We start from the raw sequence: 57671 nt of genomic DNA, 5'->3' as shown, positions 1-57671 counted from the left end.
ACCAATTGGCCGATTTTTTCGTCTAAGGTCAGTTGGTTGACTAATTGTACCAGTGTTTGATTTTTCATATTAATACTCCTCGCATAGTTTTTTCTATTGATATCTTATTTCTGGTGTGATGAATCGAGTCTTTCCTGTAGCTGCTTCTGCAAAGACTCCTAACTGGACACCGGTAAATTTTGAGTCAGAACATTCATTTGTAAAATGACGTACAGCGATTTGATCTTTGAACACTACTGTATTCGTTTCATCTAAAATCAGCAGGTGGTAGCTGTTGCTGTCTCCAGACAATTTCAGAGTCAACCGCTCTCTATCTTTTAAATTATTGGATCGATACAGAAGTAAATCAAAGATGTTTTTCCTGCCAAAAAGTTCTGTTTGGTGTTTTGTTTTTCGCAATCCAAATTGGCAAAAATGCAAGTCATCCTTGTAGATTGCTATACCAAAAGTCCCCTCCTGACATTCGTCGACCATCAAAGTGGTTTCAAAGCAGCAGGTAGTATCAGCTTGACATAAGGACAAAAAGGCAATGGGCTCGTCCTTAGAAGTTCCTAAACGAGTCGGTAAGTTATCAATGATCAAATCAGTATCATACGTATAATCAATTGGCAAACGTACACTCTGCAACTTCTTGCAGAGAAAAGGTACTAGTTCATTCCGCTGCTTAACGCTTTTTGAAAAACGATCTGTTTCAACTTCAACCGATGCATTCCCTGTCTGATTGACGACTGGCCAACCATCTATCCACTCTACAGGTAATAAAATCGTTTCACGACCAAGCAGGGTGAAATGACGGTTGGGCCTAGTCGCAAGAGCTGTCAGCCACCAAGAACCTTTTTTGTCTTGAAAGAAATCTGCGTGCCCTACGGCTTGAAGCCTCGATTTGATATCTCTATTAGAGAGGATAGGATTCGTATTAGCTCCTTCATACGGACCATTGATTGATTTGCTTCTTTGAATCGTTACCATATGGCCTTCTCTTGTGCCACCTTCTGCCAATACAAGATAGTACCATTCGTCTTTCTTGAATAAATGCGGTGCTTCTGCGTCGCGTCCACCGCAACCTTGGCTGATTTCTACCGGATCTGTCAGCATTTTCCCGCTGTAAGGATCGATTTCAAATTGTAGAATGCTGTTTTTCCCTTTCATTGATGCAGCAAGTTGGAAGAAAAATCGGCCATCAATAAATGAAATTGAGGGATCGATCCCAAAAGGACAATCGATCCAGATTGGATCAGACCAACCATGGTCAAGGTTTTTCGTATGGCAGATGAAATTCCCTTGGGTGACATTTGTACATACAAGAAAATATGTTTCCTCAAAGAAGCGGATCGTTGGGGCAAAAAGTCCCATCGAGTTGCTGATTTCTTTCAGATTGATATGATCCGGACAATCAATCGCATACTGCTTAAAATGCCAATTGAGCAGATCCTGGCTTTCAAAAATCGGCAGACAAGGAAAAAATTCAAAACTTGAACAGACTATATAGTAGGATTTCCCATCGAAACAGATACTCGGATCAGGATGAAATCCTTTGATAATTGGATTGGTATACTTCATTGTGCTCCTCTTTTCTCTTTTAGTGCCACATGTAAAAAGAAGAAAGCGACACTAGCCGCTTTCTTCATCGAGTTTACACTTTCTCCTTCAATGCGGCTTGTTCCAATTGATAGGTTTCTTTATCCAGCTTTTTAAACCACGGATACCATAATATCGGTGACAAAATCAGTTGAATGAACAACTGTAGAATGATAATCGATAGTTTCCCTTGAACAGCTGCATGGAACCCAATTGGTAAACCGAAAATGGCAGTAACACCAGTAAAACGAGCGACAAATCCAAAACGTGTTAAAACATAAGCTAAAATTAAAGCAATGCTATTATTGGTAATGAATGGTACCGCTAATTTAAAGTTTAATACCAAAGGCGTACCAAAAATCAATGGTTCAGTGATTCCGAAAAGAGCTGGAACAATTGCGACTTTCCCTGTTTCTCGATACTGCTTGCTTTTCGCTCGCAGCATTAATAATGCTAATCCTAAGCCCATACCGCTCCAAGTTATGATCATAAAGAATGCATAGCCAGTAATGTTTGGCGGTGTTTGGCCTGCCGCAACAGCGTTTAAGTTCTCGACGTCCATTGCCATCCACAGGGCTTGAACGATCGGCATAACGACATTTGTTCCATGAATACCGAAAAACCACAAAACCTGTTGAATCAGTGAGATCAGAATGACTGCACTGATTGATCCTCCGATCCCTTGAAGCGGTTCTTGTATGATACTGTAAACAAACTGATGCATGTGGCCGAAGCTGGTTGCTTCAAAGAGTGAATTTAATACAATGAAGAGCACACTGATAAGAACCGTAGGCAAAATTGATTCAAATACTTTTGTTACCATAGGAGGTACACCTGCTGGCATTTTGATCGTCCAACCTTTGTCTTTCAGCCAAATATATACTCTTCCACTTACCAAACCAACGATCATTGCGGAAAATACTCCTTGTGCACTTAGCCAAGTAGCTGGAATCGCGCTGACTTCATCCGTCGTTGTACCTAGAGGGGTAATGATAAAGAAACTAAGCAATGCGATAATAGCAGCGGAAATACCATCTTCTGACGGACGTAGATTTTTCACTAAATGATAAGCCATTAATACCACGACATAAACAGCCATCGAGCCAATAGTTATTTGATTTAGTTTGCTAAAAACATTTGCGAAACCAGCTAAAAATGAAAGTGCTGGAAGACTATTAGGTAATACTAGAAGTAAAACAGCGATCGAGCCGATCAAAATAGGACCTAGTGTCCCCATCATCGCACCGGAGATCGATTTTAAATAAGCATTGTTGCCTAATTTATCAAAAAAAGGACTTAATTTATCGAAATAACCTGTGATTTTTTCTTTCATAATATTTCCTTCCAATCATTTATTGTTGATTTGATAGCGCCTTCAATTTCAACTTGTTTTCAATATAACAAATTATTCTACTGACGCGAATATCAATAAACGTTTTCTTTTTAACAAAAACACAGATTTGACTACTCGATAACGGATTGTTAAAATCGAAAAAAAGGAGTAAAACGATGGACCATTTAGCGCTAGACAACTTGATCCGTGAAGTTTCTTATCATGAAGAAGCTTACCGTGACGGCAATTTAAAACCCGACTATTCAGATTTTAAAAAAGTAGTTGTTAACGATCAAGAAGTTCTTTGTATGGAACTGACAGATTTACAGATGATTACTAAAGATCAGCCGTTTTTTATAAAACGACATTCTCGTTTTCAGAATTATCCTATTCACTGTCATGATTGGATTGAATTTAACTATATGTATGCTGGAAAATGTCAGCAGATCATTAACAATGAACCACATTTTCTGTATGAAGGGCAAATTTTGCTGATGGATGCAAATACTGTTCACAAGATTGAACCGCTTGGCGAAGATGATATTCTCATTAATTTGATTATTCCCAAGTACTATTTAACTGCAAATTTCTTCAACCGTTTTTCCTCGGACAGCGTTTTGACTTCATTCTTTATTGAAGCCATCACTCATGGAATGAAACATGATCGATTTATTCATTTTGCTTCAGAAACAAGGACACGTCTACAGTTCTTTTTTAAAGAGTTGTTATGCGAATGGTTTGATCGTTCCACAGCATATACCGACATTTGTGAAGGATTGTTGAGTTTGATCATTTCGGATCTTGTGAATATCTATCAAGATTCTTATACGGATCGTTCCGATCAATATCGAAAGAGCCCGATTGTTCCAATTTTGAAATACATCGAGAAAAATTACGCAAATTTGACTTTGACAGAATTATCGGAACAATTCAACCTTAATCCCAATTATCTGTCCAATCTTTTAAAAAAACATACCGGCTATTCTTACAAAAAACTTGTAATCAATCAACGTATCTTGGCAGCAGATCGTTTTTTACTTTCAACCGACATGGATATCGTTGATATTTCGCAGCAAGTCGGCTTTGAGAATATTAATTTCTTTTACCAAAAATTTAAAGAAACATATGGCATTACTCCTGGTACAAGAAGAAAGCTGCATTTTTAATAAAACATAAAGTCAAGTTACCACTAAAGCAACCTATTCTATTTTTTCAAAAATGATTCTTCCCATGCAGAAGTCCTAAAAGTTATTGAGAAGGTAAAAAAGACAGGCCTGCCTTTTGAATAAACTACCTTCTAACTTAATAAAAGCTCAATGAGCAAAATGTGCCTCACTGTATGATTCTAGTCAATACTATTTCTCATTCGATACTTGTAATAGAACATAAATATACTCCAGCAGCACCTAGTATTTGAGATCGTTGAAAAGACTGTAATTGAGTAGAATCTTTGAGAGTTTAATCAGTATACGGATTCTGATTTTGCCTCTTGGGTAAACATATCCGAAATGCAATTATTTAATAGATATTTTCTAGTGTTGAAACATGATTTAAAACAGATATTCTCTTGTTGAACTCAATTTTGCAAACTTTTAAGAGAGAAATTTACTATACGCATGATATCATTTCCTGTTTTATTTTCGAGCAAGATTTTACTTCGTTCAAAGCTTTTTTAGTATCGACGTTAAAACCAGTTAAGCACTATGCCTAACTGGTTTTGACTAAATTTTCAGTTGTGTCTTTCTCTACCAACACTAAATGTAGAAGAGATCTAAATTTTCAGTTATATCATTCTCTTTCAAGCTTATATACTGAAGAGCCGAGATAAGCAGTTAATTCATTTTGTTTTACGACTTTTTCATTTAGTTATCGATTTTTCTCAAATTAGCAGCGACAAAATGATTTGTTCCTACCTGAACCCAATCCGGGTCCGCTGTTTCTTCTGTTTTAAATGTGGTGAAATCAAAGACATTGTTTTCCTTACTGTAAAAGTCATCAGGCGCTGTTTTCTTGTTTCGAATGTCGGTTCTTAAAAATGCAGCAAGTAAGCGCCTTGTGTACGGATGGTAAGCATTTTTGAATATCTCATTGATTGGGGCACTCTCGACGATTTTTCCCCCATGCATCACGATCACATCATCGGCCATTTTACTAATGACACCCAAATCATGGGTAATAAATAAAATACTTGTATCCAGCTTGTCTTTTAACTCATTCATTAACTTAAGGATTTCTGCTTGGATGATCACATCGAGTGCGGTAGTCGGTTCATCGGCAATCAATAGCTTCGGATTGCAGGCTAATGCCATTGCGATCATTACTCGCTGACTCATTCCTCCAGATAACTGATGAGGATATTGCTTGGCTACTCGTTTAGGATCTGTGATCTTGACAGCTTCTAACAGCTCATATGCCCGTAAAGTCGCCGTCTTATTGTCGACGTGCTGATGAAGTTTCAAGGCTTCTGTCAGTTGTGCTTTGATTGTAAATACCGGATTCAAACTTGTCATAGGCTCTTGAAAGATCATTGAAATATCATTTCCACGAATTTTTAAAAGCTCTTTTTTGCTTAATTCGAGGATATTTTTTCCATCAAAACGGATCTGCCCTTCCGCTATATACTGATTTCGCTGAAAAAGTTGAAGGATCGACATGGCTGTTTGACTTTTGCCACTCCCACTTTCTCCAACGATTCCTAATGTCTTCCCTCTTTTTAATGAAAAAGTAACGCCTTTGACAGCTTTGACAGTGCCCCGTTTCGTATCAAAATACGTATGCAGATTATCAACTTCTAGTAAATCCATCTGGACCTCCTTTTGATTTTTTTCCATTAAACCAATCGTATCATGCTTATGGTTCGATTGATTGACTCATCAACCATGTTTCAATTTCTATGTTCTAAAAAAACTATTTTCGCGTACACTTCACAAAATGATTCGGCTCGACTTCTACCCAATCTGGATCAGCATCAGTTTCTTTTGAATAGTTGAATGCCAAATCAGGATGGGTTTCATCAAGAGCCCATGGGCGATACTCTTCGTCTAGCGTTGGAATGGCATTTAATAATTGCCGTGTGTACGGATGGATCGGGTTAGAAAAAATCGTCTCAGCTGAAGCTAATTCTACAAGATGCCCAAAATACATCACACCGATCCGATCAGAAATAAATTTTACGACTCCAAGATCATGGGTGATAAACAAGTAAGTCAAATTGAGTTCTTCCCGCAAATCATGAAGCAAATTGATGATCTGTGACTGAATCGAAACATCTAACGCTGAAACAGCTTCATCGCAAACAATGAATTTGGGCTTTAAAGCTAAGGCACGAGCAATCCCGATTCGTTGTCGTTGTCCACCAGAAAATTGATGCGGATAGCGATGAATAAATTCTTTCTTTAACCCGCATTTTTCCATGATATCAAGAATATAGGTTTCATAGTTTGGGTCCTTTTTACTAGCAAAAAATTTGTGTATCAACAAACCTTCTCCAATAATATCACCCACTGTTAACCGTGGATCTAGTGAGGAGTAAGGGTCCTGAAAGATAATTTGCAGGTCTTTTCGTAAAACTCTTGATTCCTTTTGAGTCAAAGCAGCTAGATCGATGCCAGAATCAAGCTGCTCTTCATAGTATGAAAAATCTTTTTTGTTCATGACATCTTTTTTTAGTTGTGCGACTTGCTTATCAATAGCTGCTAAGTCATTTTGTTGTTCAGCGATCGTTTTTTCCAAATTTATGAGCTCTGATTGATCCACTGCCCCATTCATCGCTTGTTTTTGCTGATTAAATGTTAACGCTCGCTTGCTAGCGGCAACTTTTGCTGCAGCTTCGTAACGAGACGAAAGAAGCTTACTGACCTTTTGTAGATCATCATGCAAAATCAAGCCTCCGACTAATCGTAGGGTATTGCCATATTCATTTTCAAAAGCGATTTTCTTTAGACGCAACCGTTCCGTTGTTGCTTCTACATCAGCAGCTGAATCAGTAGCGAGTTTTGATTCGATCGACTGGAGCTCATTGACAGAATCAGTAAACTGTTTCATCTTTTGTGGCAGTTGTTGATAGACTTTTTTTACGTAACGAGGCATGAAATCTTCGATCGTCTCTCCATAGTAAAGGGTCGAGCCTCCGGTTTGTCGCTGGAGCTGAATAATCGTGCGTCCAAAGGTCGATTTTCCACAGCCACTTTCACCGACGATGCCTAATGTTTCTCCTTCATATATATCGATCGTAAGATCTTTATTTGCTTTCACATAGTCTTTTCCCACCCCAAAAAAGTTTTTCTTCTTCACAGGAAAATACTTTTGTAGATTCTTGACGCGCATGATCGTGTCCATAACTGCTTACCTCTCTCTCATCTTCGGATCGATGGCATCACGGATTCCGTCACCGATCAAATTGAAGGATAAAATGGTCAACATGATCGCGATCCCTGGATAAATCGTCAGGTAGGGATGTGTTCGGATATAGCCTCGTCCAAAATTTAACATCGTTCCCCATTCCGCAACGGAAGCCTCCATACCTAAGCCAATAAATCCTAAGCCAACAGCAGATAAAATTGCTGTGGCAACGCCCATTGATGAATGCACAATGACTGGTGAAAGGATATTTGGCAAGATGTGTTTAAAAATCAGCAATCCATTATTTGCGCCCAGCGCTTTTCCAGCTTCAATAAATTGCTTCTCTTTGACCGCCATCACACTTGCCCGAATAATACGAGCAAAAATGGGGATATTCGCCAACCCGATCGCCAAGATCATGTTCGGCAGACTGGATCCCAAAGAAGCCACGATGGCGATTGCCAACAAAATGGAAGGGATGGATAGTAAGATGTCACAAAAACGCATAATCAGCGTATCGATCCACCCTCTGAAATAACCGGATAAGACACCTAAGATGCCACCAAAAAAGAGTGCCAGTAACACCGCACAAACGCCTACAGTAAGCGATATTCTCGTGCCGTAAATCAAACGAGACAATACGTCACGTCCCAAGTCATCTGTCCCAAACCAATGAGAACGACTTGGAAATTGCAATGCATTGGCTAGATTTTGCTCCCGCATACCATAGGGAGCTATAAAGTCTGCAAAAATCGCAGTAATCGTCAGTAACGTGATAAATAGTAACCCAAACATTGCTCGGCGATTTGCTTTTAAGGAAAGCCAAATCTCTTGTTTCGATCCTTCTGGTACGCCTGCAAGTGCTTGCGTTTTCGCTATGGCCTTTTTTCTAGAAAACATGAGTTCCTCCCTTAATCATATGAGGTTTTAATTCGCGGATCGATATATGCATAGAGAATATCGACACATAGATTAACCATCGTAAAAATAAATGCAATAAATAAAACGCCGCCTTGGACGATCATTGTGTCTCTTGTACGGATCGCATTCACCATCAATGTCCCGATCCCATTGATACTAAAAACAGTCTCGGTCAATACAGCCCCACCTAATAAAGCCCCAAACTGCAAACCAATGACTGTCACTACGGGAATCAAGGCATTTCTTAAGGCATGATGGAACGTCACCTTTGAACCATTTACTCCTTTGGCTTTTGCCGTACGAATATAATCTTGGTCTAAAACGTCCATCATACTCGACCTTGTGATCCGGGCGATCGTGCCAATTGATGAGGAAGCCAATGCAAATACTGGCATGATCATTTGCTGCCAAGTATCAAAACCAGATGCTGGCAACCAGCCCAGGGTAGAAGTAAAAAGAATAATTAAAAGGAGTGCCTGCCAAAAGGTTGGCATAGAAACCCCAACTAGTGAAAGAAACATCACGAAATTATCAACCTTGGAATAAGGTCTCGAAGCAGAGATCACTCCCAGTGGAATACCAATCAGCGAGGCAAATAACACACTCCATACTGATAATTTGATTGTGTTGGGCAAACGGACTAGGATTTCATCCATGACCACCCGGCCAGAAACATACGATCTCCCAAGATCAAATTCGATGACAACATTTTTTATATAATGAAAAAATTGTTCGATAAAACTACGATCAAGCCCCATTTGCACACGCATAGCCTCATATTGTTCAGGAGTCGCTCCTTCCCCCAACACCATCGTTACAGGGTCTCCAGGTGATAGATACATAATCGTAAATACAATAAAAGAGACGCCTAGCAGGATAGGAAACAACCACAGAATTCGTTTTACAATATATTGGAACATCTATTCATCTCCTCAAAATAAAGAGCCATTGCGGCTCTTTATTTTATACTCTCAATCCAATTTAGTTTTTTGACACCGTATCTAAGAAGTAACTTCCAGTTGGATGATGTTCGAACCCTTGCACCCAGTTGCGGATACCTGAAACATTTTCTCTGGTTTGTAAGTAAACCCATGGCATCTCATCATTGATAATCTCTTGCGCCTCGTGATAATAGGCCAAGCGTTCCTCTTGGTCAGAAGTGCTACGAGCTGCATCAAGTAATTCATCTACCCGTTCATTATGATAGAACGTACGATTTCCAGCTTCGCCAAAGCTACTTGAATGGAACAGTGGATACAATCCATAGTCAGCATCTGTTGTGATCGTTGTCCAACCTAGTAAGAACATATCTGGTTCACCAGCTGCTGCAGCATCTAAAAATGCTCCCCACTCCATTTGGTTGACCTCAACAGTGATACCTAATTCTTCTAAAGCAGCGGAAACAACCTGCGAGACACGGATTCGTTCTTGATTGTTATCACCGACATACAACGAAAGGGAGAAGCCGCCATCTGGATAACCAGCTTCTGCTAATAGTTCTTTTGCTAATTCAACGTCATAAGGAGTAGCTTCCAAGTTTTCATTATATCCAAAAACCAATTCGTTGATCGGTCCACTCATTTGAGTCCCGATCCCCATATGAACCGTTTGGATAATCGATTCGACATCGATAGCATGGGCAATCGCGCGACGTACCCCTACTTCTTGCAATGGTGTATCATTTCGAACGTTGAAACCTAAGTATTCCGTTCCTAAATTTTCTGTCGCTAATAAAGTCAATTCATCGTTTTCTTCAACCTTTTCATTATCAGAAGGAGCGATATCATAAACAATATCGACGGTTCCTGACTCTAGTTCAATCAAACGAACACTTGAATCTGTAATTGTCCGAAACTCAATTCTTTCCATTCCCGCTGGCTCATCCCAGTGATCGTCAAATCGATCTAACGTCACGTGACTACCGGTTGCCCATTCAACAAATTCAAAGGGACCCGTTCCCACAACGCTGCTGATACCATAATCTTCACCAGCTTCTTCCACAGCTTTCTCACTCAAAATTCCAACCGCAGGATGTGCTAAATGAGTCAAGAAAGGCCCGAAGGCACCATTTGTCCCGATATGGATCGTATGATCATCGATCACTTCGATCGTATCAGGATCGATCGAACCAATGATATGACTGATCGAAGGTGAGTCAACCGCCCGTCGAAGGGTGTAGGCAACATCAGAAGCTGTCATCGCTTCCCCATTATGAAAGACAACATCTTCTCGCAACTTGAACTCATAAAGGTTCTCTTCAATTTCTTCCCACTCTGTTGCTAACCCTGGCACTAACTCAAGATCGTTCGTCTGTTTGATCAGTGTTTCATAAATCTGTCTTGCTACCCTGGTAGTTGCTTGGTCGTTCGTTTGATGGATATCTAATGTCACTGGATCCGCACCTGATGCGACCACTAATACATTAGGATCAGAACTAGCTCCCCCTGACACATTCCCTCCCGAACTATCTGTTGGGTCTTGGCCTCCACTACCACAAGCACCTAATACCATCAGACTTGTTAACAATACGAGTGCCCAGCTTGTTTTCCTTTTTTTCATGTTATCCTCCATTTCGTCCCCTGTAACTTAAGGATTTTTTTTTGCGCTCTTCTTCATACCAGCAAATATAGAAATTAGACGCATTGGCGTGTAACTTGGATCGAAAACACATACGCTCGTCCTGTTTTCTATCAACTAACTATAAAAAATTTGCTCATAATGAAGAAGCTTTTATCTGAATGATGAAAATTTTCAGATAATAACAAACTTTAGCTTGGAAATGTGATAGATTTGTGATGAACACCTAAGAAAATTGTCATTTTGTTAGAATAAAATGAAGAATTGCGATTTATTATCATTAATTTGACTTTTTCTTATAAAAACCCATTCAGTTAACAACAACTAATTCTTATTTTTGTTTCATTTGAATGAAAGTATGACAACGATTCTGTACTAGAAATTTTAAGTCTATAAATTTTTATCGTCATCAAATATAAACGATATATATCATTCTGTGATAAACTATTTTTGAATAAAGATAGGAGTGATTGAATGAACATTTTCTTCAGACCACCAAAAGAAGATGATATTGATCAAATCATGCAGATTGAAAATGCAGGATTTACAGTTGATGAAGCAGTATCCAAAACATCGATGATGGATCGAATACATACAATAAGTGACAGTTTTATTGTTGCTATAAATGAAAAGGATTGTCCGATCGGTTACGTTGTAGGGCCCATTATTTCTAAACGTTATCTCTCTGACGATCTCTTTGAAAGTACTTTTCCTAATCAGCCTTTTGGTGGCTACCAAAGTATTCTGAGCTTAGCTGTCGCTCCTGATTATAGAAACTGTCAGATTGGTAGCAAACTACTGTCAGCCCTAAAAGAACAATGTCGTCTTCAATACAGAAAAGGAATCACCTTAACTTGTTTAGAATCATTGATTCCATATTACGAAAAGCAGGGCTATCAACTAGAAGGACTGTCAGAATCAAAACATGCTGGTGTTGCTTGGTATAATATGGTGCTAGAATTGGACGATACGCTTAATGAATTCTAATAAAAACTGCATACTAAATGAAACGCCATTCAAAAGTAAGATATTTAGTCTAACTTTTGAATGGCGTTTCATCTCAAATTAATATTATTTAGGAATTTTTCTAAAACTTACTCTGATTTTTCTTGCTAACTTTTCATCCGTCAACGCTTTTTTAGTATTTGAAAGCAACATAACTCTTGATTCAGTGGGATCCATAATATATTTTCTCTCCCATTGATCTTGATCTGGACCATCGCCAATGATACGAATGTAAGACAACAGACTTTTGATCATCTCTTTTGTCAATGTTAGGTTGGTATAGCCATCATTTTCATAAAAATCATACCATGTATCACTTGGATTTTCCTTTAGTATTTGAATTAGTTGATGGATTTCTTCTAACGCATCGAAAACTTTTACAAATACAAAGACCATTTCTTCCCGATCAAGCATCTGATAAGCGTCTAACAAATGGAGCAGTGCTTTTAATGTTTTGCATTGAACGGCTACTGAGAGGTAAATATCATTAAAAAAGCGAGCATTTTGCGCACGTTTATCCTGAAGGGATGATGTAATCTGCTGGCATCTCAGCAATAGATTCTCCCAGGCTGCTATCTTTTCTCCTACTATAGAGAAAATTTCTGTGACTTGCTCCTTGATTTTTTTATCACCCGTCAACCATTCTATCCTCGGAATTTTTGTTTCTTGCTTGAGCCAGGATTGAATAATTTTTCGAATCAAATAACAGGCAAACTCGTCCCCAGCGGTTTGATCCTCATGTGTTCCATAGCGAATAATCGCTTCAAAGTAAGCTTCATAGACAGCTTGGATCTCTTCTTGCTGATTTTGATAATATTGTGTTACATGCTCTGAAATTATCTCTTGATTGATTCGTAACTGATAATCTGCTCGCCAGAAATTCGCTATTTCTTGTAAGAACAAAATATGCGGTTTTATGTTGCCTGTATTGACTAAGACAAACTTATCCATCTTGACTTCTCTAACCGCCATTAACTCTCTAGAAACAAATTCTGGGCTATTAGGCAAGATCGTCAAGAAATTAGATGCTTGTAAATCATGAAAGGCAACGTGATAATAGATTCCTCTTGATTGATTTGGTTTTGATGTGTTTGTTAGCACCTCATCTCGTGGATCGTGATTTTCTTGTCTACGAGAAACCATTTTGCCATAACCATTATCCGCCCAAATCTCAATCACATCATCTGGAAGCTCAAGTAAGCCAAGATTAAATAATTCCGTCATCTCCCCATAAATGTTCATTGAACATACTGCATGAGGATCGACTTCTTTAACCATATGATATTGCAGATGGACGATTTCGTTGATCACTGCTGCTTTTTCCGCTGCTGACCACTGTCGATCAAGATCTTCTGCCCAAAAAGGACAATCTCCTTGTCCGCGAAAACCAAGTGTGTAGATAACCTTGGTACCTTTTTGCTCGTGTATGGCTTTTTTCCATAATTCCTGAAACAACGCAAAATGTTCCTCGTATGAAGCCTTCAAACCAGGATACCTTCTAGCAAACATCTCAGCGCCTAGTGGCTCGGCATGATGATGTGTATAGATCAACCCCATCGCTTGCGCACTTTCTCGATGTCTATGACTGTTCTTATCTGTTCCAGGAATGATGACATTTCCGCCTAAACGTAACAATGTTTCATAAAGACGTTCCCATACATATTCATTCGAACCATTATCTTCCCATTGATCCAGCAGCAACTCATCATTGACGAACCAGCCCCGATAGTCCGTTGCAAAATCAGGCAATGTTAAGTCAAAACCTGTCCATTCAATAAATGGCTTTTTTATTGGGGGAATCTCCATGAAATACCAAAAGGGTTGAACACCTAAAATTTTTTGAGAGATTTCAAGAACCCCATACATTAATCCTAACGGTGTTTCAGCACACACTTTTACTTTATCTGGCGATACGAAAAGTATATGAAAAGCATCCGTTTCATTTTTTCCATCAAGTAAAACCAATTCAATTTCATTTGCCTTCCTCGTGTCTGTCACAACGGTTAAAATGTCACGCTGCAAGATCTTGCAAGCATGTCCAATCACTTCATTTTTCAACTGTTTTGACGTGACAGAAGTATTTTTCGAAATGAAAAATGGTGTTTCCATGTAATCCCCCGTTTCATCTTTTTCTTTCATTATTTTAACTCTAATGAGAATCCAACTACTGTACTGTAACTAATATTCTATCTATAACTTGATAGTCAATTCGCTCTTAGAAAAAGTAGGACCACATTCTAAAAATCATTCTAATAATCCCCATTTAAACACTTTGAGATCGTTTACAAGTATAGAATAAACGAAACCTTTCCCCAAAAAAATAGAGAAAATCGATGAAAAAATTAAAAAAACAGACTTTTTTCGTATTGTGGTTTTAATCGTCTTCTTTTAAGTAAACACGTCTCTCATAGACAGATTACTTTAATTCAATCAATAATTTCGTCCTTCCCATTACTAGATTGGCGATACAAGTTAGCTAAAATTTCCCTCGCTTAGCACCTTCATCCTGATATAATGAAGTAAATCAACGACAAGGAGCCATAGCATGTCAAAAATAATTATTTCTGGAAGTATCGCTTTTCAAAAGGATTTTGAAGAACTGACGAATACACTTACTGAAAATGGTCATCAGGTGATCAATTATCCAAAAGCCACGGACGATCTTTCTACTCAGTTTCCAACCTTATTCGTAGACTTTTATAAAGACATAGAAAAAGCCGAGATTTTTTATTTGTATAACAAAGAAAAAAATGGCATCTGTGGTTATATCGGTGCAGCTGGCTTTGCGGAAGCAACCTTTGCTTTGACTCGAAAACTACTGTACGGACAGAAAATCCAATTGTTTTTGCATGAGGAACCGAGTGAAAAAGTAGCTTGCTCTGAAGAGATTGGGCTGTGGAAAGAGAATGGTTGGATCACAGTTAAAAATCTAAACACGTTTTTGGATTGAGAAAAAAATACTTTTTATATGAAAGCTGGCGGTAGTCTGATGAAAAAGCTTATATTGATCAGTGGTACGATGGGAATTGGTAAATCAACTATAACTGAAGAACTATCCAAACAAACAAAGCAGTCTGTTTACCTTGACGGGGATTGGTGCTGGATGATGAATCCGTTTATCGTCAATGAAGAGAATAAGGATATGGTGATCAACAATATCCATTTTCTGTTAAACTCTTTTATCAATAACTCTATGATCAACGTCATTTATTTTTGCTGGGTTATGGATGAGCAAAAAATTGTGGATCGAGTCTTGAACGGCATCGCATTGGAAGATATTGACGTGCAACACTTCTCATTAATTGCCTCGCCAGAAAAATTGCAGAAAAACTTTGAAGGAGATATAACCACCGGGAAACGAACACTATCTGATTTACAGCGTTCACTGGATAGGTTACCAAAATATACTGAATTGCGTTCAAGAAAAATTGATATTTCCCATTACTCTGTTGCGGAGACCGTTTCAAAAATAAGAAAATTAATTTTGGCATCTTCTTAAATATTCCTTCAATTAGTAAATTTTGGCCCATGTTTTTTAACGCAACTATTCTCAGAGAGCTACTTCTTGTGACTGACACAAATAAGCCCACACTCATAAGAGCATGGGCTTATTGAGATCATTGTCAATTCTAAATCTTCAATTGAAATCTGGCTTTTATCAATTCAGATTTCAATTGCTGAATAATGGTGACAATTTCTTATTATTCTTCAATTACATATACTTCTCAACTTCATCAATTTCTTTTTGTAGTGCTTTTTCATCGTACTTTTCATACTTACCGGCTTCGTGTGCGATCTTTTTGATTTCATGAATCGCTTTTTTCTCAACGATCCATTTCTTCATACTATGTTTTTTTGCATCTGCATCTAGTGTGTCTAATTCAGCTAAATTTTCATCTAACTTATCAAGAACCTCTGCAATCTTTACCAATGCTTTTGCTTCCTTTTCTTCATAGTTTGTCATAGATATCACTCCTTAAGTATTTGATATATTTATCTTACTGCTGTAATTAAATATTTTCAAATTAAATGTACTGTGTATCACAAAGTTTTATCTTATTCTCACTGAATAGATAAAAGCTATAATTTTTTTGCAATATTCTATTCATTTTACATTTATTTTTATCCTTAAAGATGTATCATAAGAGAACTATCGATTATATAAAAAATGCCTTAGTGAAACATCAAACATTCGGTGTATCGTTTGCAATAAAAACATCTAGTTTTTTACCTTCTTATGGTTGCAGCAGAATTTTACCGATACTTTTTCCAGATTCTAAATAATCATGGGCAGCTTTTCCGTCAGCTAATGAAAAAATGGTTGGTTGACTGATTTTCATTTGATCCTTGCTAAAGTAGTCAAACAATCGAGAGCTTCTTCTCTCCCGCTCTTGAAAACTTGTCAAGTAATCCCAGAGATCTCCTGTCAAAATACTTTTTGATTTAGATAGCAAGGGAATAAAGTCGATCGCTGGCGGATTTCCGCCGGCCATGCCAAAAAAGACAACCTTCCCTCTATTTTTGAGCAAGTCGACACTTTCGGCTAATGTATGCCCAATGCCATCATAAACGGTATCAAAGAAAGAAGTGTAGGTATCTTGCCATTCTGTATTTCTTAAAAAAACTTGTTTTGCGCCTTGGTCTAAAGCCAGTTGCCGCTTTTCTTCCGTAGAAGTGACGCCATACACTTCTAGACCATCTGCGGTTAATAATTGCGATAAAATTTGTCCGACGCCACCACTTATCCCATGGACGAAGACCTTACTATGATTCACATTATTGCCAAGATCATGAGCTAAAAAATCAGCTGTCAACCCTTGCAGACCAATACTGGCTGCTAATTTAGGTGGTATACCTGATGGGATACGGATGGCATTTTCCTCAGGAACAGCCACCAATTCTGCATTAGCAAAAGGAACATCCACAAAAAGAATCGTTTCCCCTAGCTGAAACTTGGAGACAGATGTTCCTTTTTGAATAATCCTCCCTACCCCTTCATAGCCATTAATAAGAGGCTCTCGGGATTCAATATGATAGGTGCCCTTTCTCCGATAAATATCAGCATAATTCAACCCAATATACACCATTTCTACCAATAGCTCATTTTCATGAATGATGGGATCCGGCAAATCCCCATATGTTAAAACAGTTGAATCACCGAATTCATTAAAATACAACGCCTTCATGCGCAAATCATCTCCGATCTTCAATCTATCAAAAGCCACGCATCAATCGATTGAAACTATCTACTAAACAACCGACGAATGTCCCTTCGGTCATTTTATATTTTTCCTTTTATTAAAAAAAGCACCTTCTCTCGAAGGTACTTTCATTTTATTCCTCTTACTGACATCCGTCAAAACAGATTATTTCTTCGGTTCGTCCTCATCCATCTTCAGAACTGCCATGAAGGCTTCTTGCGGTACTTCGACGGAGCCGATTTGTTTCATCCGCTTCTTCCCTTCTTTTTGTTTCTCTAGGAGTTTGCGTTTTCGAGAAACGTCACCGCCGTAACATTTCGCCAATACGTTTTTACGCAAGGCTTTGATGTCGGAACGCGCAACGATTTTTTGTCCGATGGCTGCTTGGATCGGTACTTCAAATTGTTGTCGTGGGATCAGTTTTTTCAGTTTTTCAACGATGGCTTTACCGCGTTCATAAGCAAAGTCACGGTGAACGATAAAGCTTAACGCATCGACTTTTTCAGTATTCAGCAAGATGTCCATCTTCACTAGCTTGCTAGTTCGGTAACCAGACATTTCATAATCGAGTGATGCGTACCCTTTGGTGCTGGATTTCAATTTATCAAAGAAATCAAAGACGATTTCCGATAGTGGGATCTCATAAACGACGTTTACACGATAATCATCCAAGTAATCCATCGTGACAAAGTCTCCCCGTTTGCGTTGGGACAATTCCATTACAGCACCGACGTAATCATTAGGCACCATGATTTGTGCTTTGACGTAAGGTTCTTGTACGTTTTCAATCGTGACTGGTTCAGGAAATTCTGCTGGGTTATCAACGACGACCATTGAGCCATCTGTCTTGTTGACATGATAGATTACGGATGGTGCAGTCGTAATCAACTCAAGGTTAAATTCACGTTCTAGCCGTTCTTGCACGACATCCATGTGTAATAGGCCTAAGAAGCCGCAACGGAACCCAAATCCTAATGCTTGAGAGGTTTCTGGTTCAAATTGCAATGCTGCATCATTCAATTGTAATTTTTCCAATGCTTCTCGAAGGTCGTTGTAGCGTGAAGTATCGATTGGGTACAATCCGCAATAAACCATCGGATTCATTTGACGATAACCAGCTAAGGCTTCTTCTGCTGGATTGTTGGCTAATGTCACCGTATCCCCGACTTGGGTATCTTTAACGGTCTTGATGGCAGCAGTGATATACCCAACATCGCCCACCATCAACGCATCTCGTTGAATGGCTTTTGGTGAAAAGACACCCACTTCCGTAACATCAAAGGTCTTGCCATTGCTCATCATTTTGATTTTATCTCCAGGTTTGACCATCCCGTCCATGATGCGGACGTTTAAGACCACCCCACGATAGGAATCGTACACGGAGTCAAAGATCAACGCTTTTAGCGGTGCTTCAATATCACCTGCTGGAGCTGGGACATACTCAACAATTTGTTCCAAAATGTCTTCGATCCCAATACCTGCTTTGGCACTTGCTAAAACAGCTTCACTGGCATCGATACCGATCACATCTTCGATCTCTGTTCGTACTCGCTCAGGATCGGCAGCTGGCAAGTCTATTTTATTAATGACTGGTAGGATCTCTAAATCATTGTCTAACGCCAAGTAGACGTTTGCCAATGTCTGTGCTTCGATCCCTTGAGCTGCATCAACGACGAGCACGGCGCCTTCACAAGCAGCCAAACTGCGGGAAACTTCATAGGTGAAATCGACGTGCCCTGGGGTGTCGATCAAATGGAAGATGTAGGTTTCGCCGTCTTTGGCGGTATAGTTAAGTTCCACGGCATTTAATTTGATTGTGATTCCTCGTTCACGTTCAAGATCCATGGAGTCTAATAATTGGTTTTGCATTTCCCGTGACGTCACCGTATGGGTTTGTTCCAAAATACGGTCCGCCAGTGTTGATTTCCCATGGTCGATATGGGCGATAATGGAGAAATTACGAATCTTCTCCTGTCGTTTTTTCATTTCTTCTATGTTCATGGATACGTTCCTCATTTCTTTTAGTCAGCTTTTCTATTATACCAACGAAACGCCAATAGATAAAGTATTTTTCTTAACCGTTATTTAGACATATTCATTCAGGTTTTGCTATACTAGAGCTAGCAAATAAATTGGAGTTGAAAGAATGGACAATAATTTTCATCAAAATCTACATATTCGAGCGGTGGAAGAAAAAGACGTTGATCAGTTCAATGAACTGTTAAGCTATGTTTTTCAGATCACTGAATCGGATATTGAAGAAAGCGGCTATGAGAGCAAACGGGAAATGATTAAATCTAAGCGCCCGATCTTAGAGCTTTCCAAAGTCTTTGGCTGGTTCAATGAAGACAAGTTGATCTCGCAAATCGCCGTTTATCCTTGTGAAGTCAATATACATGGCAAATTGATCAAAATGGGCGGAGTGACCGGTGTTGGGACCTACCCTGAGTATGCCGGGCATGGCCTGATGAAAGACTTGATCAAGCTTGCCTTAGAAACGATGCGGGAAGATCAGCAATGGATCTCCTACCTTTACCCTTATAATGTGCCCTACTATCGTCGCAAAGGCTGGGAGATTATGTCCGACAAGCTGACCTTTAAAATTCGTGATACCCAGCTTCCGAAAACCAAAGAAGTCCCTGGGATCGTAGAGCGCAAAGAAGTGGATGACCCTGATGTCTTTACTGTCTACAACCAATTCTCCCGCGACAATCATGGTGCCTTGCAGCGGACCTCTTTTCACTGGGAAGAGTATTGGCGCTATGAAAATGAAGAAGAGCGCACCGCGGCTGTTTATTACAATGCCAGTGGTCATCCGACTGGTGTACTTTTTTATTGGGTAGCCGAAGAAGTCTTCCATGTAAAGGAAATGTTCTACTTGAATCAAGAAGCCCGCAATGGTCTTTGGAATTTTATCTCTGCTCATTTCTCAATGGTTTATTGGGTCAAAGGAGACATTTATTCAAATGAACCCCTGTCCTTCTACTTGGATGACAGCCAAATCAAAGAAACCATCGAGCCTTATTACATGGCGCGGATCGTCGATGTTGAACAGTTTTTGAAAAACTTCCCATTTGAAGCCTTCCAAACACCCTTTCACTTTGTTGTTTCCGACCCAGTTGCCGATTGGAACAACGGGATCTTCGGTGTCCAATACAATCACGGGGAAATCGTGGTTTCAAGAGAAGCCATCGGAAAAGCGGTCCAGCTGGATATTCAGACATTGTCTTGTCTATTGATGAATTACCGCCGCCCAGCTTACTTAGAGCGTGTGGAACGGCTAAATACCGATTCAGAAACACTGGCATTACTGGAATCGATCATCCCTGATATGGAAGCCTATTTCAGCGATTATTTCTAAACAACGAATCAACAAAATGTACAACTATGAATGATTAAGGAGTGTTTTTGAATGAAACTATATTTTGCTGCTCCCCTGTTTGCTGCTAGTGACCTGCGCTACAACGCCGAACTTGTTGCGTCGATTCGTCAGCAGTATCCGCAGCTGGAGATTTATTTACCTCAAGAAAATGCCGCGATCAATGATAAATCCGCCTATGCGGATAGCAAAATGATCGCTTTGGCAGATACCGAAAAAGTGCTGGAAAGTGATTTAATGATCGCATTGCTGGATGGTTTGACCATCGATGCTGGGGTTGCCTCTGAGATCGGTGTCGCTTATGCTAAAGGCATTCCTGTTTTAGGGCTTTATACGGATAGTCGCCAACAAGGTGCCGACAATCAGCAAAAGCTGGCAGCATTACAAACCGTTGCGGAAAATCAGTTCCACTATGTCAATCTTTATACGGTGGGTTTGATCAAGCTAAACGGGGAAATTTACTCCTCTGAAGCAGCCCTTTTAGCTGGCTTAGCCGACTATCTTTCGGAGGACAACTAAATGGGGCAAAATTATCAGCGACTGCAAAAGGTATTCACTATTTTTGGTATTCTCGTGTTTTGTTTTTCTTTGTGGGAATTTTTCCGTGGTGTCTATCCGCAAACACAAGGATTGATTTTCCTCGCCCAAGCCTTGCTTGGGATTTTATTGATCTTCGTCCCAGAAATGAGTAAAAAGTTCTTGAAAATCCAGCTACCAAACGCCACCGTCTACTTTTATTGGTTTTTCTTGCTGATCTCTGTATTTATGGGGACGATCTTACATTTGATCGAAACCATTGCTTTCTGGGATAAAATTCTGCATGCGGTAAGTCCAATGGTCTTGACGGCTGTCGGCTATGGATTGATCTGTCTGCTACTGAAAGAAGTCAAAGTTTCAAACGTCTCTCCCTGGTTATTCTTACTGATGGGCTTTGCTTTTGCTGGCTTGTGTGGTATCTTCTGGGAGTTTTGGGAGTTTATCTGCGATTCTGTTGGTGGAATGAACCTCCAACGTTATGCAACCTTAGATGGTACTCCGTTTATCGGTCGTGAAGCATTGATGGATACGATGGGTGATTTACTGACCAACACGATTGGTGCTGCCTTAATGGGCGTGATCGCGTATGTGCAAGGTCGAGGCAAACCTGATTACTTTGAAAGTTATCGGATTAAAAAATTATCATAAACGACCTTTAAAAGCTTGTTGAAACCAGCGTTTTTCAACAAGCTTTTTTCTTTTGTTGTTTTATTCATAAAGAAAAATTTATAAGAATACTTAAATAACACATCTTATTTTTATAGATTCGCTGTTTATCAAGGTTTGACCTTTCTTACACTTCCCTATAAAACGATTACATCCACAAAAAAATTCCCTCGTTTAATCATTTTTATTTCCCCAAAAAACCATGGTCTGTTATAATTACATTATTCATTTGACGTTGCGTCAGTAAAGGAGAGGCTTATGGTTCTAACAGTGTTTTTTATTTTATGCTGCTTGATTTTTTCATCGATCACCTATGCGTTCTCTAAAGATGCTCGAAAATTTGTCCAACCCTTATCAATCAAAATTATTTTTATTGCATCAGCTATTATTGCGGTTTGGACAATGTTCTTTTCAATGGTTGCATTTGTCGCTTGGGTCATCTAAAAAACATTCTTGTCAGTTGCGATCGTTTTCGCTGCACTGGCAAGAATGTTTTTTCTTTTGATTAAAATAGTTTGATTTGATTCAATGGCCAAAAGCGCAGCAGCACTTTCCCTTCCATTTGATCTTCCGTTACAACCCCGAAACTGCGACTGTCTCTAGAGATCAAACGATTGTCTCCCATCACAAAATAGCTGCCTTCAGGCACCGTTACTGAGAAATCTTCCGTAAACTGTTCCGCACCAGCGGCGATTTGCTGAAACATTTCGCGATAAGAATATTCGTCTTGTAATTGATCGTCTGCAAATTTCTCTTTAAACTCATCTAAATAGGTTTCTTCGTATACTTCTCCATTGATCGTTAGGACATCATCTTTCATCTCGATGGTATCACCGGGTAAACCAATCAACCGCTTGACAGCGATTTTACTTGGATCATCTGGTTCAACACATATCACGATGTCTTGTCGGTCATAGGAGGAGATTTTTGATGCAATCAAACGCTGTTTATCTGCCAACGTTGGGTCCATAGAATGGCCACTGACTTGAACTGGGGTCAGGACAAACAGACGGATGAGAACCACGGCGACGATAAAGAAAAGCAGTAACCAATTTTCTTTGAGGATTTTTACCATAGCTGCTCTTTCGCTCCTTTACTGCATCTTTTGTCATCGGCGAAAGCTTGTTCTGCCATTTTGACAAAAGATATCTTCCTCAATCTTACGTGGAATTTTTGCTTTGAGCAAGAGAAATCATCGATTTTAAAAAATTTATGATATTTCTCGTTGAGAAAAGAATCGTTTACGTTCGATCACGACTCAAGAAAGCAAACACATCTTTTCGACGTAGACTCCCTATCAGTTGGTGATTTTCTTCGATCACCAACGTCTCATGACTCGCAAATAAAGTATACAACTCATTTAATGGCGTAGATGCTGCAATTTTCGGGTCAGCTTGATTGATGTCATTGCTGAAAAAGTTCATCCGTATCAAATCTCCTGCTGTGACCAGTTTCGCTTCATCTTCCCCGGTTTCTTCAAAGAAGCTTTTCACAAAAGCGGTTTTTGGTTGTGAAACAATGACTTCTGGTGTATCGCATTGAACGATCTTCCCTTGATTCATCACAGCGATGCGCGTCCCTAATTTTACCGCTTCTTTCATGTTATGCGTGACAAAAATAATCGTTGTCCCAAGCTCTTGGTGCAGATCGAGGACTAGCTCCTGTAAGGAATTACGAGAAATTGGATCAAGGGCACTAAAGGGTTCGTCCATCAGAATGATTTCGGGATTGGCAGCTAATGCGCGCAAGATCCCGATCCGTTGCTGTTCTCCACCAGACAATTCTTTCGGCATTCGATGACGGTACTGCTCTGGGTCAAGTTTGACCTGTGTCAGCAAACGATCCACGGCTTCTGAGCGATCTTTTTTTGACCACCCTAACATCTCTGGGATCACTTCGATATTTTGTTTGACATCCATCGTCGGAAACAGAGCGATTTGTTGGAGAACATACCCCATTTGCCAACGCATCTTTTGAATATTGTATTCTTTGATGCGTTTTTCTTTGAAGTAAATATCACCATCTGTCGGTTCTGACAACGCGTTGATCATCTTCAAAGTCGTCGTTTTCCCACTCCCAGAAGGACCGACCAAAACAAAGATTTCTCCTTTATTGATACTCAGATCTAATTGATCGATCACTAGTTTTTGATCAAACTTTTTACTGACGTTTTTAAATTCAATAATTGGTGTCATTCTTGTCCCTCCTTAATTAATCCTTCGTCTATCAGGAAGGTACGTGCGACTTCTGCTGGATTTTTTCCTTCGACATTGACCTGATAATTCATTTCACTCATTTGTTCTTCGGTGATTTTCCCTGCCAACTTTTCCAATGCACGGACGACTTCTGGATGTTCCTCGGCAAAGGCTTCTTTCATCAAAGGCGCTCCTTGATAAGGTGGAAATAGTTCCTGATCGTCTTCTAGAATAACTAAGCCATATTGACGCAATTCACTGTCCGTGGAATAGGCATCCAGTAGATTGATATCACCATTATTGATGGCTTGGTAACGCAATGCTGGTTCCATACTTTGGACACTTGGAAAATCTAGCCCATAAAGTTCTTGGATCCCCGCATATCCGTCCGTCCGATCAATGAATTCGAGAGTGAAGCCAGCTTTGATTTGATTTTCGATTTTCTTCAAATCAGAGATCGTGGTTAGTCCATTTTCCTCAGCAAATTCTTTTTTGACAGCCAACGCATAGGTATTTTGATACGCCATCGGCTGAAGCAAGGTCATCTCAAACTGATCCTTCAATAGATTGACTGCTTCGGTATAGGTTTCGTCGGAGTCAAGGTTTTGACTCGCAAGCTCTTCTGGTACCTCAACTAAGCTCTCCAACACGGTACCAGTAAACTCTGGATATATATCAACTTGACCATTGTCCAATGCGCTGAATAAGAAAGAGGTTTTTCCAAAATTTGGCTCTAGTTCAACTTGGGCATCAGGGTCTTCTTGTTCAATCAATTCTTTGTACATGTTGATCAAGATATCAGGTTCAGACCCTAGTTTCCCTGCGATCGTAATGGTTTTGGGAGCAAAAAATCCGCTTTGTGAGAAGGAAACCCCACCAATCAGCAAGATGATTGCTGCCAACGTGATCAAGGTATAGCGCGGTTTTAAATGTTGCAGGTAACGGATCAGGGTACTGAAAACAATCGCCAACAAGGCAGACCCGATCGCACCAATCAACGTTAACTCAGGCGCATTTCGATCGATCCCTAACAAAATAAAGGAACCTAACCCGCCAGCGCCAATCAAAGCGGCTAAGGTCGCTGTTCCGATGATCAAGACCAGCGCCGTGCGAATCCCAGAAATTATGACAGGCAAAGCAATCGGCAACTCGACTTTGATCAATCGGCGCATCCGAGACATACCAAATGCCGCAGCAGCTTCTTCGATTGATGGATCGATCTCCGAAAGGCCAATATAGGTATTTTGAAAGATCGGCAATAATGCATAAATAACTAATGCGATCAATGCAGGTGGCGTTCCGATCCCCACGAATGGAATCAATAAACCTAACAGTGCCAGTGATGGAATCGTCTGTAACACACTCGTTATTTGTAGGCCGACTTCCGCTGCCCGTTTATGATTAACCAGCCAAATAGCTAAAGGAACAGCAATAACGATCGCCACGAGCAGCGCAATGATCGACAATGACAAATGTTCAAAGACAGCTGTCAGCAATTCCCCTTTTCGCTCATTCAACGTTTCAAAAAAAGTATTCATCTTTTCATTCCTCTCCTACTCCATAAGAACAGTATAATCGAAGTGCGAATTTCCTCCAAACAACAAGCAAGGAGAACTTTTTTGTCATATGTTGAGAGACAAAAAAACGATGGCTGCCAATGAAATGGCAACCATCGTTTTGTATTTATTCATTTGTTCTCTTTTTATTACTCGGTCATTGGCGTATTTTCAAAAACCAGCTGATCGTTCAATAATTCGATCGTGACTTGGGTCTTTGGTAAGACTCTGCCAGCAACGATTTCTTTTGCCAATGGGGTTTCGACTTCTCTTGTGATAAACCGACGGAGAGGTCGCGCACCATACGCTGGCTCATAAGCATTTTCAGCGATCCAGCGTTTGGCCTCTTCAGTGATCGTCAACAGTATATCTTGGACTTCCAGTCGTTGTGAAAGCTGTGCGATGATCTTGTCGACGATGCCTGTCACATCGCTTAGACTAAGCGGTGTGAATAAAATCGTATCGTCGATCCGATTTAAGAATTCTGGTTTGAAATGGCCTCTCAAGAGATTACGGACAGTTTCTGCGACAGTTTCTGGGATCGTCCCTTCTGCAGTCACGCCATCTAGCAAGACTTGAGAGCCGATGTTGCTGGTCATGATCAAGACGGTATTTTTGAAATCAACGACGCGTCCTTTTGAGTCTGTCAAACGGCCATCATCAAGCACTTGCAATAAGATATTGAAGACATCTGGATGGGCTTTTTCGATCTCATCCAATAAGACGATCGTGTATGGATTGCGTCGAACGGCTTCGGTCAATTGTCCGCCTTCTTCAAATCCAACATAGCCTGGAGGGGCACCGACCAAACGAGACACCGAATGTTTTTCCATGTATTCGCTCATATCAATCCGAACCATATGCTCTTCAGAGTCAAAGAGGTTGACCGCTAACGCTTTCGCTAATTCGGTCTTACCGACGCCGGTCGGTCCTAAGAACAAGAAGGAACCTAATGGTCGATTTGGATCTTGCAGACCAGCTCGGGAACGAATGACTGCGTCACTGACGGCATCGACTGCCTCGTCTTGTCCAATCACTCGTTGATGCAAGGTCTCATTTAATTTCAACAGTTTTTCTCGTTCGCCCTCCACTAATTTCGCAACAGGGATTCCTGTCAAGCGGCCCACGACTAAGGCGATCTCATTTTCTGTCACTGACTCTTGAACCATCCGAATGCCTTCGTCTTGGTTTTTTTCTTCCAATTCAGCGAGTTCTTTTTCCAGTTGGGGAATCGTCCCATGACGAAGAACAGCTGCCCGTTCCAAATCATAGTTATTTTCAGCATCTTCCAACTCATGCTTGGCTTTATCGATCTCTGCCCGTTTATTTGAAACTGCATTGACTTCTTCTTTTTCCGTTTCCCACTGCATTTTCATGGTATTGACTTCTTCACGCAATTCCGCCAATTCTTCTTGTAAAATGCCTAAACGTTTTTTCGATGCATCATCAGATTCTTTTTTCAGTGCGGCTTCTTCGATCTCCAATTGCATCAAACGTCGAGTGACCTGATCGAGCTCGGTAGGCATCGAATTCATTTCTACCCGAATCGTGGCACTTGCTTCGTCGATCAAATCGATGGCTTTGTCTGGTAAAAAGCGGTCCGTGATATACCGATCAGATAAGGTTGCAGCAGCAACAAGCGCATTGTCATGGATATTGACGCCATGATGGATCTCGAACCGTTCTTTCAAGCCACGTAAAATCGAAATCGTATCTTGAACGGTTGGTTCCTGTACCAGCACTTTTTGGAAACGACGTTCCAAGGCTTTGTCCTTTTCCATGTATTGACGGTATTCATCAAGGGTGGTTGCGCCAATCGTATGCAATTCTCCCCGTGCCAGCATTGGTTTTAGTAAGTTTCCAGCATCCATGCTGCCTTCCGCCTTACCAGCACCTACAATATTGTGGATCTCATCAATAAAGAGAATGATCCGTCCATCGGCTTTTTTCACTTCTTGTAAGACGGCTTTCAAACGCTCTTCAAATTCACCTCGGAACTTGGCACCTGCGATCAAGGCACCCATATCCAGAGAAAAGATCGTTTTGTCTTTTAGGTTTTCTGGGACGTCTTTTCGCACGATCCGTTGAGCCAATCCTTCAACAATGGCTGTTTTACCAACCCCCGGTTCACCAATCAAAACGGGATTGTTTTTTGTTTTCCGAGAAAGGATGCGAATCACGTCGCGAATTTCTTCGTCTCGTCCGATAATGGGGTCCATTTTTCCGCTGCGGACTTGTTGGACCAAGTCAACGCCGTATTTTTCTAATGCTTTGTATTGTTCTTCTTGATTTTGTGAGGTCACACGATCCCCTCCTCTTAATGTTTCGATCGTTTGCTTGATTTCTTTCGCGGTGATTCCTTGTTTCTTTAAATACACCGTCAATGGATGATTTTTCAATTTCATCAACGCATAAAGGACGATTTCTGTGGAAAGATACTCGTCTTGAAATTCATTTTTTAATTGATCTGCCTCAGACAAAAGATGAAACAGATTTTGACTCATGGATTGACCATAACGAACATTTCCTCCTTCAACCGAAGGCAGTTCATCTAGTAGCTGGTCGACTTCCTTTTCAAATGCATCGACATCAAGGCCTGTATCCGTATAAAAATTGCGGCCGAATTGATTGGCTTGCAATAAAATCTTCCATAAATGCGGAATATCGATTTCTTGGTGGTGACGCGTCATGGCAATCTGCTGTGCTTCCGCGATGGCACTCTGTAATGTAGTCGTCATTTTTTCTGGGTTCATACTTTTCCCTCCCAAAATGGTAGTCAGAAAAATTAGTACACTGCAAGCAGCATCCTTTTTTCTACTCTTCCATTATACAATATTGGTCAGTAATGGTCAAAAGATTTCCCTCGAAGATCAAGATTTTTTTCAGTATTCTTTCATGAAAATTGACAGATAGGAAGCCGCAATGGTATGCTAGGTCCTGATTGGTCAGGAACAATCGATTTTCCTGATCCTTTTGATCGCTCTTTGGCGATAGTTATTCAGTAAGATTATCTACTTAGCTGTAACGTCTACTGTTTACAGCTTTTTTATATGGAGGAAACGATGTTAACATTAACGAATATTAGCCAACAATTTGGCGACAAATTGCTTTACGAAGATGTTTCCGTTCAAATCAACCGTGGGGAAAAAGTCGGGTTGATTGGACGGAACGGCGCTGGCAAAAGTACTTTAATCAAAATCATTACAGGAGAAATTCTCCCAGACGATGGCTTTGTTCAATTTCCGAAAAATTTGAAAATGGGCTATTTGGATCAATACGTCAATGTTGATGAAACGCAATCGATCCGTGATTTTTTGCGCTCTGCCTTTGCAGAAGACTTCGAAAAAGAACAACAGATCGCAGATCTTTATACTGCTTATGGCGAAAGTCTTGACGATAAGCTTTTAGAAAAAGCCGGCGAATTGCAAAATCAATTGGATCAAGGAAATTTCTACCAAATGGATACATTGATCGATGATTTAGCAGAAGGATTAGGTATTTCGGTTCTCGGCATGGATACCCCCCTTGCTTCCTTAAGTGGTGGTCAACGCTCAAAATTGATCTTAGCAAAAATGCTGCTAGAAAAACCCGACATGCTGATTTTAGATGAACCGACCAACCACTTAGATGATGAGCATATCAAATGGCTGGTTGAGTTTTTACAGGACTTTACTGGTACCTACTTAGTCGTTTCTCATGATCGTCAATTTTTGAATGAAATCACGACCCATATCATTGATATCGAATTTGGCAAGCTTTCTAAGTATACGGGGAATTTAGACAAAGCATTAAAGCTAAAAACGCTGCAAAATGAAAGTTATATGAAGCAATACGAAGCACAACAAGAGCATATCAAGAAAACCGAAAGCTATATCCGTAAATACAAAGCAGGTTCTCGTTCAACAATGGCAAAGAGTCGTGAAAAACAATTGGCAAAAATCGAACGTTTGACCCCACCCCAAGATGTCCCTAAACCGCATCTAGGATTTGATTTGGCACCGATCGTTACGACCTTGGCATTAGAGACGACCAATCTAGTGATCGGTTATGACCAAAAGCCTTTACTATCGCCAATCAACCTAACGATCCGCTATGGCGAAAAAATTGCGATTCGGGGATTTAATGGGATCGGTAAATCGACGTTGATCAAAACAATACTTGGTGTGATCCCTGCAATTGAAGGAACCGTTTCTTACCCACAGCATACAAAGTTTAATTACTTTTCTCAAGATCTTGACTGGGAGTATCCATTACAGACGCCTCTGCAATACCTCGAGGATCTTTTCCCAAAGGCAACCAACAAAGAATTGCGACGACAACTTTCTCGTGCGGGATTACCTAGCCAGCTTGCTCAAGAGGAATTGAAATTATTAAGTGGTGGCGAGCAGACAAAAGTGAAGTTAGCTGAAATGATGTTGATCAAAAGCAACTTTTTGATTCTTGATGAACCGACCAACCATATCGATCAAGACACGAAAAACAATTTGGAAGAAACCCTGGCAGCTTTTCCCGGAACCGTTCTAATCGTTTCCCATGAAGCTGAATTCTATGAATCCTTTGTTGATCGGATCATTGATTTGAAAGACTAAAAAAAACGCTTATCCTCTACTCGAAGATAAGCGTTTTTTTAACTTTCCACTTTTTCTTTTCTAAGCTCTGTCAGCTCTTGGCTAATGTCTTTGCGCTTTTCTTTCATTACATATGCAAAGCCAATAATGAAGGGCCAAATGAATGTCGCTAAGCGATACAGCAGCATAGAAGATGCTGCATCGACTGTGCCGACTAATGGACCAAAAAGCAGCATATAAATAAATTCAAAGGAACCGATCCCTGCCGGTGTTGGAATCACCCCGGACAAGACGACGGCAAAGCTGATGAAGGATAACGTCAACAAGAAATCGATCTCTGGGTGCTGCACGACAAGAATCACATAAGGGATCACGTACCAAGGCAGCATCTTCAAAAGATTCCAAAGGTAGATGCGTAAGAAAGCGGTCCGGTCGGTAATGATTGCATTGACCGTTTCTCGCAAAGAATAGATCTGGGTGTTACATTTGTCAACGATCCCTCTTAACGCTGCACTTTTGAATAGCTTATTGCTGACGATCACAAAAAAGACTTGAATGTTGATACTGACAGAAAGTGCCAGTAAAGCGGCAATGATCAAAAAGACGAGTACGATCCCCGCCAATATCACCCAAATCATATTCGGCGCATTGTCATAGAATAACGAGAATTGAATGATCAACCCAGCGATCGCATAAGTCAATATGGCAAACTTATACATCACCATGTGTAAGGTGGTGACCCCAACCCCTTGTGACAACTGCAAACCATTTTTACGATAAAAATTCACCTCTGAGATCAAGGTGCCCGCGCCAAACGTCACGATCCGATAAAACCCACTGTAACAGACGGTTAGAAACCCCGCCTTGGTGGTGAATTCCGGTTGAAAAGTCACTGCGATCTCTTTAACTGTTCGTCCTTCAATCACTAGGTACAATGTGCCAAGCCCCATAACCAGTAAGACGACGAGAAAGCTGGTCTCTCTTAGCCCCGCTAAAATTTCCATCATCGAGTTACGGACAAAAAAATACATCACACCCAGAATGCCTACTAGTAAAAGTAAATTAAGGGCGAACTTCACTTTAGTTTTCATATTAACTCCTTGCTTGTTAAACCGAATTTATGCAAAAAAGACCATCAGCAGGATAGCAAAAACGGTGCCGAAAGCAAAAAAGAAATAAAACTTCTTCTTTCTTGTTTTATGGCGAAACACGCGTTGCGCGATCAAACCGCCTAATCCGCCGCCAATCGCCCCCATAAAAAGGAGATTTGCTTCGGGAACCCGCCAACCTTGTTTTACTGCCTGATATTTATCATAACCCATCAGACAGAAAAGATAAAGATTGACTGCAATTAAATAAAACCACAATGGATTGTAAATCAGTGCATCCATCCATTTCCTCCATATGATTGATCGTAGGGACCATTATTTTGATTCTTGTGCTTCCTCAGGTACCAACATCGTCAACCCATGCTTGATGACTTTCATCTCGATTGGCAGATCATCCGTTGGATCGCCGTCGGTCCGAGTATGAACCGTTTTTTCTTTCGCTTTGATCGAGACCTTTGCGGCAGTGAAGTATTCAACACTTGGTACTTTGGCAATTCTACCCCGAATAATTCTTGGCAAATACAAAATAAACCGTAAAATGTTCAATTTTGGCAAAAGAATAACATGGAACAAGCCATCGTCAGGTTTTGCTTCTTCATCAAAGTTCTTAAACCCACCTGCTGAATTCGACATAACGATCGTCAGTAATTGACTTTTCCCCTGCCATTTCCGTTCGTCAGCGATGATTTCCAATTTGTATTGTTTCTTTTTGATCAACAGATGAATGAACCGTTTCATAAACGCCAACGGACCGTACTGTTGTTTTTCTTCTTGGGAAGTTGCTGCTGCAGTATCTGCTAAAAGACCAATGGTCATCGTCGAGATCATTACTTGATCATTGACCATCCCATAATCGATCGGACGTTCAACCCCTGTTAAAATATTCTCAAACGCTTCTTCTGGCTTGACTGGAATACCTAACATTCGAGCGAAGTTATTTACCGTTCCTCCAGGAATGATCCCGATCTTCAGCTCATCCAGCTTTTCTTTGAATGTTTGCAGCCCATGATGGATCGTTCCATCCCCACCAATAATAACAATCGTATCGACCGCATGTTTCTTGGCTGCCTCTTTAACATCCTCAGGGTCAACATCGGGATTTGATGCTTGTAAAAACACTTGATGCTCATCGCCTTGTTCGTTCACATAGGCTTGGAATTTTTCTGCTGTTTCTTTTGCTTCACTTTTCCCCGCTGTATCGTTGTATAATACGAGAATTTTCATCCTATTCACATCCTAATAAAAGGCCGGGCCTTACGCAAGACCTGCGTGAAGAGTTCCCAGCCCTAAAGTTATTCTTTTCTTTCAATGAAGAAGCTGCTGCTATGCTTGCGCATTCAGTTCGGCGATTTTCACGATCACATCGGTCGCTTTCATCATTGATTGTAGTGAGACGAACTCATAACGTCCATGCATATTTTCTCCACCAGCAAAGATATTCGGGGTTGGAATCCCTAGATAGGAGATTTTCGAGCCATCGGTCCCACCACGGACAGGTTCTGTCATCGGTGTGATTCCAACTGCTTTCATCGCATCTTTCGCTAAATCAATGATGCTCATATCTTTTTCGATGATTTCTTTCATGTTGTAGTATTGATCATATAGATGAACGTGCACTCGTGGTTCATCAAAGCGGGCATTCAAGCTTTCTTGAACCGCTAATAATTGTGCTTTTCTTTCTTCGAAACGACTCCGGTCATGATCTCGAATAATGTATGCCATTTTTGCTTCTTCTACTGAACCACTAAGGCTCATCAAATGGAAGAACCCTTCTGTCCCTTCGGTTTTCTCAGGAACTTCATCAGCAGGTAGCGCATTTTGAAAATCGACTGCTAGTTGCAAGGCGTTGATCATGGTGTCTTTAGCTGTTCCAGGGTGGACATTCTTTCCTTGGATCGTAATTTCAGCTTGCGCCGCATTGAAGGTTTCGTATTGCAATTCTCCTACTGGACCGCCATCCATTGTATAGGCAAAATCAACATTGAAATCTTCAACATCGAATTTATCGGCACCAACACCAATTTCTTCATCAGGTCCAAATGCGACTTTGATTTCCCCATGCTTGACCGTTGGGTTTTTCAGTAAAATTTCCATGGCAGTCATGATTTCTGCAATACCTGACTTATCATCAGAACCTAATAAAGTGGTACCATCAGTAGTGATCAAGGTTTCGCCAGCATAATTTTTTAAATTCGGAAAATCTTTTGTGTTTAATGTGTATTTTCCTTCTTTATCTAATTTAATGGTCGATTCGCCATCGTAATTTTCGATGATCTGCGGATCAACATTTTCTGCATTAAAATCGGCGGTATCCATATGGGCGATAAAACCGATGGAGCGCACGTCATGATCGACGTTACTTGGTAATGTTGCGATCACGAAACCATTGGATTCATTGTAATGAACATCGCTTAACCCTAGTTCTTCAAGTTCTTTTTGCAGTTCTTTAGCAAACGCGACCTGTGTTTGGGTGGAAGGTGTTGTGGTGCTTGTCGCATCTGAGCGAGTTTCTGTTTTGACATATTTTAAAAAGCGAGGCAATAAATTTTCGTACATAAAAGATTCTCCTATCTATAGTCAAATGGATTTGTTGAAGTGGTGGAAGGAACAAAGGTCACAGCCCAGTTTTCTTCTGCTTTCCACTGATTGAATTTCTCAATAAACCGAGGAATACATTCCTTTTCGATGTTGTGCCCTGGATCGATCGCGATCAACCCATTGGCTTGCATGTCATGGGCGAAATGGTAACTGATATCGCCAGTGATGTACACATCCGCTTGATGGCGTAAGGCATCGGAATAAAACGATTGACCACTGCCGCCACAAATGGCGATTCGCTGAATTTTTTCAGGTGCATTAGGAAAACTGACAACCCGTAAAGCAGTCAAACCAAACCGCTCTTTGACACGTGCGACAAACTGATCAATGGAAAGAGGCTCAGCGAGGTTGCCAACCCGTCCGATTCCATAGGTCTTCGGCAAATTGTCTAAGGCATACAGATCATAAGCTGGCTCTTCGTAAGGATGAGCAGCGATCATTGCCGAAAGGACCTTTTTCTCGATCGTTTCTGGAAAAATGACTTCGATTTTCGCTTCTTGCACCTGTTCTTCTTTTCCGATCTCACCGATGGCAGGATGCGCCGCTTGCTGTGGTGTAAAGCGACCGGTGCCAATCAATGAATAGCTGGTGTTTTGGTAATTGCCTTGCTGACCAGCACCAGCTTTTCCTAATGCCTTTCGCAATGCTGGTGCCGATTCAACAGGTGTAAATACAGCTAGTTTCTTCATTTTTACTTGATGGGTTTGCTTCAAGTACGTATCTGGTTCAACTTCTAGCAGTTCACAAAACCAATCGTTCAAACCGTCTTCAATAATATCCATATTGGTGTGGGCGGCGTAAACGGCGATATCATGCTTGACGAGATCCATCAACATCTTTTGTTGCGGATCATCGGTCAGCAAGCGGTTCAAAGGGCGAAAGATCGGTGGATGTTTCGCGATGATCAAGTCGATCTTTTTCTCGATGGCTTCGGTTACCACTTCTGGACGTACATCAAGGGTCATCATGACTCGCTCGAGGGGTTTGTTTAATGTACCAACATGCAGACCAACAGGATCGCCTTCTTCTGCCAACCATAACGGGCAGTATGCTTCAAAGCGTTTGATAAATTCTTGACCAGAAATCATGCCAGTACCTCCTTGATCCATTCGATTTGTTCTTTCAATTCATTCATTTTCTCAGCAGGTGGTTCTTTGGCTTTCTCTAACTCTTTGACCACTCGTTGACGCTGCTTCAATTCATGCTGCCATTTTTTATAAAAAACTGGATTTTTTTCTTTTAATAAAAAGGGACCAAAAAATAATTGCTGGGGCGTGTACGTCGCTTTTCCAGTTTCCGCAACGATGATTTCGTAATTTTTGTCATTTTCTTCTAACAGCACTTCATGAATGATCGTAAAATTGTGATCAACGAGCCATTCCCGCAAAGTCCTTTCGCCAACATTCGGTTGTAAGACCAAACGCTTGACCCCCGCTAAGCGATTTTTTCTGCTGCCTTCTTCTAAAATAGAGCGAATCAAAGTTCCCCCCATTCCAGCAACAACAACCGTGTCGATCTTATCTGCTGGCTGAATAGCGTCCAATCCGTCTGCTAAGCGCACCACGATCTTCTCTGTTAGCCCGTTTTTACGTACTTGTTTACTGGCAGAATCATAAGGTCCTTGAACGACTTCTCCAGCTACAGCATAAGTGATTTTGTTCTGCAGCATCAATGCCACAGGTAAATAAGCATGGTCGGAGCCGATGTCGGCGATACGTGCTTGGTCGGGAATTTGTTCGCCCACGCAAGCCAAACGATCCGATAATGCATGTTCGTTCATATTGTCACTCCTTCTTTCGTAGTATAACACGCTTTCCATAAATAGAAAAAAATGTGCGTCTTGACTGTGGTGCCATTGCCAAGGCGCACATTGCATTAATCGTTCACTAATTCAACCTTTTGAATCGAGTTACCGGGAATTTGCGGTGGGATCGACATCGTCATGATCGGGACGCCTTGCAGCGACACTTGGACTTTGTCTCCTTCAACTAACTCCTCGATCTCTCCTGAATAAGCCTCGATAGGGACATGGAGAATGACCCCATCATTTTGAAAACTTTGGACGACTTGATCCTCATCTTCAACTGCCGCTACGTCTTTCAAAAATAATTGAAAGGTATCATCTGAACCTGCTCGGGCATCTTCTTGGATAATACCAGTAAAAACCGTCGCTGTTTCGCTCTCTGAAGAACTATTGGCAACGGAACTAGCATTCTCACTTGATTCAGAAGGCGTGTTATCGCCACTTGATGCATTGTTGTTTTCGGGACTGCCACAAGCCGTTAACAGCAGCACTGCTGCTAAGGACAAGCCTAGAATCACTTGTTTTTTCATCATCTTCTTCCTCCAGTAATGGTTTTTTTAGGCATCATTTCGTCGATTTTTGCCCGTCATTTGGATCTCTTGTGTCAAATAACGAATACGCTCCATAATACGTTTGGCTTTCAATGGTTCGGATTCGCCGCGTTGCGTTACTGAAAGATGCTGCTCCAACTCATGCATAGTAAAATTCGAGGTAAAGAACGTCGGGAGTTGCTCTTGCATTCGGTATTGTAGAATCACACCGAAGACTTCGTCACGAATCCAACTGCTCATCGCATCCGCACCGATATCGTCCATCATTAAGATTGGGGCTTTTTTCACTGCATTCAGCTTATCCCCCACCTGATCTTTGCCGATTGCTTGTTTCATCTCTACTGCAAATGTCGGGAAGTGAACCAATGTCGTCGTGTAGCCTGCCTCCGCTAAATCTCTGGCGATCGCGCCAAGCAGATAGGTTTTTCCGATTCCAAAACTCCCCACAAAGTAAAGTCCTTTATGAAACTCCTGTGGATTGGCTGTCAACTCACTAATAAAATCAACGGCAGCTGCGATGGCCTCCATTCGGCCAGGCGTTTGCTGATAATCTGCAAAACTTGCTTCTTGTATATCTTTAGGCATATCCATCGCTTTGATGCGGCTGCGGATCTCTTCTTGTTTCTGATATGCCAGTAGCTCTTTCGTTGGTACGTAGGTGACGTCAATAAAATGAAAATTTAACGCTAAGCGTGGTTCATAGCCCGGTGCGATCATGGATGGATCATTGATGCGGAATTTCCGCTTTTCTTGAACGAACTCATACAGTTTCGCATAGCTTTTTTGAATATCCGCTTCGGTCAATGCTTCTTCATTTTCGGCAATAAACGCTTTGACATCAGGATCTTGCAAAACTTCTGCCATCATTGATGAAAACTGATCACGGTAATTGCGTTTATCCAATAATTTCCCTAAGTTTTTTCCAACATCTTCCATTACTTGTCACCAGCTTTCTTATGCAAGTAGTTTTGCAGTTTTTTATCTAATTCTGCTTGTCGCTCTGGCGTTAATGCTGTCTCTTCCACTGGTTTTTCAGCCCAAGAAGGCAGCTTTTCTTCGCGAATGATTTTTTTGCCGCTTGTTTGTGGTCGGCTGCGTTTTTCCTTGGCACTTCGAACAAGGCTCCGAACATGCTTGATCGCATCTTCTGCCGTACCGATTTTTAATTCTGACCACTGGGCGGCAATATTATTTACATAATTTCCGGATAAAGCGGCATTGTTTTGGACTACTAAAACGTAATGAACCAGAACATTGATCACACTATTCGGCAATGGTGATCGTTCGACAAGGCTTTTGATCAACCATTGTTCTGAATCGGTCATGAAACTGTTTTTCTCCGCTTTGATCGCTTTTAGAAAGGCGATCGGCGCATTATTTTCACTTTCTTGAATCAATAATACATCATTTTCTGAAAAACCATTCTGCTTCAATGTATTGAAGCGCCGCAACTGGCTTTCTGCTTGAGGATCTTCTCTTTTCGATGTTTTCGTGAAGGTCTGCCGCGATTTTTTCATGATCGCTTGTTCCAGCTTCTTCTGATCGACCTCTCCTGTTGTCAAAGAAACATTGTCCGCCATCAAATCCAACAATTCCAACACATCATAGCCATATAAAGAATGGTATAGAACTAACTTTTGTCGAAAACTCGGCGTGAAATTAGCGGCACGGATATACCGACGTTGCGCTTCATATAAAAGAAAGTCCCAATCCAATTGCTTTTCGTCAAGCACCAAGTTTGCATTGGATTCTTGAAAAGAATCACTGACTGCCTGTAACGTTTCTTCATGAGAGGCGAAACGAGCGGTATTTAACCCATAGGCAACTGAGAAGGATTGGGTCACTTCCTGATAATCGGTTAAAGAACATTGCTTTGGTTGATACAGCTTGACCAACTGATTAAATTTACGCTCCCCGACTCTTTCCAACAAAAGATAGGTATACAATTCATCTTGAAAAAACGCTGCCGGATGAACCGGTTCTTGCAGCCAATACAGATAGGAGGATCCGTTTTGCAAATCTGCTTTTTCATATGATTTCAGCAAGCCGATACCTTCTAGGTTTTGCTTGGCTTTTATGAAGCGAGGCATTCCCGCATTCATGGCATTCAAGATATCTAGATGCACGGTCGTCATCGACTCCTCGCCAGAAAAGCTTTGGGCTTGGACATCGCTTGCGAGTGTCAAGTACAACGCTAAAGCATCACTTTCAATAATTGGTTGATACAAATAAATGAGGGCGTCTTTCCCTTCCGTTGTAAGTGGACGGCTTTTGAACACTTTGTACGATTGATTCGGTAAACTATTGCCCACTTGTTGTCCCCCTCTATTCTTGTGGTTCTTTCGCTTTTTCGACGATGTCTTGTAGTTCTTTCAAGAAAACTGACATGTCTTTAAACTGGCGATAGACACTGGCAAAACGGATATAAGCGATCTCGTCTAAATCAACTAAATCTTCCATCACATACTCACCAATCTGTGTTGTAGAAATTTCATTTTCACCAAGAGCACGAACACGACTTTCCACATGATCGACGATCGTTTCCATCTGATCCATTGTCACTGGACGTTTTTCAGCAGAACGAATCAAGCCCCGTAGGATTTTTTCGCGATTGAATTCTTCACGGGCACCATTCTTTTTAATGACAAGTAGCGGTGCCTCTTCGATACGTTCAAATGTTGTAAAGCGATAGCCGCAATTTTCGCATTCACGACGGCGGCGAATCACACGTCCATCATCGGCTTGTCGACTATCAACTACCCTAGAATTGTTATGATGACATTTTGGACATTGCATAGTTCCACCTCATTTTCTCTCTTATGCGCTTACGTATTTACGTAAAGTCATCGGTTTCTATGATTAATTATAACATGAAATCCGTTGGTACAATAGCCAAAGTGGTTTATTCTGTTCATTTAATACAAAATTTAAATAATGTTATAACTACTGTTTTTTTGAATTTGAAAAAACGGCAGAAATTTTTCTGCCGTTTCATTTCGTTATTTATCTTTCATTTGCAGCAAAGAAACAAAGTCATGCAAATTTGCTGGCTGTTCCATCTGCTGATTGCACCGTTGGCTATCCCGGCAAATATAGTTCCCCCGTTTGGTATACGTTCCATCGCCATTGCTTTTCGTCAGAGAAAGAAACATCGAGACATTCCCTTCATGCTGGCACAAGGGACAGATTCCTTTCTTGACCTCGGTTGAGACATGACCGTGAAGTCCTGTAAACCCTTGTTCAGTGGCAATGATCATAAACTTGCTTTGACTACCGATATCATCCCAAGAAAGATAGGTGGTCTCTTTTAAATCAACGGAAGCAAAATCAGGTATTTTTAGTTTTTTTACTTTCCGAAACATTTTTTCAATTTGTTTTGTTGTCGGTACCTGAAAGGGTCGGACGTACTCTTTGAGCTCTGTTAACAGCTCATTGCTGCGACTGATCGTCATCCCCTGTTGAAAGAAAGCAGCTAAAATTTCACGTGGTGCTGTTTCTTCTTCAGGAAAAAAATGTTCTATGGCGTCTTTGGTCATCGTTTCAACCGTTTTGATCGTTCGAGGATCATTCACCGATTGATAGGTTCGAACTAATTGGTATACTTGATGTTTAATTGAATGAAATTGGTAAGGTTCGATCATAAAAAAGCCTTCTTTCTAATTTTCCGTTTCCTATTGCGGCTGTTCTACTTTCTTGACAGTCGTACACAATGCATAAATAAGCATTTGATGACCACCTCCCAATTTCTTTGCTTCTCTCTATGCGATCTTAATGGATTATAATGAGATGTTGAGCAATTGTCAACTGAGCAGTAGTCTCTTGACTCTTCATCCACTCTGGTTAACAAAAAAATGCCTCGTCTAGAAGACGAAGGCATCCGTGTTCAGTTATAATTTATCTTCAATTCCAGTATAATGCTTCAGCTGGTCTGCATCTCGACGATCGGCAGAAGAAATTTTATTGGCATCAGGATTTTCAGCTCGCAACAATTTTTCACTGCTGACATTTTCTGGGGTAGTTCGATCATTGCGGGCATCGCGCTCGTCATTTTGATCTTCTAATTCATTGACTCTTTTTTGATCGTGCTCTTTCTTGATCTGACCTTCGTGTGCTTGTTCTTTCCCAGAATGGGCAAGTTCTTCATTATTGGTCCACTCACCGATTTTTTCTTTAGCCTTGCCAACGATCACATCTTTTTCGTCTTTAAAAGTACCCATAGTTATCATCCCTCCTGTATAGTTTCATCATAACAAGCATTCTGAATTCTGACAAAAGATATGAATGCGATACCAAACAGTCAGCAAAATGTTTTTCTTTATGCTATAATATGAGCGATTATTTTCTGAATATTCTTACAACTGGAGGTGAAGAACCTGTTTAAGGTTCGACAATAGATGACAATCCTCGATTTCCAACAGGTTTCATTCGTTCGCGACAAGAACTATTTATTAAAAGCGATCAATTGGCAAGTGAAAAAAAATGAGCATTGGGTGATTTTAGGTCTGAATGGTGCTGGCAAAAGTTTATTACTCCAAATGATCACGGGAAGTTTATGGCCTTCTTCTGGTCAACGAACGGTCTTAGGTGAGCGTTACGGAAAAACGTCTGTGCCCGATCTTCAACGGCGCATTGGTTGGGTCAGTTCAGCGCTGCAAAGCAAGTTTTATGGTCGCGATCTTGCCGAAGAGATCGTTCTTTCGGGGCTTTATTCCAGTATTGGTCTTTATGAGTCCTATGAAGAAGAGCAGCTGATCCAAGCAAAAGCGCTTTTGACTGACTTAGGTTTGTCGCATTTGATCCATCGTTCCTATCACGTCCTTTCTCAAGGGGAAAAACAATTTGTCATGATCGCACGGGCCATGATAGCACAACCAGAGATCCTGATTTTGGACGAACCTTGTACGGGCCTTGATCTATTTGCGCGAGAAGAACTGCTAACCCGTCTGGAGGCTTTTTCACAACTGCCGAATACGCCGACTCTTCTTTACGTTACCCATCATACAGAAGAGCTACTACCGATTTTCACTCATTTGCTGATGTTAAAAAACGGCAAAGTCCACGCCGCTGGTCAACGAGAGACGATTTTTACTGAGGAGGTTCTCACATCTTTTTATGATCAGCCGATCGTTCTTCACCCCTTTTCCAGCAATCGCGTGATCGTGACCCCAAAATAAATCAGGGCTGGTACTTTGATATTTAACCATTCATAAACGATCGTCTTACTTTCCAAACCAAACAGTTTCCGACATGTTTCAGCGCCAGTTGTTTTTGGAAATGATAGGGCTAGGTTTGCTATTGAAAGATAAAATAGCAGGTTCCCTTTTACTGAAGGGAACCTGCTGTCTTATCTATTTGTTTAAGGATGCTAACCAATCATCGATCTGCTGATTGAGTTGGGCGATCGTTCCTTGATTATCAAAGACAATATCGGCCCGTTGTTTCTTTTTCTCAATTGAAAGCTGACTGTCGATTCGTTGTTGCGCGTCTTGCTCATTCAATTGATTACGTGCCATCAACCGCTCTTTTTGAATCGCTTCTGGCACATAAACGACTGCGGTTTGATCCATGTATTGGTCGTAGTCGGCTTCATAAAGCAAAGGAATGTCAACGATCAACAAGGGCAATTCCTGTTTTTTTTCTTCGATCTGAGACAAAATCTCTTGTCGAATAAAAGGAGATAACGTCTGATTCAGCATGCGGCGTTTTTCTGGATCGTTAAAAATCAAAGCACCGAGGGTTTGTCGATCTAGGTGCCCATCATCTGTCAAAATCTGCGGACCAAAGGCTTGCGTCACCGCCTGCAAGCCCTCCGTATTCGGTTCAACGACTTCTCTTGCGATGATATCGGCATCAATAATCGGTAAACCCAGTGATCGAAAATGCGCGACTGCAGTACTTTTCCCAGTGGCGATCCCGCCAGTGACCCCTAAGACAAAGCTCATTTGCTGGACCTCACATGCAATTTTTGGCACTGAGGACAAAAGTGCGTCCCCCGTTGGGCAACCTTGGTCTTGACGATTGGTGTCCCGCATCGCCCGCAAGGATTGCCCGTTTGGCCATAGACATTTAATGACATTTGGAATTTTCCTGCTTCGCCCAATGCATTGAGATAGGTCCGAATGGTTGTCCCCCCTGCTTCAACGGCGCGTTCCAAGACATCGATGATCGCTTGATGCAACACGTTGGCTTCTGCTGGGGTGAGCGAATCTGCTGGTTGTTCAGGATGGATCTTCGCTTGCCATAGCGCCTCATCTACATAAATATTGCCCAAACCAGTCACAAGTTTTTGATCTAACAAAAGGGGTTTGATGGCTTTTTTAGACCGCTTCAATCCTTGCTCAAATGCTTCTAATAAAAACAATTCAGGCTTAGGCTCAGGACCTAATTGCATGATGCCTTTATAGGCTGCGCTTTGGTCTTTATCCACTAAAGTCATACGACCAAATTTTCTTACATCATGGTAATTTAACTGACTGCCATCCGTAAAATGGAAAATGACATGTGTATGTTTATCGACAATCGGTTCTGACTCAAAATACTCGTACTTGCCTTCCATTCGTAGATGAGAGATCAGATCATAATCTGTCAATTTAAAAATCAAAAATTTTCCACGTCGTTCAAATCTTTCAAAACGTTGCCCTTTCAACAGTGCCGAAAAGATCGGCACTTCAGGACTTTCGATGATTCGTGGCCAAAGGATCTCGACCGATTCGATCGTTTTATTTAAAACAAGTTTTTCAAGTCCTTTGCGGACCGTTTCAACTTCTGGTAATTCAGGCACCTCTGTTCACCTCATTTATTTTGCATCGTACCATGTTTTGCCCCAATTGCTGTCTGTCAGTAAAGGGACATGCAATGCAACGGCTTGCTCCATCACTTCTTTCACTAAAGCGTCAAGACGAGGCAATTCAGATTCAGGTACTTCAAAGACTAGTTCATCGTGTACTTGCAGCAGCATCGTTGCTGCTAATTTTTCTTCTTTCAAACGTTTCGCCAAATCGATCATGGCAATCTTTAAGATATCCGCCGCACTGCCTTGGATCGGTGTATTGATGGCGGTTCTTTCAGCAAAAGTCCGAATATTGAAATTGCGCGAATTGATATCAGGTAGGTAACGACGGCGATGATACAAGGTTTCAACGTACCCTTTGTCCTTCGCCTCACGAACCACATCCTCCATATACGTTTTCACACCAGGATATTTTTCAAAATACGTATCAATGTATTGTTGGGCGGCTTTTCTGGTGATTCCTAGATTCTGGGATAAGCCATAATCGGAAATACCATAAACGATACCAAAGTTGACCGCTTTGGCTTGACGACGCATATTTGGTGTCACATCTTCTGCTTTTTCGATACCAAAGACTCGCATCGCTGTGCTTGAGTGGATATCTTGACCTTCGATAAAGGCTTCTTTCAAATGGGTATCATCTGAGATATGTGCCAACACTCGTAATTCGATTTGAGAGTAGTCAGAAGAATAGATCACCCAATCAGCTTCTCGTGGCACAAAGGCTTCACGGATCTTTCGACCTTCTTCTAAACGAATCGGAATGTTTTGTAAGTTTGGATCGACAGAACTTAAACGACCAGTTTGGGTCAAGGTTTGTACATATCGCGTATGGACTTTGCAATCTCCTTGGATCACTTTTAATAAGCCTTCTACATAGGTTGATTGGATCTTAGCGATTTGACGATAAGTCAAAATGTCTTCAACGATTGGTGCTTGCTCTTTTAGTTGTTCTAACACATCGACTGCTGTCGAATAGCCAGTTTTGGTTTTTTTGATAACTGGTAAGCCCATTTTTTCAAATAAAATCACACCTAATTGTTTCGGCGAGTTTAAGTTGAAGGTTTCTCCAGCTTCGGCGTAGATTTTTTCTTCAATTTCATGCAACCGTTGTGCAAATTCGCCCTTCATCTGATGCAAGCGAGACGCATCAACTTTGATGCCGGTAATCTCCATCTCAGCTAAAATCATTGATAAAGGCAATTCCATTTCTTCAAAGAGCGCTGTTTGATTCTTCGCTGCCAATTCTTCCGTAAGTTTTGGGGTTAGGTTTGTAATCGCCGCTACTTTACGGGCTAAATGAGCAAAGAAGTCTTCCTCATCCGCCGGCAGCCCTTTTTTCGCTCCTTTTCCATAAATCGCTTCATCCGATTGGATCGCATCATAGCCATAGTGAGCGGCAACACCTGCGATGTCATTATTCGTATCATTCGTGTCTAAAAGATAAGCTGCCAATAAAACATCAAAAGCGATTCCTTTTGGTGCTGTCGTGTACCGGTTTAACGCCACGTACGTGCGTTTGGCATCATAGACGAATTTTTTACGTTTCTCGTCTTTTAACCAATCGGTAAAGGCTGGACTTTCAAACAATTCTTCACGATTGCTGACATAAATTTTTTCTTGATTGCCCCAAGCAACACCGACAATGTCTTCCAAATGATAGTTATCCCCCATCATCTCGACATACAATGCTGTGTCTCCCTGGAACATATCTTCCGTTACTTCTTCAACGACCGAAAACAAAATGTCTTCCATCTCAACTGGTTCAGCTATAATTTGCAGCTTATCTAAGAAGCTATTAAAGTTCATTTCTTGGTAGAATGGCACTAACTTCTCTAAATCTTTGCCTTCATATTTCAGTTTGTCAACATCGACCTCAATGGGCGCATCCACATCAATGGTTGCTAATTGTTTTGAAAGAAAGGCGATCTCACGATCATTGATCAAGTTTTCTTTCATCTTGCTTTTTTTCATTTCATCGATGTGTTCATAGATCCCCTCAACAGAGCCATATTCTTTCAATAGCTTGATGGCTGTCTTCTCACCAATTTTGGTGACGCCGGGAATATTATCGGAAGCATCGCCAGCAAGTCCTTTCATGTCGATGATTTGTAAGGGCGTTAGGCCGTCATATTTTTCAGCCACATGAGCGGGCGTATAACTTTCAATTTCGCTAACGCCTTTGACCGTAATGTCAACTTTCACGTGCTCCGTTGCCAGCTGGGTCAAATCGCGATCGCCAGATAAAACGACGACATCAAACAGCTCTTTATCGACTTTATTTGCCAATGTACCAATGATATCATCGGCTTCATAGTTATCTAATTCGTAGTATTGAACACCTAACGCGTTGATCAATTCGCGAATGTAAGGCATTTGTTCTTTAAATTCCCCAGGGGTTTTTGAACGTCCACCTTTATAATCTTCATACATCGCTGTCCTGAAGGTGGTTTTTCCAGCATCAAAAGCCACTAAAACATGTGTTGGCTGTTCTTTTGCCATCACATTTTCAAACATAGTATGAAACGCATAGATGGCATTTGTGTGCAGCCCATTGGCATTTTTAAACCGTTCTAATGAATTATGCAACGCAAAAAACGCGCGAAAAGCCACACTATTCCCATCAACGAGTAGTAATTTATTTTTTGGCATTTGATTACTCCTTTTCTCAAAAAGTTCCTCTTTATTCTATCAAAGAACGGGCACAAAAGCGATGAATTGCTTTGTTTTCTCTCTCATTTTATACAAAAAAAAAGGCGAGTTTCCTCGCACTTTTTTAGTTGTTTTTTCCAAAGATACGCAATAACGCAAGGAATAAGTTGATAAAATCTAAATACAGTTGTAGTGCCATGAAAACGGCCACTCCAGTATTTGCGCCACCATTCGTTGCGAAGTATACATTGCGGATTTGCTGATTGTCATAAGCGGTGATTCCCATAAAGACAAAGACGGTCACGATCGATAAGAAAAAGTCAACCGGTTGACTGCGTAAAATAAATACATTCAAGAGCGTTGAGATGATGATCCCGATCAACAGACCATAGCCGATACGACCAACCACACTTAGATCACGTTTGGTCATGATCCCAAATGCTGACATGACACCAAAAGTGACGGCTGCTGAAACAAATGCTCCCACGATCGATCCAAAGTCATAGATCATCAATGTCACAGACAAGGTCAATCCATTCAAGAGCGAATAGACTAAAAAGCCAGCAACGGTCAAGGACGGATTTTTCTGCGCCTTCACCCCTAATACAATAACTAGAATGATCTGTAAGATCCAAAGACCGGTAAATCCTAGCGGAAAATTGTCGATAAATTGCAGGGTTTGCGCTTTGAAGACTTCCCCAAAAATATAGGCTGAAATCGCACTGATCGCAAGCCCAACGCCGAAGAATAAATACACTTTTGAATAAAAGCGATTTAAGCCTTGGGCTTGGACGGTTTCATTGTTTAAATTATTCATCTTGTTGTTCCTCCTCATTTACTGCTACTGCTTTTGGCGGCTGGACCATGACCACAGCATCTAAAATACGATGATCTTCTGTGTTGATCGCTTCAACCGAAATAGTTACCACGTCTTTCATTTTATCCACTTTGATCACTTCGAATTCAAAGGTCAATGTTTCATAATGATATACAGGTTCAATAAAGTTCACCGAAAAATTGACTACATGAGAGCCAGGACCAGGCAAATGTTTCGATACGGCACTGGTGATGATCCCCATCAACATGATGGATGGGACGATTGGACGCTGATACTCAGTATTTTGCGTGTAGTCATGTTGAATATACAAAGGGTTTGCATCATTAGTAAGTCCTAAATATAACAACAGTTGATTGTCTTCGATCGATTCTGTTAAGGATAACGAATCGCCTTCCTCGATATCTTCAATACTTTTTCCTATTTTTCGCGGTTTCCCTATATTCAAAATTTAATTCCTCCAAAAAGAATAGTTTCATCTGAGTATATTCTATCAGATGCCGACAAAAGTGCAAGTTCGCGGTGCTGCTTTTGCAAAAACTTCAGATGTAAAAAACTCTTGCAGCAAACACGCCACAAGAGTCTTTGATTACAATACGTTACGAGTTGTATTGCTTAATAGTTTTTCATAGGCTGTCTCAAATTTTTGCACATCGCCTGCTCCCATGAAAATCACGACAGCATTTTGATGATCCAATAGCGGAGATACGTTCTCTTCTTTGATCACAGTTCCGCCTTTTTGAATTTTCTTGCCTAGATCTTCAATTTTAACATCTCCTCGTGATTCACGAGCAGATCCAAAAATGTCACATAGATAGACATGGTCTGCAAGATCCAATGCTTCCGCAAATTCATCCATCAAAGCGATCGTGCGGGTAAAGGTATGTGGCTGGAAGACAGCAATAATTTCTTTCTCTGGATATTTTTGACGAGCGCCATCGATCGTTGCTTTGATTTCTGCAGGATGGTGGGCGTAGTCGTCCACGATCGTCATATCCGCCACGATTTTTTCGCTAAAGCGGCGTTTCACTCCAGGAAATGAAATCATCTCAGCAGCAACTTCTTTCATATCCAATCCTTCTTTGTAAGCCACAGCGATCACACTTAATGCGTTGTTGATGTTGTGCTGACCAAACGCTGGCAAGACAAAATGGCCAATATTTTCACCATGGATAAAGACGTCGAACTCTGAACCTTGGGTGGTGCGTTCAATATTTTTTGCTTGGACATCGTCGTTATCGTTGACGCCGTAATAGTAGATTGGGACATCGGCTTCAAGTTTACGCAAGTATTCATCATCACCAAAAGCAAAGATGCCTTTTTTCACTTGACTTGCCATCGATTGAAAGGCTGAGAAGACATCCTCGATCGAGTGGAAGTAGTCTGGGTGATCAAAATCGATGTTGGTCATGATTGCATAATCCGGTGAATACGCTAAGAAATGACGACGGTATTCACAGGCTTCAAATGAAAAGAATTCCGCATCAGGTTCCCCATGACCAGTCCCATCGCCAATCAAGAAACTTGTTGGACGGATGCCGCTTAAGACATGAGAAAGCAATCCTGTCGTACTGGTTTTCCCGTGAGAACCGGTCACCGCAATACTCGTATAGGGCTGAATGAATTGGCCAATAAAGTCATGATAACGAGTAACTTCTAAACCAAGTTCTTTTGCCCGTACGATTTCTTCGTGGGTGTCAGGAAAAGCATTCCCTTGGATAATGACCATTTCTGGTTGAATGTTTGCTTTATCGAAAGGCAACAATTTGATCGCTGCTTTTTCTAGATCACGTTGAGTGAAGAAATATTCTTCCACATCAGAGCCTTGTACTTGGTAGCCTTTTTCGTGCAGAATCAAAGCCAATGAACTCATACCGGAACCTTTGATTCCAACAAAATGATGTATTTTGTTTTGATTTTCCATTATTATAATCCTCTTTTCTCAAATCCGCGTCGTAATAAAACGCGTGTATTGACAAATATCAGGTTGTCACACGACCTACATTATCATACAAAATGAAAAAAATAGCAACGAGTTTTATTTTTCGACTTGACTTTTCTCATCATTTCCTATTTCTAGCAAACGTCCACGACATTTTCCACAAACATATTTTTTGATATCCACACGTCGCTGCCGCCGAATCTCGCAGCCGCAATTTTGGCATCGATAGCGATGTTTCGCTGCCCTTTTGGCAGGAGGTGCATAACGCAAGCCTCCCGTTCTTGCCAGCAATGCTTTAAAAGCAGGATCTTGGTGACGGTGACCAAGACCTGCTAAGTGCAAATGATAGTGACACAATTCATGCTTGATAATGCCGATAAAAACCTCCATCCCGTGTTCTGTGAGCATGGTTGGATTGAAATCCAAGTGGTGATCACTTAGATGGTAGCGGCCACCGGTTGTTTTTAAGCGAGAATTAAACAACGCTCGATGCGTGAATGGTTTGTTGAAAACAGACAGCGACAGCTCTTCCACCAACCGCTGCAGTTCTTGTTGGGTCATTTTGCATTTCCCGGATCGACCATGGTTAAACTGATACGGCCTTTTTTGACATCTACTTGCTCGATCCAAACGGTTACGACATCACCGACGGAAACAACGTCTTTCGGATGCTTTACAAACGAATGGCTCAGCTTCGACAAATGCACCAGTCCATCTTGTTTGACACCGATATCGACGAAAGCACCAAAGTCGATCACATTTCGAACCGTTCCCTTCAGTTCCATTCCCGGTTTTAGGTCCTCCATACTCAGCACATCTTTGCGCAATAATGGCGCTGGCATTTCATCACGCATATCGCGTCCAGGCTGCATTAACGCCTTTAGGATATCCGTGATGGTTTCTTTGCCGACTGACAATTTTGCGGAAAGCTCCGCTGGGCGTAGTTGGGCAAGTTTCGCTTTATTTTCTTCCATTTGCTCTTTCCCTAGCTCCGCTAAAGAAATACCCGCGATCGCCAAAATTTCTTTGGCAGTGTCATAACTTTCTGGATGGATCCCGGTATTGTCCAAAATGACTTTTCCGCCAGGTATCCGCATAAAGCCGATCGCCTGTTCATAAGCTTTTGGTCCTAGGCGAGGGACTTTTTCCAGTTGATTCCGCTGCGTAAATACACCATTTTCTTCTCGATAAGTCACGATATTTTGAGCAGTGGTTTTATTTAAACCAGCTACATGCTGCAAGAGTGCCGCACTTGCGGTATTGACGTCAACGCCAACTTGGTTGACAACAGTCTCAACAACAAAATCCAATTGTTCAGCGAGGCGTTTTTGCGAAACGTCATGCTGGTATTGTCCGACGCCCACGGATTGTGGATCAATTTTGACTAATTCTGCCAAGGGATCTTGCAGACGGCGGCCAATACTGATAGCGCTGCGTTCTTCCACTTGCAGATCAGGGAATTCTTGACGAGCGATCGGACTGGCAGAATAAACAGAAGCGCCTGCCTCATTCACGATCACATAATATACTTCTTGATCGATCAATTTTAATTGTTCAGCGACGAATTGCTCTGATTCCCGACTCGCAGTCCCATTACCGATTGCGACCATCTCGACTTTATAGGTTTGTAATAAGCGACGAAACGCTGGTCCGGCAGCTTCTCGCTTATTCATAGGCGCTGGTTTATGAGGATAGATCACTTCGATCGCTAGTACTTTTCCAGTCTCATCAATGACGGCTAGTTTACAGCCTGTACGATACGCTGGATCAAAACCTAAAACGACTTTGCCCTTCAATGGCGGCTGCAGCAACAGATTGCGAAGATTTTCTCCAAAAATCGCAATTGCCTGTTCGTCAGCTTTTTCTGTCAATTCATTGCGGATCTCTCGTTCGATGGCTGGTGAAATAAACCGTTTCAGCGCATCAGCAGCTGCAGCTTCAACAAAACCGGCTGCGGGCGAATCCCTATTCGTGATCAATTTGCGACGTAGGTAATCCATGATTTTTTCTTCATCTGCCACAAGGGCGACCTTCAAGATGTCTTCTTGTTCCCCACGATTAGTGGCTAAAATTCGGTGGGATACCATCTTATTGATAGGATGCTGGAAATCGTAATACATTTCATAAACGCCTTTTTCATCTTTTTCAGCATTTTTGACCGTGCTTTGATACAGTCCTTTGTTTTTGTAATAGCTGCGGATCCAACTACGAAACTCTGCAGTATCACCAACGCCTTCTGCAATGATCTCGTGCGCGCCTGCTAAGGCATCTTCTACAGTAGGAACAGCATCACTGATAAATTCGGCCGCTTTTTCTTGAACGTCACCTGCTTTTGGGAAGCTTAACAGCCACTGAGCAAATGGTTCCAAGCCGTTCTCTTTGGCGATCGTCGCTTTGGTGCGTCGTTTTTGTTTATAAGGACGATACAGGTCTTCGACGGCCTGCATTTTTGTCGCAGCTAAAATCGCCTGTGATAGTTCAGGCGTTAGCTTTTCTTGTTCTTCTATCAAACGCAAAACCTCTTGCTTGCGTTTCTCTAAGTTTTCTAAGTACTGGTATCGCTCTTCAATTTCTCGAATCTGAACTTCGTCAAGTCCATTCGTCATTTCTTTACGGTAGCGGGCAATAAAGGGGACGGTATTTCCTTCTTGCAATAACTGCAACACCGTACTGATTTGTTTTTGGGTAAAAGCGGTTAATTCTTGTTTTACTAAATCAAGTACCTCTTGATTCATTTCTGCCATTTGTTCTCACCTTTCCTTTGTTGCTTTTGCTATTTTAACATAAAAAAGACAGCCATTGAGCGAACAAGATTGCACGAAAACAATGTTGCTTTCGCGACTCTTGTTATGGCTGCTTTTGTCTTTTCTCAAAAAGACTTTTAAAAGTCTGGTTGCCAAGGACCTGCTAAATTTTGGTATTCGATGTCCTGAACGATCCCTTTGTCATCAAAAATCACGCCATGCACCGATCCACCAAATACTGCCCCGCCATCGATGCCGACTTTGTCGTCTTGTTGCCATAGATCCGTCGTCTGCATATCTCCATGCAGCATGGGCGTGATGGTATGGCCAAAAACGATCGTTTTTCCTGTACGGTTTTTTCCTTTATGAAACGGCTCGCGAATCCAGATAAAATCATGGTCTGCGGTCTTACGCCAATCTTTTTTATTTAAATCCACGCCCGCATGAACAAAGAGATACTTTCCCCATTCGTAATAAAGCGGTCGTTCCATCAAAAACTCTATTAAGTCTCGATAGCTACTGCGGATCATTAAGGCGATTTCCGTCGGCGAATACTCCTCAGTAGCGCCTGTATGCAAAAGACTTTCAATCGTTTCTTTGCCGCCATTGCGTACGTAAGCGGCAAACCAATCCTCAGGGGCATTTAGAAATTGCAGAAAATACTCCTCGTGATTGCCGCGTAAATAAATCGCTTGGTATTCTTCGACTAACTTTTTTCCCAGAAAAAAACACTCTTTTGACTTCGTCCCCCGATCATTTAAGTCTCCAATCAAAAGCAGCTGATGGAGCTTAGGGTCATAATCGGTAAGAAGTTTTTTAAACAGATCGGCCATTCCATGAATATCACTGATTGCATATAGATAGTTTTGCATAGTCATTTCCTCCTTAAAGGCAATTGATTCTCTTGTTATCAATTTTAGACCTTTGCCTGTAAAATGTCTTGCAATAAAACGAAAAAACCAACCATTTGTCCTGAACAGTACGACAACATAAAGTCGGGTTCAAAAGGACGAATGATTGGTTACGATCGACAAAAGCTATTTTCCTGAAACAGCAAAATAATTGCCATCCGGATCGGCAAAATTGAAAACCAGTTGTTCTTCCATCTGAATCAATTCACCCACTTCTGCTTCCATCTCTAAAAGCTTCTTATAAAGTGTCGTAATATCTTCTGCAAAAAACATGATCGATGGGGAATTCAAAGCGACTTCAGGTGAATGTGTTTCGATAAACTCACGGTCATATAAGACAAAATGTACCTCCGCCTCTTTTGATGGCGCGATTTCAACGACGGATGTTCCATCAACGGTTTGTTGTTCAATGATCACAAACCCTAGTTCTTGCCAAAACTCAACTGCTTTCGTCACATCGTCAACGTATAGCATCACTTGCATTTGATTGGAAAACAATGGGCATCCCTCCTATTTCTCGTTATTCGTCTGCTTCCTTCGCTTCTTGCGCAGCGTTCGAATTGGTATTAAAGTTCAATTGTAAACCTGGTTTATCGGTCACGATCTCTGTCACTTCATAAGTCAAGCGTTTGACGATATCAAACAAGGGCTCAACCAAGCGATCAGTTTCGGCTTTCGTCAAATCCTCTCCAGAATTGACTTTGCGATTCAAAATATGATTGACTTGTCCGACACGTCCTGACAAAACGTAATCAGGGAACACCAATTGGAATTCTAAGCGGGCACCAATAATACTGTTTTTTTCCATATATTCTTCATCTTTGACTTTTAACGGCGCAAAGCCGACATTCAATTTTGTTTCCATTTCTTTGTCTTTCGGTTTCATATCAAAATGATATGCTTCAACGATCGGTTGTTGTCTTTTTAATTCCACTAGATTCACACTCCTTATCTAAAAGTATAGCATAACCTTTTCTTTGAGCCTACTGTATTCTTTAGACAATAAAAAAAACGGCAAGTGCCGTTTTAATTTGCTTCTTTTAGTGTTGCTAGGTAGTCCAATACATCTTGGACATTGGCGATCGGAACGATTTTCATATCTGTGTCTAACTTCTTCGCTGCTGCCACTGCCTCTTCGTAATTCGTTTTAATGGAAGGATCTATTTCACGCTCTTCATCAGTGATTTCATCGTCCGGAGCAAAAAAGATTTCTGCTCCACTTTCGCTGGCACTCGCTACTTTTTTGTCAATCCCACCGATTCGACCAACCGTCCCATCAGCTGAGATCGTTCCGGTTCCAGCAATATTATGGCCTTTACGCAAGTTATCTCCAGTTAGCTGTTCATAGATTTCAAGGGTGAACATCAACCCAGCTGAAGGCCCACCGATATTGCCAGAATCGATCACGATCTCTTCATCAGAAGTGATCTCTGTATGATCGACGAGTGAGATACCGATACCTGCTTTTTGATTGCTTTCCAGTTCAATTAATTTGCCTGTTGCTTCTTTTTCTTTACCATCTTGCAAGTAAGTTACGGTGATCTCATCACCAATGGTTTGACTTTGTACATAGTCGATAAAGTCTTGGCTACTTTTAAATTCTTTGCCATTGACAGCGGTGACGGTATCTCCAACGGATATTTTCCCCGCAAAACTGGAATTTGGATCGATCCCCATGACATAGACCCCTTTATAGGTCATTTCATAAGGCAAGTCTGCCAGCTTTAATGCTTGCTCAATCGCACTATTTTGCGAGGATTCCATATAATAGCGCTGGATGCGATTGTACTCCTCATCTGTCGCACCGCCTAAAAGTTCTTCCTCACTGATCAAGTCTTGAAATTCATTGAATTTCGTTCCAATCGCCGTAAACACGGTAGCCTGTCGAATCCCGACACTGGTTAAAGAAAAGGAGCCGGCTGAGGTGTCTTCTTTTTGATTGACGGTAATCAATTCTTTTAAATCGATCGTTGCACCAGGTTGCTCGATATAATAAGGAATCGGCAAAAAGGCACAGGCTGCGATGATCAGTGCTAAAACAAACAAGAGAACATATTTGATCGTTGATTTAAGATTCATTGGTATCACGCTTCTTTACTATAGCATCGTAGATATTTTGTGGTAAATATTCCGCAACATCGCCGTTAAAGGTTAAGATTTCTTTCAACAAACTGGAGCTGATGAAACTATGCTTTGCATCTGCTAAAAGAAAGACGGTCTCTAGGGAAGGTTCTAAGTGATGATTCATTTCCATGATGTCCCGCTCATACTCATAATCTTTCACACTGCGAATGCCTCTAAGCAGAAACTGTGCGCCTAGTTTTTTCGCGATCGTGACCGTCAGCTCCGTTTCTTGCGCCAGAATCTTGACGTTTGGAATATGAGCGAGGGCTTCTTCAATTAGATGAACTTTTTCTTCACTTGTAAAAAAACTTTTTTTATTGGTATTTGTAAAAACACCCACGATCAGTTCATCAAAAAGCGTTGCGCCTCGCTCAATCAGATCCACATGACCTGACGTCAGCGGATCAAAACTTCCTGGAAATAAAGCAATCTTTTTCATGTTATCCCTCATTTCTATAGATCGTCACCGCAGATATGCCATAGGTTTGGGCGCGCATCAAATGCAAAGAACCAATCTTTTCTGGCAAGACGATGGACTTATCTGTTTCGCAAACCACATAAGCAAACGGACGAATCAATTCATCCTTCAGCATAGCTTCTAGCTGTTGCAGGATCTCTTGCTTTGCGTAAGGTGGATCTAAAAATAGATAGTCAAAGCTTTGTCCCTCAGCTGCAAACTGGCGTAAGGCTTGATTGGCATCCATTTTTAGTACCGTGAACTTTTCTGGTTCTTTGGTTATTGCAATATTTTCACGGATCACTTTGATAGCTGGAAAACTACGGTCGACACAAACGGCATGCTCCGCACCACGAGAGACCGCTTCGATCGCTAAGCCCCCGCTCCCACTAAACAGATCCAGTACAACTCCTCCATCTAAATATTGCCCTAACATGTTAAAGATCGCCCCTTTTACTTTGTCTGTCGTGGGGCGAGTGTTATCTCCAGCAAGACTTTTTAATCTGCGGCCACCATATTCTCCGGCTACTACACGCATGCGTTTTTCCCTCCAAGATCTTCGTAAATACAAATATAGCACTGTTTCTATAAATAGCAATAAAAAAATGGCGGTGACTCAAGGCACCCCCACTTTTCTATTACACGTTTTCTGCCAATCGAATCATCGTATTTTTTTCTTCAATATCAAACCCTTCATCTTTCACTGGATAGGCTGCTGATGTACCAATTTTTTCAGCAAAATCCATTTCGACATCTGGTCGATAGGAAGCTTCAACTTGTCGAACAAAGTGAAACTGCTCGATTTTTGTTTTTTTGCTTTCGTATTCTTCTTCGTTCAAATACATGACCACGTATTTCATTTTGCGTGACACATAATGAACGAAGCCAAAACGACGCAAATTTTTTAGTTGACGTAGGCTGTAGACCCATACGATCAATCCTCGACGCTTCTGCATCGTAAAAGGCGTTTTATCCTCGTGCATGACAATTTCCTCCACAACTTGATTTTGATTGAAAAAAAGGACTTCCAGCATCCACTTTGACAGTTGGTGAAAAACACGTAGAAATCGCTACGGTCAGTTCATCCAGCAAACGCTGCAGCTGCGTTTCACTCCAGCGGTACTCGCTCACTTGCTCATTGAGATCCAGCTGTCGCTTAGCTGTGCGCATCGCACGCTTTTTCTCTTTGAAATCAAGGGCATATGCGCCGTACGCTTCAATTCTTTCAAAATCCAGCTTTTTTTCTAAAAACGTTCGCATCAATTCCTGAGCAACAGGATCTTGATGCATGGTTTGTTTCGCTATTTGATAGTTTCTACACGTTTCACTCGCTTTGATTGCCGTTACAAGTGAATCGATTTGATCTTCAATCTCGAAAAAGGCTTCATCGTAAATCATCTGATGTACTATCCTCGGTCCCTTCTACATCTTCTTGCACTAAGACTACCATATTTGTTTCAGAAAAAGCAATTCCTATCTTTTCTGATTGTTCATGGGTCAAACGTTCAGTAAATCTTGGGTTACTGAACCAAGATAAAATAGTAAAGGTTGGATCATAGACAGGCGCTTCAAAAATCGAAGCAGAAGCCTCTAACTCCTTCGCTGCTAATAACTCCTGCCACTCATCGTTCGTCAAAACAAAATTACTCGTTTTTTCCGAAGAAAGAGCACGTTGATAGGAATGGATGCGTTGAGAGGTCAAATGATCCGATAGATTATTCGTCAAATCCGCTAAAAGTCCGACCGCATCTTGATGCGTCTGGGTATCTTGTACAAAGCTTTCCAAACCGATTTGATTACGAAGCTTATCAATAATGACAAAGGCTAACGTCTCTTTTTCAAGATCAGCTTGTGCTTGGTCAATCGTTTGCGAAACTTGAAACAGCGGTCGTTCTCCTTCTGTCAAGGGATAGGGCGCTAACTTAAGCAGGGTCGTCTGATCCAAATAAGTGATCGCCTGCAGTTGAGCCGTCTCTTGATCAAAGAATAAAACAGCAAATGTCCCATTATCAAACGCTACTAAGGGTCGGTAGTTCATATCTTCTTCCATCAATTCAAAACTGATGGTGCGATCATTTTGTGTCAAGGTAAAATTTGGATAAATCATGGTCAGCTCAGTCAAGTCAGTCAAGGTCATGCCCATTGCAAAGGGCGCTAGGGAAGATCCCCCGGCACCGATCACTTTGATTGCCTGCACACTCTCACCATCAGTATTGATCTCAACATATTGCTGATCGTCTAATTGATTGTAGACCCGAATTTCAAACTCGTAGCCCGAGCGATACGTTTGAACTGGAAGCCCGTAGATTTCTTCAAAATCAGAAACAGGCTCCCCAATCAATTCAGCTAATCCTTGGGCTGCGATTGGTTCATAATTCATGGTCGTTGGTGCTTTGATTGGGTTCTCGATCGTCATTCTCGAATCTGAAGCGTTTTGCATGAATACTGGCTGCAAATACACGATTATCAGGGCTAGGACAAATAAGCCGCAAAATAATAATCCCCTTCGCTTCATCTGCTGATCGACTCCTTATTTTTCTTTGACTTCAATCAGAAGGTCTCCTGACTGGATTGGTTCCCCATCGGTTACGTAAACATGCTCAACTACACCAGAAAAGCGAGCTTCGACGGAAGTTTCCATCTTCATCGCTTCAGTGACCATCAACGTCTGTCCACGTGCTACTCGGTCACCTTTTTTGACTAATACTTCTAAAACTGAACCACTCATGGAGGCACCGATTTGTTCTTTGTTCGTTGGCTCTGCTTTGCGTTTTGTTTGAACAGAACTGATGATCGAACTATCTTTCACAACGATTTCTCGTCGTTGACCGTTCAAGTTAAAGAAGAGGGTCCGATTGCCCTCGATATCTGGTTCACCGATTTCATCGAGACGAATGATCAAAATTTTGCCTTTTTCTAATTCGACATTGATCGTTTCGCCTAAGCGCATACCATTAAAGAAGGTTGGTGTATCAAGGACTTTTACATCGGCAAACTGCTCATACGCTTTTCGATAATCAAGGAAGACTTGCGGATACATCAAGTAGCTCAAGACTTCTTCGTGTTTTGGTTCATAGCCGATTTTTTCAGCTAGTTCTTGTTTCACTTCGGCAAAATCAACTGGTTTGGCAAAGGCTCCTGGACGTTCCGTAAAGGCTGGGCGTCCTTTTAAGATAATGCGTTGCAATTCTTTCGGGAAACCACCGACTGGCTGACCTAAATCGCCTTGGAAGAAGGTGATCACTGATTCTGGGAAACTCAATGTATCGCCTTTTTCAAAAATATCTTTTTCTGACA

General features: G+C 41.2%; 56 protein-coding genes (2 of these 56 running past the window's edge). 10 read left to right on the top strand and 46 right to left on the bottom strand.

Annotated features, from left to right (window positions below):
* The 3 genes from bglX to IGI82_RS08765 all read right to left on the bottom strand — a co-directional run.
* Positions 1 to 68, bottom strand: partial view of a beta-glucosidase BglX gene (gene bglX, locus IGI82_RS08775; RefSeq protein ID WP_438842059.1) — the beginning only. Its footprint begins 2143 nt before the window's first position; 68 of the gene's 2211 nt are visible here — the first part of the coding sequence; the start codon lies at positions 66 to 68; its stop codon lies beyond the left edge, outside the window.
* A gap of 25 nt (positions 69 to 93) precedes the next feature.
* A complete protein-coding gene (locus tag IGI82_RS08770) occupies positions 94 to 1560 on the bottom strand; it encodes a glycoside hydrolase family 43 protein (protein ID WP_438842058.1) in 1467 nt (488 codons plus the stop codon).
* A gap of 73 nt (positions 1561 to 1633) precedes the next feature.
* A complete protein-coding gene (locus IGI82_RS08765; RefSeq protein WP_438842057.1) occupies positions 1634 to 2911 on the bottom strand; it encodes a PTS sugar transporter subunit IIC in 1278 nt (425 codons plus the stop codon).
* Between the two features lie 176 nt (positions 2912 to 3087).
* On the opposite strand from IGI82_RS08765, the gene IGI82_RS08760 reads away from it, so the two are divergent.
* Entirely contained in the window at positions 3088 to 4077 is a 990-nt protein-coding gene (locus tag IGI82_RS08760; protein ID WP_438842056.1) for an AraC family transcriptional regulator, read from the top strand.
* Positions 4078 to 4773: 696 nt separating this feature from the next.
* On the opposite strand, the gene IGI82_RS08755 is transcribed toward IGI82_RS08760, so the two are convergent.
* The 5 genes from IGI82_RS08755 to IGI82_RS08735 form a co-directional block, all read right to left on the bottom strand.
* Complete coding sequence (locus IGI82_RS08755; RefSeq protein WP_060791900.1) at positions 4774 to 5715, bottom strand: ABC transporter ATP-binding protein; 942 nt, start codon at positions 5713 to 5715, stop codon at positions 4774 to 4776.
* A gap of 103 nt (positions 5716 to 5818) precedes the next feature.
* Positions 5819 to 7249 carry an ATP-binding cassette domain-containing protein gene (locus IGI82_RS08750; RefSeq protein ID WP_271814888.1) on the bottom strand — a complete coding sequence of 477 codons (1431 nt, stop codon included), beginning with the start codon at positions 7247 to 7249 and terminating at the stop codon, positions 5819 to 5821.
* Positions 7250 to 7255: 6 nt separating this feature from the next.
* The gene (locus tag IGI82_RS08745; RefSeq protein WP_060791898.1) at positions 7256 to 8152 is read right to left on the bottom strand and encodes an ABC transporter permease; all 897 of its coding nucleotides are present in this window, start codon (positions 8150 to 8152) and stop codon (positions 7256 to 7258) included.
* Positions 8153 to 8163: 11 nt separating this feature from the next.
* Complete coding sequence (locus IGI82_RS08740; protein ID WP_086338237.1) at positions 8164 to 9093, bottom strand: ABC transporter permease; 930 nt, start codon at positions 9091 to 9093, stop codon at positions 8164 to 8166.
* A gap of 61 nt (positions 9094 to 9154) precedes the next feature.
* Positions 9155 to 10732: an ABC transporter substrate-binding protein gene (locus IGI82_RS08735; RefSeq protein WP_015509666.1), complete on the bottom strand. Its 1578-nt coding sequence runs from the start codon at positions 10730 to 10732 to the stop codon at positions 9155 to 9157.
* Between the two features lie 492 nt (positions 10733 to 11224).
* On the opposite strand from IGI82_RS08735, the gene IGI82_RS08730 reads away from it, so the two are divergent.
* On the top strand, positions 11225 to 11737 hold the full coding sequence (locus IGI82_RS08730) for a GNAT family N-acetyltransferase (RefSeq protein ID WP_438842055.1): 513 nt from the start codon (positions 11225 to 11227) through the stop codon (positions 11735 to 11737).
* Between the two features lie 84 nt (positions 11738 to 11821).
* Here IGI82_RS08730 and IGI82_RS08725 read toward each other — a convergent pair whose 3' ends face one another.
* Positions 11822 to 13864 carry a glycosyl hydrolase 115 family protein gene (locus IGI82_RS08725; RefSeq protein WP_438842600.1) on the bottom strand — a complete coding sequence of 681 codons (2043 nt, stop codon included), beginning with the start codon at positions 13862 to 13864 and terminating at the stop codon, positions 11822 to 11824.
* A 436-nt stretch (positions 13865 to 14300) separates the two neighbouring features.
* Between IGI82_RS08725 and IGI82_RS08720 the strand changes: the two genes are divergently transcribed.
* Positions 14301 to 14705: a hypothetical protein gene (locus IGI82_RS08720; protein WP_086295313.1), complete on the top strand. Its 405-nt coding sequence runs from the start codon at positions 14301 to 14303 to the stop codon at positions 14703 to 14705.
* 39 nt (positions 14706 to 14744) lie between these two features.
* Positions 14745 to 15254, top strand: a complete 510-nt coding sequence (locus IGI82_RS08715) for an AAA family ATPase (protein WP_087628168.1) — start codon at positions 14745 to 14747, stop codon at positions 15252 to 15254.
* A 213-nt stretch (positions 15255 to 15467) separates the two neighbouring features.
* Here IGI82_RS08715 and IGI82_RS08710 read toward each other — a convergent pair whose 3' ends face one another.
* The 3 genes from IGI82_RS08710 to lepA all read right to left on the bottom strand — a co-directional run bounded on the left by IGI82_RS08710 (position 15468) and on the right by lepA (position 18957).
* Entirely contained in the window at positions 15468 to 15719 is a 252-nt protein-coding gene (locus IGI82_RS08710) for a hypothetical protein (RefSeq protein WP_015509648.1), read from the bottom strand.
* A 271-nt stretch (positions 15720 to 15990) separates the two neighbouring features.
* Positions 15991 to 16941: a zinc-binding dehydrogenase gene (locus IGI82_RS08705; protein ID WP_087627482.1), complete on the bottom strand. Its 951-nt coding sequence runs from the start codon at positions 16939 to 16941 to the stop codon at positions 15991 to 15993.
* Positions 16942 to 17121: 180 nt separating this feature from the next.
* On the bottom strand, positions 17122 to 18957 hold the full coding sequence (gene lepA, locus IGI82_RS08700) for a translation elongation factor 4 (RefSeq protein ID WP_005226023.1): 1836 nt from the start codon (positions 18955 to 18957) through the stop codon (positions 17122 to 17124).
* A 145-nt stretch (positions 18958 to 19102) separates the two neighbouring features.
* On the opposite strand from lepA, the gene IGI82_RS08695 reads away from it, so the two are divergent.
* From IGI82_RS08695 to IGI82_RS08680, 4 genes are all read left to right on the top strand, one after another.
* The gene (locus IGI82_RS08695) at positions 19103 to 20317 is read left to right on the top strand and encodes a GNAT family N-acetyltransferase (protein ID WP_005226022.1); all 1215 of its coding nucleotides are present in this window, start codon (positions 19103 to 19105) and stop codon (positions 20315 to 20317) included.
* Between the two features lie 51 nt (positions 20318 to 20368).
* Positions 20369 to 20854 (top strand): nucleoside 2-deoxyribosyltransferase, encoded by a 486-nt coding sequence (locus IGI82_RS08690; RefSeq protein ID WP_010748216.1) that lies wholly within the window; start codon positions 20369 to 20371, stop codon positions 20852 to 20854.
* Positions 20855 to 21520, top strand: coding sequence for a hypothetical protein (locus tag IGI82_RS08685; RefSeq protein ID WP_005226020.1), 666 nt, complete (start codon positions 20855 to 20857; stop codon positions 21518 to 21520).
* A 276-nt stretch (positions 21521 to 21796) separates the two neighbouring features.
* On the top strand, positions 21797 to 21982 hold the full coding sequence (locus IGI82_RS08680) for a hypothetical protein (protein ID WP_005226019.1): 186 nt from the start codon (positions 21797 to 21799) through the stop codon (positions 21980 to 21982).
* 61 nt (positions 21983 to 22043) lie between these two features.
* On the opposite strand, the gene lepB is transcribed toward IGI82_RS08680, so the two are convergent.
* The 4 genes from lepB to clpB all read right to left on the bottom strand — a co-directional run bounded on the left by lepB (position 22044) and on the right by clpB (position 28042).
* Positions 22044 to 22613: a signal peptidase I gene (lepB, locus tag IGI82_RS08675; protein WP_438842054.1), complete on the bottom strand. Its 570-nt coding sequence runs from the start codon at positions 22611 to 22613 to the stop codon at positions 22044 to 22046.
* A gap of 166 nt (positions 22614 to 22779) precedes the next feature.
* Positions 22780 to 23733: an ABC transporter ATP-binding protein gene (locus tag IGI82_RS08670; protein ID WP_005226017.1), complete on the bottom strand. Its 954-nt coding sequence runs from the start codon at positions 23731 to 23733 to the stop codon at positions 22780 to 22782.
* Positions 23730 to 25271 carry an ABC transporter permease/substrate-binding protein gene (locus IGI82_RS08665; RefSeq protein ID WP_005226016.1) on the bottom strand — a complete coding sequence of 514 codons (1542 nt, stop codon included), beginning with the start codon at positions 25269 to 25271 and terminating at the stop codon, positions 23730 to 23732. Before IGI82_RS08665 ends, IGI82_RS08670 begins: the two co-directional genes overlap by 4 nt.
* Positions 25272 to 25438: 167 nt before the next feature.
* Positions 25439 to 28042, bottom strand: a complete 2604-nt coding sequence (clpB, locus tag IGI82_RS08660; protein WP_438842053.1) for an ATP-dependent chaperone ClpB — start codon at positions 28040 to 28042, stop codon at positions 25439 to 25441.
* A gap of 309 nt (positions 28043 to 28351) precedes the next feature.
* On the opposite strand from clpB, the gene IGI82_RS08655 reads away from it, so the two are divergent.
* On the top strand, positions 28352 to 29878 hold the full coding sequence (locus tag IGI82_RS08655) for an ABC-F family ATP-binding cassette domain-containing protein (protein ID WP_010748209.1): 1527 nt from the start codon (positions 28352 to 28354) through the stop codon (positions 29876 to 29878).
* Between the two features lie 38 nt (positions 29879 to 29916).
* Here IGI82_RS08655 and IGI82_RS08650 read toward each other — a convergent pair whose 3' ends face one another.
* From IGI82_RS08650 to IGI82_RS08595, 12 genes are all read right to left on the bottom strand, one after another.
* Positions 29917 to 30948 (bottom strand): lysylphosphatidylglycerol synthase transmembrane domain-containing protein, encoded by a 1032-nt coding sequence (locus IGI82_RS08650; RefSeq protein WP_074535939.1) that lies wholly within the window; start codon positions 30946 to 30948, stop codon positions 29917 to 29919.
* A gap of 27 nt (positions 30949 to 30975) precedes the next feature.
* Positions 30976 to 31248, bottom strand: coding sequence for a DUF1294 domain-containing protein (locus IGI82_RS08645; RefSeq protein ID WP_010748207.1), 273 nt, complete (start codon positions 31246 to 31248; stop codon positions 30976 to 30978).
* A gap of 33 nt (positions 31249 to 31281) precedes the next feature.
* Positions 31282 to 32190: a diacylglycerol/lipid kinase family protein gene (locus IGI82_RS08640; RefSeq protein WP_087627431.1), complete on the bottom strand. Its 909-nt coding sequence runs from the start codon at positions 32188 to 32190 to the stop codon at positions 31282 to 31284.
* 99 nt (positions 32191 to 32289) lie between these two features.
* A complete protein-coding gene (pepT, locus tag IGI82_RS08635) occupies positions 32290 to 33522 on the bottom strand; it encodes a peptidase T (protein ID WP_438842052.1) in 1233 nt (410 codons plus the stop codon).
* A gap of 11 nt (positions 33523 to 33533) precedes the next feature.
* Entirely contained in the window at positions 33534 to 34652 is a 1119-nt protein-coding gene (locus tag IGI82_RS08630) for a Nif3-like dinuclear metal center hexameric protein (RefSeq protein WP_288722814.1), read from the bottom strand.
* The gene (locus IGI82_RS08625; RefSeq protein WP_010748203.1) at positions 34649 to 35344 is read right to left on the bottom strand and encodes a tRNA (adenine(22)-N(1))-methyltransferase; all 696 of its coding nucleotides are present in this window, start codon (positions 35342 to 35344) and stop codon (positions 34649 to 34651) included. The genes IGI82_RS08630 and IGI82_RS08625 overlap by 4 nt, the downstream gene beginning before the upstream one ends.
* A 95-nt stretch (positions 35345 to 35439) precedes the next feature.
* Positions 35440 to 35901, bottom strand: a complete 462-nt coding sequence (locus tag IGI82_RS08620) for a hypothetical protein (protein WP_010748202.1) — start codon at positions 35899 to 35901, stop codon at positions 35440 to 35442.
* Between the two features lie 24 nt (positions 35902 to 35925).
* Complete coding sequence (gene dnaI, locus IGI82_RS08615) at positions 35926 to 36855, bottom strand: primosomal protein DnaI (protein WP_438842051.1); 930 nt, start codon at positions 36853 to 36855, stop codon at positions 35926 to 35928.
* On the bottom strand, positions 36855 to 38231 hold the full coding sequence (locus tag IGI82_RS08610; protein WP_438842050.1) for a replication initiation and membrane attachment family protein: 1377 nt from the start codon (positions 38229 to 38231) through the stop codon (positions 36855 to 36857). Before IGI82_RS08610 ends, dnaI begins: the two co-directional genes overlap by 1 nt.
* A gap of 13 nt (positions 38232 to 38244) precedes the next feature.
* Complete coding sequence (nrdR, locus tag IGI82_RS08605) at positions 38245 to 38715, bottom strand: transcriptional regulator NrdR (RefSeq protein ID WP_005226004.1); 471 nt, start codon at positions 38713 to 38715, stop codon at positions 38245 to 38247.
* A 203-nt stretch (positions 38716 to 38918) separates the two neighbouring features.
* Complete coding sequence (locus IGI82_RS08600; protein ID WP_438842049.1) at positions 38919 to 39560, bottom strand: FusB/FusC family EF-G-binding protein; 642 nt, start codon at positions 39558 to 39560, stop codon at positions 38919 to 38921.
* Positions 39561 to 39806: 246 nt separating this feature from the next.
* Positions 39807 to 40136 carry a CsbD family protein gene (locus IGI82_RS08595; RefSeq protein ID WP_438842048.1) on the bottom strand — a complete coding sequence of 110 codons (330 nt, stop codon included), beginning with the start codon at positions 40134 to 40136 and terminating at the stop codon, positions 39807 to 39809.
* A 177-nt stretch (positions 40137 to 40313) separates the two neighbouring features.
* Here IGI82_RS08595 and IGI82_RS08590 point away from each other — a divergent pair, with 177 nt between their 5' ends.
* Entirely contained in the window at positions 40314 to 41093 is a 780-nt protein-coding gene (locus IGI82_RS08590) for an ABC transporter ATP-binding protein (protein ID WP_142437592.1), read from the top strand.
* A gap of 174 nt (positions 41094 to 41267) precedes the next feature.
* On the opposite strand, the gene coaE is transcribed toward IGI82_RS08590, so the two are convergent.
* The 18 genes from coaE to IGI82_RS08500 form a co-directional block, all read right to left on the bottom strand.
* Positions 41268 to 41861 (bottom strand): dephospho-CoA kinase, encoded by a 594-nt coding sequence (coaE, locus tag IGI82_RS08585; RefSeq protein ID WP_438842047.1) that lies wholly within the window; start codon positions 41859 to 41861, stop codon positions 41268 to 41270.
* Positions 41858 to 42700 (bottom strand): DNA-formamidopyrimidine glycosylase, encoded by an 843-nt coding sequence (mutM, locus tag IGI82_RS08580; protein WP_086295289.1) that lies wholly within the window; start codon positions 42698 to 42700, stop codon positions 41858 to 41860. Before mutM ends, coaE begins: the two co-directional genes overlap by 4 nt.
* A gap of 15 nt (positions 42701 to 42715) precedes the next feature.
* Positions 42716 to 45361: a DNA polymerase I gene (gene polA / locus IGI82_RS08575; RefSeq protein ID WP_087627426.1), complete on the bottom strand. Its 2646-nt coding sequence runs from the start codon at positions 45359 to 45361 to the stop codon at positions 42716 to 42718.
* 124 nt (positions 45362 to 45485) lie between these two features.
* Positions 45486 to 46178: a Bax inhibitor-1/YccA family protein gene (locus tag IGI82_RS08570; protein ID WP_005235771.1), complete on the bottom strand. Its 693-nt coding sequence runs from the start codon at positions 46176 to 46178 to the stop codon at positions 45486 to 45488.
* A complete protein-coding gene (locus IGI82_RS08565) occupies positions 46171 to 46644 on the bottom strand; it encodes a MaoC family dehydratase (RefSeq protein WP_005235769.1) in 474 nt (157 codons plus the stop codon). The genes IGI82_RS08570 and IGI82_RS08565 overlap by 8 nt, the downstream gene beginning before the upstream one ends.
* Positions 46645 to 46785: 141 nt before the next feature.
* Positions 46786 to 48120, bottom strand: coding sequence for a UDP-N-acetylmuramate--L-alanine ligase (murC, locus tag IGI82_RS08560; protein WP_005225995.1), 1335 nt, complete (start codon positions 48118 to 48120; stop codon positions 46786 to 46788).
* 114 nt (positions 48121 to 48234) lie between these two features.
* Positions 48235 to 48699: a SprT family protein gene (locus tag IGI82_RS08555; protein ID WP_087627425.1), complete on the bottom strand. Its 465-nt coding sequence runs from the start codon at positions 48697 to 48699 to the stop codon at positions 48235 to 48237.
* The gene (locus tag IGI82_RS08550; protein WP_438842046.1) at positions 48696 to 50882 is read right to left on the bottom strand and encodes a Tex family protein; all 2187 of its coding nucleotides are present in this window, start codon (positions 50880 to 50882) and stop codon (positions 48696 to 48698) included. The genes IGI82_RS08555 and IGI82_RS08550 overlap by 4 nt, the downstream gene beginning before the upstream one ends.
* Before the next feature lie 137 nt (positions 50883 to 51019).
* Positions 51020 to 51754 carry a metallophosphoesterase gene (locus tag IGI82_RS08545; RefSeq protein ID WP_438842045.1) on the bottom strand — a complete coding sequence of 245 codons (735 nt, stop codon included), beginning with the start codon at positions 51752 to 51754 and terminating at the stop codon, positions 51020 to 51022.
* Between the two features lie 165 nt (positions 51755 to 51919).
* The gene (locus tag IGI82_RS08540; protein ID WP_081117059.1) at positions 51920 to 52291 is read right to left on the bottom strand and encodes a VOC family protein; all 372 of its coding nucleotides are present in this window, start codon (positions 52289 to 52291) and stop codon (positions 51920 to 51922) included.
* 22 nt (positions 52292 to 52313) lie between these two features.
* Positions 52314 to 52727 carry a DUF1149 family protein gene (locus tag IGI82_RS08535; RefSeq protein ID WP_005225990.1) on the bottom strand — a complete coding sequence of 138 codons (414 nt, stop codon included), beginning with the start codon at positions 52725 to 52727 and terminating at the stop codon, positions 52314 to 52316.
* 92 nt (positions 52728 to 52819) lie between these two features.
* Entirely contained in the window at positions 52820 to 53872 is a 1053-nt protein-coding gene (locus IGI82_RS08530; RefSeq protein WP_438842044.1) for a SepM family pheromone-processing serine protease, read from the bottom strand.
* Positions 53862 to 54356 carry a pantetheine-phosphate adenylyltransferase gene (gene coaD, locus IGI82_RS08525; RefSeq protein ID WP_005231326.1) on the bottom strand — a complete coding sequence of 165 codons (495 nt, stop codon included), beginning with the start codon at positions 54354 to 54356 and terminating at the stop codon, positions 53862 to 53864. The genes IGI82_RS08530 and coaD overlap by 11 nt, the downstream gene beginning before the upstream one ends.
* Before the next feature lies 1 nt (position 54357).
* Positions 54358 to 54912: a 16S rRNA (guanine(966)-N(2))-methyltransferase RsmD gene (gene rsmD, locus IGI82_RS08520; RefSeq protein ID WP_005225987.1), complete on the bottom strand. Its 555-nt coding sequence runs from the start codon at positions 54910 to 54912 to the stop codon at positions 54358 to 54360.
* Positions 54913 to 55012: 100 nt separating this feature from the next.
* On the bottom strand, positions 55013 to 55357 hold the full coding sequence (locus IGI82_RS08515; protein WP_005225986.1) for a YlbG family protein: 345 nt from the start codon (positions 55355 to 55357) through the stop codon (positions 55013 to 55015).
* Positions 55344 to 55772 carry a YlbF family regulator gene (locus IGI82_RS08510; RefSeq protein WP_438842043.1) on the bottom strand — a complete coding sequence of 143 codons (429 nt, stop codon included), beginning with the start codon at positions 55770 to 55772 and terminating at the stop codon, positions 55344 to 55346. Before IGI82_RS08510 ends, IGI82_RS08515 begins: the two co-directional genes overlap by 14 nt.
* Complete coding sequence (locus tag IGI82_RS08505) at positions 55759 to 56889, bottom strand: CAP-associated domain-containing protein (RefSeq protein WP_438842042.1); 1131 nt, start codon at positions 56887 to 56889, stop codon at positions 55759 to 55761. Before IGI82_RS08505 ends, IGI82_RS08510 begins: the two co-directional genes overlap by 14 nt.
* 15 nt (positions 56890 to 56904) lie before the next feature.
* A protein-coding gene (locus tag IGI82_RS08500; protein WP_438842041.1) for a pyruvate carboxylase crosses the window boundary here: on the bottom strand, positions 56905 to 57671 show its 3' portion. 2662 nt of this gene lie beyond the right edge of the window; the window shows 767 of its 3429 coding nt (coding positions 2663-3429); its start codon lies beyond the right edge, outside the window; its stop codon occupies positions 56905 to 56907.

It is taken from the genome of Enterococcus sp. AZ067, from assembly GCF_051715005.1.
Taxonomy (GTDB): domain Bacteria; phylum Bacillota; class Bacilli; order Lactobacillales; family Enterococcaceae; genus Enterococcus_D; species Enterococcus_D casseliflavus.
The sequence above is the reverse complement of the archived record's forward strand: the minus strand, read 5'-3'. Positions and strand labels throughout refer to the sequence as shown.

Coding starts and splice junctions, on each gene's coding strand:
- IGI82_RS08715 (WP_087628168.1), top strand. CDS start 14,745: ATGAAAAAGCTTATATTGATCAGTGGTACGATGGGAATTGGTAAATCA.
- IGI82_RS08530 (WP_438842044.1), bottom strand. CDS start 53,872: ATGAATCTTAAATCAACGATCAAATATGTTCTCTTGTTTGTTTTAGCA.
- IGI82_RS08750 (WP_271814888.1), bottom strand. CDS start 7,249: ATGGACACGATCATGCGCGTCAAGAATCTACAAAAGTATTTTCCTGTG.
- IGI82_RS08550 (WP_438842046.1), bottom strand. CDS start 50,882: ATGGCAGAAATGAATCAAGAGGTACTTGATTTAGTAAAACAAGAATTA.
- IGI82_RS08670 (WP_005226017.1), bottom strand. CDS start 23,733: ATGACACCAATTATTGAATTTAAAAACGTCAGTAAAAAGTTTGATCAA.
- pepT (WP_438842052.1), bottom strand. CDS start 33,522: ATGTACGAAAATTTATTGCCTCGCTTTTTAAAATATGTCAAAACAGAA.
- lepB (WP_438842054.1), bottom strand. CDS start 22,613: ATGGTAAAAATCCTCAAAGAAAATTGGTTACTGCTTTTCTTTATCGTC.
- IGI82_RS08505 (WP_438842042.1), bottom strand. CDS start 56,889: ATGAAGCGAAGGGGATTATTATTTTGCGGCTTATTTGTCCTAGCCCTG.
- IGI82_RS08695 (WP_005226022.1), top strand. CDS start 19,103: ATGGACAATAATTTTCATCAAAATCTACATATTCGAGCGGTGGAAGAA.
- IGI82_RS08570 (WP_005235771.1), bottom strand. CDS start 46,178: ATGAATAATTTAAACAATGAAACCGTCCAAGCCCAAGGCTTAAATCGC.
- IGI82_RS08510 (WP_438842043.1), bottom strand. CDS start 55,772: ATGATTTACGATGAAGCCTTTTTCGAGATTGAAGATCAAATCGATTCA.
- IGI82_RS08740 (WP_086338237.1), bottom strand. CDS start 9,093: ATGTTCCAATATATTGTAAAACGAATTCTGTGGTTGTTTCCTATCCTG.
- nrdR (WP_005226004.1), bottom strand. CDS start 38,715: ATGCAATGTCCAAAATGTCATCATAACAATTCTAGGGTAGTTGATAGT.
- coaD (WP_005231326.1), bottom strand. CDS start 54,356: ATGAAAAAGATTGCTTTATTTCCAGGAAGTTTTGATCCGCTGACGTCA.
- clpB (WP_438842053.1), bottom strand. CDS start 28,042: ATGAACCCAGAAAAAATGACGACTACATTACAGAGTGCCATCGCGGAA.
- IGI82_RS08685 (WP_005226020.1), top strand. CDS start 20,855: ATGGGGCAAAATTATCAGCGACTGCAAAAGGTATTCACTATTTTTGGT.
- IGI82_RS08600 (WP_438842049.1), bottom strand. CDS start 39,560: ATGATCGAACCTTACCAATTTCATTCAATTAAACATCAAGTATACCAA.
- coaE (WP_438842047.1), bottom strand. CDS start 41,861: ATGAGCTTTGTCTTAGGGGTCACTGGCGGGATCGCCACTGGGAAAAGT.
- IGI82_RS08735 (WP_015509666.1), bottom strand. CDS start 10,732: ATGAAAAAAAGGAAAACAAGCTGGGCACTCGTATTGTTAACAAGTCTG.
- dnaI (WP_438842051.1), bottom strand. CDS start 36,855: ATGGAAGATGTTGGAAAAAACTTAGGGAAATTATTGGATAAACGCAAT.
- IGI82_RS08655 (WP_010748209.1), top strand. CDS start 28,352: ATGTTAACATTAACGAATATTAGCCAACAATTTGGCGACAAATTGCTT.
- polA (WP_087627426.1), bottom strand. CDS start 45,361: ATGCCAAAAAATAAATTACTACTCGTTGATGGGAATAGTGTGGCTTTT.
- IGI82_RS08770 (WP_438842058.1), bottom strand. CDS start 1,560: ATGAAGTATACCAATCCAATTATCAAAGGATTTCATCCTGATCCGAGT.
- IGI82_RS08595 (WP_438842048.1), bottom strand. CDS start 40,136: ATGGGTACTTTTAAAGACGAAAAAGATGTGATCGTTGGCAAGGCTAAA.
- IGI82_RS08545 (WP_438842045.1), bottom strand. CDS start 51,754: ATGCAAAACTATCTATATGCAATCAGTGATATTCATGGAATGGCCGAT.
- IGI82_RS08705 (WP_087627482.1), bottom strand. CDS start 16,941: ATGAAGGCGTTGTATTTTAATGAATTCGGTGATTCAACTGTTTTAACA.
- IGI82_RS08630 (WP_288722814.1), bottom strand. CDS start 34,652: ATGATTTCTGGTCAAGAATTTATCAAACGCTTTGAAGCATACTGCCCG.
- rsmD (WP_005225987.1), bottom strand. CDS start 54,912: ATGCGTGTAGTAGCCGGAGAATATGGTGGCCGCAGATTAAAAAGTCTT.
- IGI82_RS08730 (WP_438842055.1), top strand. CDS start 11,225: ATGAACATTTTCTTCAGACCACCAAAAGAAGATGATATTGATCAAATC.
- IGI82_RS08645 (WP_010748207.1), bottom strand. CDS start 31,248: ATGGATGCACTGATTTACAATCCATTGTGGTTTTATTTAATTGCAGTC.
- IGI82_RS08665 (WP_005226016.1), bottom strand. CDS start 25,271: ATGAATACTTTTTTTGAAACGTTGAATGAGCGAAAAGGGGAATTGCTG.
- IGI82_RS08710 (WP_015509648.1), bottom strand. CDS start 15,719: ATGACAAACTATGAAGAAAAGGAAGCAAAAGCATTGGTAAAGATTGCA.
- IGI82_RS08725 (WP_438842600.1), bottom strand. CDS start 13,864: ATGGAAACACCATTTTTCATTTCGAAAAATACTTCTGTCACGTCAAAA.
- murC (WP_005225995.1), bottom strand. CDS start 48,120: ATGGAAAATCAAAACAAAATACATCATTTTGTTGGAATCAAAGGTTCC.
- IGI82_RS08765 (WP_438842057.1), bottom strand. CDS start 2,911: ATGAAAGAAAAAATCACAGGTTATTTCGATAAATTAAGTCCTTTTTTT.
- IGI82_RS08760 (WP_438842056.1), top strand. CDS start 3,088: ATGGACCATTTAGCGCTAGACAACTTGATCCGTGAAGTTTCTTATCAT.
- IGI82_RS08555 (WP_087627425.1), bottom strand. CDS start 48,699: ATGACCCAACAAGAACTGCAGCGGTTGGTGGAAGAGCTGTCGCTGTCT.
- IGI82_RS08625 (WP_010748203.1), bottom strand. CDS start 35,344: ATGAACGAACATGCATTATCGGATCGTTTGGCTTGCGTGGGCGAACAA.
- IGI82_RS08680 (WP_005226019.1), top strand. CDS start 21,797: ATGGTTCTAACAGTGTTTTTTATTTTATGCTGCTTGATTTTTTCATCG.
- IGI82_RS08640 (WP_087627431.1), bottom strand. CDS start 32,190: ATGAAAATTCTCGTATTATACAACGATACAGCGGGGAAAAGTGAAGCA.
- lepA (WP_005226023.1), bottom strand. CDS start 18,957: ATGAACATAGAAGAAATGAAAAAACGACAGGAGAAGATTCGTAATTTC.
- IGI82_RS08620 (WP_010748202.1), bottom strand. CDS start 35,901: ATGATGAAAAAACAAGTGATTCTAGGCTTGTCCTTAGCAGCAGTGCTG.
- IGI82_RS08690 (WP_010748216.1), top strand. CDS start 20,369: ATGAAACTATATTTTGCTGCTCCCCTGTTTGCTGCTAGTGACCTGCGC.
- IGI82_RS08590 (WP_142437592.1), top strand. CDS start 40,314: ATGACAATCCTCGATTTCCAACAGGTTTCATTCGTTCGCGACAAGAAC.
- IGI82_RS08745 (WP_060791898.1), bottom strand. CDS start 8,152: ATGTTTTCTAGAAAAAAGGCCATAGCGAAAACGCAAGCACTTGCAGGC.
- IGI82_RS08755 (WP_060791900.1), bottom strand. CDS start 5,715: ATGGATTTACTAGAAGTTGATAATCTGCATACGTATTTTGATACGAAA.
- IGI82_RS08515 (WP_005225986.1), bottom strand. CDS start 55,357: ATGCACGAGGATAAAACGCCTTTTACGATGCAGAAGCGTCGAGGATTG.
- IGI82_RS08650 (WP_074535939.1), bottom strand. CDS start 30,948: ATGAAAACTAAAGTGAAGTTCGCCCTTAATTTACTTTTACTAGTAGGC.
- IGI82_RS08720 (WP_086295313.1), top strand. CDS start 14,301: ATGTCAAAAATAATTATTTCTGGAAGTATCGCTTTTCAAAAGGATTTT.